This window comes from Halomonas nitroreducens, from assembly GCF_003966155.1.
Lineage (GTDB): Bacteria > Pseudomonadota > Gammaproteobacteria > Pseudomonadales > Halomonadaceae > Halomonas > Halomonas nitroreducens.
This window is the reverse complement of sequence record NZ_RXNS01000004.1, coordinates 57,023-111,634: the sequence shown is the minus strand read 5'-3', so window position 1 is coordinate 111,634 and position 54,612 is coordinate 57,023. Positions and strand designations below refer to the sequence as shown.

The following is a 54,612-nucleotide window of genomic DNA, read 5'->3' as shown; positions in this document are numbered from 1 at the left end:
ATGCCCAGCACCACGGCGCCGATGCCGGCGGTGGTCAACAGCTTGTGTGACTTCATCATATAGCTTCCTCTGCTGATTATGGCCGGAGAAATCAGGATGATATCGCCCGGCGCAAACGATGGTTTTATTGTCGCAGATGAAATCAGGCTAGCTTGGGGCTCAGGAGGGGTCAAGCTGGCTTTCCAACGTTCTCAAGGCAAAAAGGTGCGATTTTTTCTGTAGTTGCGGACGAAGTGGCAGGGCGGCTTGCAGTTCCGGGGTGGGACGCGACAGGGGACGCAGGGCGTGCCCGGCGAGGCTGTGTTCCTCGAGGCGCAAGAGCGCCTCGCGTTCGGCATCGAGTTCGCTCGCCTTGAGGCGCTCGCGCAGGGCGGCGGCCCCTTCCCGGTGGCGCGCCTCGTCCTTCAGGGCACGGCGCAGCCGGCGCAGCGGTGCCGTGACCTCGGCCTGCCAGCGGCTGACCGCCTCGGGGGCCTCGCCGGTCGCCAGGCCGTGGTGATAGAGCCAGCAGCGCCAGAGCAGCTCGGCCACGTCGACCCCGGCATCGTCCTGGAGGTGCAGGCAGGCGGCCTCTACCCCGGGGCGGCCATAGAGGGCCAGGGCGAAGTCCCAGAGCGGGGTGGCGGCCAGCCGGGACCGCAGAGTCGACGGCATTTCGGTAGAATCGTCGCTCATGACACGGTTGTCGTCGCGATGGCGGCAGCCTCACCAATCAGAGTGGAGCCTGCATGATCGCACTGCGCCAAGTTTCCCTGCAACGCGGCACCCAAGCGCTGTTCGAGGACGCCGAGCTGACCCTGCATGCCGGTCACAAGGCGGGCATCGTGGGGCCCAACGGCGCTGGCAAGTCGAGCCTGTTCGGCCTGCTGCTCGGCGCCCTTGCCCCGGACCGCGGCGAGCTGGAGATGAGCGGCGGCCAGCGAATCGCCCATATGGCCCAGGAGGTGGAGGCGTTGGAGCGCAGCATCCTCGACTACGTGCTCGACGGCGACCAGGCCCTGCGCGACACCGAGGCGGCCCTGGAGGCGGCCCGGGCCCGCGGCGACGATCATCGCGAGGCGGAACTGCACGGCGCCATCGAGGCGCTGGACGGCTACAGCGCCCCGGCCCGGGCGGCCCAGCTGCTGGTCGGGCTGGGCTTCGGCCAGGCCGACCTGGCGCGGCCGCTGGCGGACTTCTCCGGTGGTTGGCGGATGCGTGTCAACCTGGCGCGCACTCTCTTCATGCCTTCCGACGTGCTGCTGCTGGACGAGCCCACCAACCACCTGGACCTCGACGCCCTGCTGTGGCTGGAGCAGTGGCTGACCCGCTATCCCGGGACCCTGCTGCTGATCTCCCACGACCGCGACTTCCTCGATGCCGTCTGCGACCATATCGTGCACTTCGACCGTCGCCGCCTGGTGCTCTACCGGGGCAACTATTCGACCTTCGAGCGCACCCGCGCCGAGAAGCTGGCGCTACAACAGGCCGAGGCCGCCAAGCAGCAGGCCCGCAAGGAGGAAATCGAGCGCTTCGTGGCGCGCTTCCGCTACAAGGCCACCAAGGCTCGCCAGGCCCAGAGCCGGCTGAAGATGCTCGAACGCATGGGCGACATCGCCGTGGCCCATGCCGACTCGCCCTTCCACTTCTCCATCCCCGCCGCCGACAAGACCTCCCATCCCCTGCTGGTGCTGGACGAGGCCGCCCTCGGCTATGCCGGTGAGAACGGCGATACCGTGCAGCTCGACCACGTCAGGCTGACCCTCCAGCCGGGCCAGCGCATCGGCCTGCTGGGGCCCAACGGCGCCGGCAAGTCGACCCTGATCAAGTCGCTGACCGGCGAGCTGCCGTTGCTGGCCGGGCGCCGGGTGCCCGGCGAGCACCTGGCCATCGGCTATTTCGCCCAGCACCAGCTGGAGGGGCTGGATCTCTCGGCCACCCCCTTCATGCACGTCCAGCGACTCTCGCCGCAGGCCGCCGACCTCGATATCCGCAACTTCCTGGGCGGCTTCGGCTTCCACGGCGATGACGTCTTCGCCGACGTGGCGCGCTTCTCCGGTGGCGAGAAGGCCCGTCTGGCGCTGGCGCTGGTGGCCTGGCAGAAACCCAACCTGCTGCTGCTGGACGAGCCCACCAACCACCTCGACCTGGAGATGCGCGAGGCGCTCACCGAGGCGCTGGCGAGCTTCGAGGGCACGGTGATCGTGGTCTCCCACGACCGTCACCTGCTGCGGGCCACGGTGGACGAGTTCTGGCGGGTGGCCGACCACCGCGTCACTCCCTTCGACGGCGACCTGGACGACTACCGGGCCTGGCTCAAGACGCGTCTCGAGCAGGAGCGCCGCGAGGCGCGGGTGGAGAAGGCCGAGCGCCAGGACGCCGGCGAGGCACCGCGGGAGGATCGCAAGGCGGCGCGTCGCGCCGCCGCCGAGCTGCGCGAGAAGCTCAGGCCGCTCAAGCGCGACCGCGACCGCGCCGAGCGCGAGATGGAGACGGTGCAGCAGGCCCTGGCCGGCGTGGAGGCGACGCTGGCCGAGGCCGAGCTCTACACCGACGAGGGGCGCAAGGACGAGCTCACCGCGCGCCTCGCCGAGCAGGGCGAGCTGGCCGCGCGGCTCGAGGCCCTCGAACAGGAGTGGCTCGCCGCGGAGGAGGCCCTGGAGCGCCTCACCGCCGAGCTCCAGGGGTCCTGACCGGAGCCTGGCTCAGGACGAGGCCCGGCGCGCCTCGCCCGGCTTGCCGCCCGTCGCGTCGGGCGATTCCTGCATCTGCTCGGCGATGGCCTCGCGCTCGCGGCGCTCGTCGTCGAGGCTCTTGCGGGGCAGCACCAGGTTCAGGGTGATCGCGACCAGCGCCGCCACCACGATCGGCGAGCCACCGATGACCAGCCGGACCATCTCCGGGAACCCGGCGATCGCCTCCGGGGCCGCGTAGATGCCCAGGCTCAGCGCCAGGGCCAGGCTGGCGATGGTGATGTTGCGCGACGACAGCTCGTCCCGGGTCAGCAGCTGGATGCCAGTCATGGTGATCATGCCGAACACGGTGACGGTAGCCCCCCCCAGCACCGGGTAGGGAATGGTGGTCATCACCGCGCCGAACTTGGGCACCAGGCCCGCCAGCAGCATGAAGCCGGCCGCCAGGGCCAGCACGGTACGGCTGATCACCTTGGTCATCGCCACGATGCCGACGTTCTGGCTGTAGGAGGCGGTGGGCAGGGCGCCGAACAGCGAGCCCACGGCGGTACACAGGCCATTGCCCAGCAGTCCGCCGGAGAGTTCCTTGCGGCCCAGCTCGCGGTCCATGCCGCCCACCGTGGTGGCCGAGAGGTCGCCGATGGTCTGCACCGAGTTGATCACGCAGATGACCACCAGCGAGACGATGGCTGCGGGATGGAAGGTCAGCTCGAAGGGCAGCAGTCGCGGGGCGCTGAACCAGGCGGCCTCGCGGACCGGCGAGAAGTCCACCAGGCCCATCGCCAGGGCCAGGCCGTAGCCCACCAGGATGCCGCAGATGATGGCCGAGAGCTTGAGGAAGCCACGGGCGAACTGCGAGATGACCAGCACCACGCCGAGGGTGACGCCCGCCACCAGCCAGTGCCGCGGTTCCCCGTAGCCGGCCTGGCCGATGCCGCCGGCCATGTAGTTGATGGCGATGTCATAGAGCGACAGGCCGATCACCAGCACCACGGTCCCGGCCACCACGGGCGGGAAGAAGTGGCGGATATGCTGGATGCCCAGGCCGACCAGGATCATCGCCACCCCGCCGATCACCTGGGCGCCGAGAATCCCCTCGATGCCGTACTGGGCGCCCACCGCGGTGAGCGTCGGCACGTAGGCGAAGCCCACGCCGAAGATGGTGGGCAGGCGGGCCCCGAAGCGGCGAATGCCGTAGAGCTGGAGCAGGGTGGAGACTCCGGAGGCGAGCAGCGAGATCTGGATCAGCCACATGGTGTCGCCGAGGGAGGCGCCCACGGCACCGGCGACGATGATGGGTACGGTCACGGTACCCATGATCATCGCCAGGATGTGCTGCAGTGACAGGGGCACGGCACGGGCCAGCGCAGGCCGCCCCTGGAAGTCGAAGACGGACGTGCTGTTGCGGGGGGTAGACATGGGGACAATCACCACTTGTTTTTGTACACAATCTATCCTGTGTACTTTTTCCACCCCTTGCAACCCATTTCCATTCTATCGATCGACGACCAAGGTCGCGGTCAGTGGCTCTCCAGCAGGAAGGTCACCGGGCCATCGTTGACCAGCGCCACCTGCATGTCGGCACCGAACTCGCCGGTGGCCACCCTCGGCCAGGCGTCCCGGGCCCGTGTCACCAGCAGCTCGAAGAGGCGCTCCCCCTCGGCCGGCGGCGCGGCACTGGAGAAGCTGGGGCGCAGCCCCTTGCGGGTATCGGCGGCCAGGGTGAACTGGGAGACCAGCAGCAGGCCGCCATCGACCTGCTGCAGGTTGCAGTTCATCTTGCCGTCCGCATCGCCGAACACCCGGTAGTGCAGCAGCTTGTGCAGCAGTCGCTCGACCTGGGGCGCCTCGTCGCCTTTCTCGACGCCGACCAGGGCCAGCAGACCATGGTCGATGGCACCGGTCTCGCGACCGTCCACGGTCACGCTGGCATGACGCACGCGCTGGATCAGGGCTTTCATGGGGGCTCCCTCGCTGGCTAAAGTCCGGGAGCCTAGCATGACCGGAGTTCAGCGCCCCAGCAGGGCGTCGCGGAAAGCCTCGCCCAGCGGCGCCTCGCCGAGCCAGATGCCGAACAGCGCCTCGGCCAGCGCCGGCTCCGCCCGGGCGTAGAGAGTCTCGCCGTTCAGGGCCAGGCTCAGCGTCTCGCCGGTCCAGCTCAGGGCATAGCGATCCCCGGGGGTCACGTCGCGATAGTGGCGGTTGAAGGTCTCCAGTGCCGGGCGAAGCTCGCGGAAGGCGGCCTCGCCGAGCTGGTCGCGAAGGCTGTCGCGGGTGACCTCGGCGAAGTCGGCCGCCTCGATGGCATGGAAATAGGCGAGTTCCAGTCGCCGCGGCACCGGCGACTGGGGGGCGGGCCGCGGGTAGCCCTCGGCCTGGTAGTAGGCGCCGGCATAGGCGTCCCAGATCATGTAACGGAACAGGCCATGGCCGATCAGCCGGTAGCGCTGGCCCTGGGCCTCCAGGCTGCGGTCGAAGCGCACGCCCTTGACCTCCACGGCATTGGCCAGGGCGCACAGGGGAGCGGCGGCCAGCAGCAGGGCGATCAGCAGGCGAGGGAGCTCGGCTCGGGCGAACGTCATGGGACACCTCCACGTCGGGGAACGGTATCCTGTAAAGACACCGTCTTTATGTAGAGGTTCTGTATAGGTTCTGGCCGCTCCTACCAGGCACGGCAGAGCATGACGTCGCAGTGGGGTTCGGCCAGCAGGCGCTCGGTGATCTGGCTGTGGCGGCCGAGCTGGCCGCGACTGCCCAGGGCCAGCAGATCTGGCGGCTGGCGCCGCAGGTGAGTCATCAGCACGTCGAGGGGATCACCCTGCTCCAGCACCAGCTCCAGGTCGGGGACGTCGTCGAGCTCGCTCATCAGCTGCTCGGTCTCCTGCTCGAGGTGGCGGCGCAGCTGCTCCACCTCGCGATCCCGCCAGCGGGCGTAGTCGGTATCGGAACCGAGCTCGCGCTCGCCGGGGATGTTCCAGGCATGCAGCAGGGTCAGGCGGCCCTCGGGGAAACGCTTGAGGGTCTCGCGCAAGGTATGCCGGGAGGTCAGCGAGAAGTCCACCGGTACCAGGATGTCCTGCCATTCCTGGGTGGGCGGGTGGCTGACCGAGAGCACCGGGCAGGGCGCGCTGCGCAGCACCCGGGCCAGGGTGGTGCCGGTGACCAGGTCGGGCTGGCCGCGCTTGCGATGGGCGCCGAGGATGATCATGTCGGCCTCGCGCTCATGGGCCTCGCGGATGATCTCGGCATAGGGTTCGCCGGCCACCGTCTGGATCAGACTGGCCGGCTCGTCCAGGGCATAGTCCTCGCGGATGTCGGTCAGGGTGGCGGCGATGTCCGCCACCACCGCCTCCTCGAGGTCGTGCAGCACCCGCCGCGGCAGGTAGGGGTCGAGCACGTGGACGATGTCGAGGCGGGCACCGGTCTGGTTGGCCAGGCGGATGGCCCGGGCGAAGGCGGCGCGATTCTCGGCCGAGAGGTCGCAGGCAAACAGCAGGGTGCGGGACATGGCACAACCCTCAGGACGCCGGAGAGCACCTTGTCAGCATGGGCGGCCCCGTCGCGGCGCGCAAGGTGGACGAGCTACCACCAGGCGTGGAAGTGATGCACGGGTCCCCGGCCGTGGCCCACGGCCAGGCGCCGGCTAGCCTCGAGGGCGGCATGCAGCCAGCGCTTGGCCTCACCGATGGCCTCGTCGATGGCCTCGCCCGAGGCGTCCGGGGGCAGGTGGGCGAGGTGGGCGGCGATGGCCGAGGACAGCGCGCAGCCGGTACCGTGCAGGTTGTCGGTGGCGATGCGGGGCGCCGGCAGCCAGGCGCTGCCCGCGGGCGTGGCCAGCAGGTCCGGGCAGCTCTCGCCGCTCAGGTGGCCGCCCTTGAGCAGCACGTAGGGCGCCTTCAGCGCCTGCAGGGCGGGCAGCATCGCCTCCATGGCGTCCGGGGTGCGCGGGGCCTGTGTATCGAGCAGCACGGCGGCCTCGGGCAGGTTGGGGGTGATGACGTCGGCCAGCGGCACCAGGACGTCGCGCACGGCGGCGATGCCGGCGGCATCCACCAGGATGTCGCCGCTCTTGGCCACCATCACCGGGTCGAGCACGATCCAGCGTGGCCGATGCCGGCGCAGGGCCGCCGCGATCGTCTCGGCCACCTCGCGGTCGGCGACCATGCCGATCTTCACCGCATCGATGCGCACGTCCTCGAGCAGGTTGTCGAGCTGCTCGGCGATCACCGGGGCCGGGACCGGGTGCACCGCGGCCACGCCCCGGGTGTTCTGGGCGATCACCGCGGTGATGACATTGGTAGCATAGGTGCCCAGCGCCGACAGGGTCTTGAGATCGCCTTGCAGGCCGGCGCCGCCGGAAGGATCTGAGCCGGCGATGGTCAGGGTATGGGGAAGGGAGGACATCGGCTTGTCATCTTGTCGTCGAGATTCGGCGCTCAGCATACTGCAGCCGCCCGGGGTTCGGCCATGCTGAGCCTGTTCCTGGTGGCGCTGGCCAGCGCCACCCTGCTGCCCGGCGGTTCCGAGGTGTGGCTGGCCCGGCAGTGGTGCCAGGACCCGAGCTGGCCAGGGCTGTGGGCGGTGGCCACCGCCGGCAACAGCCTGGGCAGCCTGATCAACGTGGCCCTGGGACGCTATGCGCGCCACTTCCAGGCGCGACGCTGGTTCCCCGTCTCGCCGGGGAGGCTGGCGCGCGGCGAGCGCTGGTACCGTCGCTACGGCGAGTGGAGCCTGTTGCTGGCCTGGGCCCCGGTGATCGGCGATCCGCTGACCGTGCTGGCCGGGATCTTCCGTCTGGCCTGGTGGCGAGCGGCGGCACTGATCGTCGTCGCCAAGGGCGGTCGCTATGCCATCGTGCTGTGGCTCGCCGAGACCTGGCTGGCGCCGCTATGCCGAGCATGAGGCGCTTTCCGGCCTCGCGCAAAACCCCGAGCATCTTCTAGGCTTGTCGATACGGCGCGGCCACGCCGGGCGACGGCAGGCCGCGATGAGCGATCGGGGCCGGTGCGGAGTGACCGGCCAGGGATCCGGCGGCGAGGGGCCTGTCATGGAGCATGACGCCATAGCACTGGTTGCCGAGCACTGGGCCATCGGGCTCTTCGTGCTTGCCGTGGCTACCCTCTGTGCCCTGATGATGGGTCTCTCCAGCCTGCTCGGCGGCCGCAGCCGCGGCCCTAGCAAGACGCTCCCCTTCGAATCCGGCGTGACCGGCGTCGGCAGTGCCCGTCACCGCTTCTCCGTCAAGTTCTACCTGGTCGCGATGCTGTTCGTGATCTTCGATATCGAGGCCGTCTTCCTGTTTGCCTGGGCCGTGTCGGTGCGCGAGGTGGGCTGGGCCGGCTTCTGGGCCGCGGCGCTGTTCATCGTCGTGCTGCTGGCCGGACTGCTCTACGACAGCCGGGTGGGAGTGCTGGACTGGGCGCCGAAGGGGCGGGGCCGCTCCGCCCCGGCGCGCCGGCCCGACGCCTGATCCGTTCCATGATGTCGCCATGACCCGGCCAGGCGGCCGGGCCGAGGGAGGTGCCCGATGCAGTACACGTTGACGCGCGCCGAGGCAGACGAGCCGCCTGACGGCGCCCGTTATCCGCTGGGCGAGAGCCGCTCGACCCCGGATCCCCTGCGCGACCAGGTGCACCGCAGCGTCTTCACCGGCCGGCTCGAGGAGATCCTCCACTCGGCGGTCAACTGGGGGCGCAAGAACTCGCTGTGGCCCTACAACTTCGGCCTGTCCTGCTGCTACGTGGAGATGACCACGGCCTTCACCGCCCCCCACGACATCGCCCGCTTCGGGGCCGAGGTCATCCGCGCCTCGCCGCGGCAGGCCGACGTCATGGTCATCGCCGGGACCTGCTTCCTCAAGATGGCGCCGGTGATCCAGCAGCTCTACGACCAGATGCTCGAGCCCAAGTGGGTGATCTCGATGGGCTCCTGCGCCAATTCCGGCGGCATGTACGACATCTACTCGGTGGTTCAGGGGGTCGACAAGTTCCTGCCGGTGGACGTCTATGTGCCGGGCTGCCCGCCGCGCCCCGAGGCCTTCCTGCAGGGCCTGCTGCTGCTCCAGGAGGCGATCCAGCAGGAGCGGCGCCCGCTGTCCTGGGTGGTCGGCGACCAGGGGGTCTACCGGGCCGAGATGCCCTCCCAGCGCGAGCGCTGGCGGGAGCAGCGCATCCAGGCCACCGAGCTGCGCTCGCCGGACGGCGTCTGAGCCGCCTGCCACCCCATCACCGAGACGGGAGGATCCACCGCCATGCGCGTCGCGTCGCCATCGAGTCGCAGCGAGGCCGACCCCGGCGTCGAGACCCTCATGCAGCGCTTCGGCGACCGCGTGTGGGTCGAGCCGGACAACCAGACCGGCATGCCGGTGCTGTGGCTGGACCGGGGCGGCCTCCTCGAGGCCCTGGCGGCGCTGCGCGACCTGCCCGCGTCCTTCGCCATGCTCTTCGACCTTTCGGCGGTGGACGAGCGCCTGCGCGACCATCGCGAGGGCCTGCCGGCGGCGGACTTCACGGTCTTCTACCAGCTGCTGTCAGTGGCGAGTAACCGCGATGTGATGCTCAAGGTGCCGCTGGACGGTGCCGACCTCGAGGTGCCCAGCTGTGTCGAGGTGTTCCCCAACGCGGCCTGGTACGAGCGTGAGGTATGGGACATGTTCGGCATCCGCTTTACCGGGCACCCGCACCTGACGCGGCTGCTGATGCCGCCGACCTGGCAGGGCCACCCGCTGCGCAAGGACCACGCGGCTCGCGCCACCGAGTTCGATCCCTACACCCTGACCGTGGCGGGCCAGCGGCGCGAGCAGGAGGCCCTGCGCTTCGACCCCGAGGCCTGGGGCATGCGCCGCCAGCGCGAGGACACCGAGTTCATGTTCCTCAACCTCGGCCCCAACCACCCCTCGGCCCACGGGGCCTTTCGCATCATCCTGCAGCTCGACGGCGAGGAGATCGTCGACTGCGTGCCGGACATCGGCTACCACCATCGCGGCGCCGAGAAGATGGCCGAGCGCCAGACCTGGCACAGCTTCATCCCCTACACCGACCGCATCGACTACACCGGCGGGGTGATGAACAACCTGCCCTACGTGCTCGCGGTGGAGAAGCTGGCCGGCATCGAGGTGCCGGCGCGGGTGGCGACCATCCGCGTGATGATGGCCGAGCTGTTCCGCATCTCGAGCCACCTGCTGTTCCTGGGGACCTATCTCCAGGACCTGGGGGCCATGTCGCCGGTGTTCTATACCTTCACCGATCGCCAGAAGGCCTACGAGGTCATCGAGGCGATCACCGGCTTTCGCATGCACCCGGCCTGGTACCGCATCGGTGGCGTCGCCCAGGACCTGCCGCGGGGCTGGGACACCCTGATGCAGGGCTTCGTCGACTGGATGCCGAAGCGGCTCCGGGAATACGAGCGGGCGATGATGGACAACGCCATCGTCCGCGAGCGCACCCGCGACGTGGCCGCCTTCGACAGCGCGGAGGCCCTGGCCTGGGGCGTGACTGGTCCCAACCTGCGAGCCACCGGCCTGGACTTCGACCTGCGCAAGCGCCGCCCCTATTCCGGGTATGAGCAGTTCGACTTCGAGGTGCCCCTGGGCAGCCGCGGCGACGCCTTCGATCGCGGCTGGCTGCGCATCGAGGAGATGCGCCAGAGCCTGCGCATCCTCCAGCAGTGTATCGACCACATGCCCGCCGGCGACTACAAGGCCGACCACCCGTTGACCACGCCGCCGCCCCGGGAGCGCATGCTGCAGCACATCGAGACCCTGATCACTCACTTCCTGCAGGTCTCCTGGGGGCCGGTGCTGCCCCCCGGCGAGTCGCTGGCGATGGTCGAGGCCACCAAGGGCATCAATGGCTACTACCTGACCAGCGACGGCAGCACCACCAGCTACCGGACCCGGATCCGCACGCCCAGCTTCCCGCACCTGCAGCAGATCCCGGCACTGATGCGCGGCGGCTTCGTGCCGGACCTGATCGCCCACCTGGGCAGCATCGACTTCGTGATGGCCGACGTGGACCGCTGATCATGCCCGAGACCCCGACACCCCCGCCCCGTGCCCCCATCGCCTCCGACGGCGGCGGTTTCGCGCTCGACACCGCGGACCGTCAGGCCATGCGCCGCGAGCGCGACCACTACGAGCAGCCCCAGGCGGCCTGCATCGAGGCGCTGAAGATCGTCCAGCGCCGCCATGGCTGGGTGCCCGACGGCGCCATCCCGGCGATTGCCGAGGCGCTGGGCATCGGCGTCGCCGAGGTGGAAGGCGTGGCGACCTTCTACAGCCTGATCTTCCGCCGACCGGTGGGCCGCCACGTGATCCTGGTCTGTGACAGCAGCTCCTGCTTCCTCTGCGGCGTCGAGGCGCTGCGCGCCGCCTTGGAGGCGCGGCTGGCGATCGGCCTGGGCGAGACCACCGTGGACGGCCGCTTCACGCTGCTGCCGGTGTGCTGCCTGGGCGCCTGCGACGGCGCGCCGGCGCTGATGATCGATGACGACACCTACGGTCCGGTGTCCCCCGACGACCTGGCGAGCCTGCTGGAGGCCTATCCATGAGCCCCATCCCCCGCTACCACAGCCGCCTGCGCCAGACGCCCGCCGAGCGCCGTGCCGAGTCCCATCCGCTGACCTGGCGGCTGCGCGAGGATGGCCGGCGGGTCACGCTCGACGACTACCTCGCCGGGGATGGCTACGCCGCGGTGCGCGAGGTGCTCGGCGAGGGGACGCCGGAGACGGTAATCGCCACCATGAAGGCGGCCAACGTGCGCGGCCGGGGCGGGGCCGGCTTCTCCGCCGGTACCAAGTGGAGCCTGACCCTGACCGGTGACGACCTGCCCCGGGGCTACCTGGTGTGCAACGCCGACGAGATGGAGCCCGGGACCTTCAAGGATCGCGTGCTGATGGAGCAGCTGCCCCACCTGCTCATCGAGGGCATGATCCTCGGCGGCTTCGCCAACCGCTCGCGGCAGGGCTACATCTTCCTGCGCGGCGAGTACCGCGAGGCCGCCCGGGCCCTCGCTCGGGCCCTCGAGGAGGCCCGCGACGCCGACTGGCTGGGCCCGGATATCGCCGGCAGCGGGTTCGACTTCGACATCGCCCTGCACACCGGCGCCGGTCGCTACATCTGCGGCGAGGAGACGGCGCTGATCAGCTCCCTGGAAGGGCATCGCGCCAACCCCCGGGCCAAGCCGCCCTTTCCCGGGCAGTCCGGGGCCTGGGGCAAGCCCACCGTGGTCAACAACGTCGAGACACTGTGCAATGTCCCGGGCGTGATGCGGCATGGCGCCGACTGGTATCAGGCGCTGTCCGGGTCGCTCAGCGAGGACGGCGGCACCAAGCTGTACGGGGTCTCGGGCCGGGTCGCCCGGCCGGGACTCTGGGAGCTGCCCATGGGCACGCCCGCCGGCGAGCTGCTGGAGCGCGCCGGCGGGTTGAGCGACGGGCGCCGCCTCAAGGCCTGGTTGCCCGGGGGCGCCAGCACCGGCTTCCTGCTGCCGGAGCACCTCTCGCTGGCGCTGGACTTCGATACCATCGGTGATGCCGGCAGCCGCCTGGGCACCGGCCTGTTGACGGTGGTACCCGACGACCAGCCCATGGTGCCGCTGTTGCGCAACCTCGAGGCCTTCTTCGCCCGGGAATCCTGCGGCTGGTGCACGCCCTGTCGCGATGGCCTGCCCTGGACGGTGAGGCTGCTGGCGGCCCTGGAGCGTGGCGAGGGCGAGCCGGGCGATGTCACGCTGCTCGAGGACCTGGCCCGGGATCTCGGTCCCGGTCGCACCTTCTGTGCCCATGCCCCGGGGGCGGCGATGCCGCTGGCGAGCGCCCTGGCTCACTTCCGCGACGAGTTCACGGCCGGCATCGCGCCGTCCCGTACCCCGCGCGCCGTCGGCGAGGAGGGCTGAGCATGGCGACGATCCACGTGGACGGCATCGCCTACCGGGTCGACGGCGATGACAACCTGCTCGCCGCCTGCCTGTCGCTCGGCCTCGACCTGCCCTACTTCTGCTGGCATCCGGCGCTGGGCAGCGTGGGCGCCTGTCGCCAGTGCGCGGTCAAGCAATACCGCGATGCCGACGACGACCGTGGCAGCCTAGTGATGGCCTGCATGACCCCCGCCGCCGACGGGACGCGGCTGTCGATCGACGACGCCGAGGCCCGGGCCTTTCGGCGCGGCGTCATCGAGTGGCTGATGCTCAACCACCCCCACGACTGCCCGGTGTGCGAGGAGGGCGGGCATTGCCACCTGCAGGACATGACGGTGATGACCGGCCATGCCCGGCGACGCTACCGCTTCACCAAGCGCACCCACCGCAACCAGGATCTGGGGCCCTTCCTCGGTCACGAGATGAACCGCTGCATCACCTGTTACCGTTGCGTGCGCTTCTATCGCGACCATGCCGGCGGTGAGGACCTGGGCGCCTTCGGCGCCGGTGACAACATCTACTTCGGGCGCCACCGGGATGGCCCGCTGGAGAGCCCCTTCGCCGGCAACCTCAGCGAGGTGTGTCCCACCGGCGTCTTCACCGACCGCCCGCCGGGCGATCACTACACCCGCAAGTGGGACCTGCAGTTCGCCCCCAGCATCTGCCACCAGTGCGCGGTGGGCTGCAACATCAGCCCCGGCGAGCGCTACGGCGAGCTGCGCCGGGTGGAGAACCGCTACCACGGCGAGATCAACCGCTTCTTCCTCTGCGATCGCGGGCGTTACGGCTACGGCTACGTCAATCGCGACGACCGCCCGCGGCTGCCCGAGTGGCGCGAGTCCCCCGGGGCCGCGGCGGTGACCCTGGAGGTCGATGCCGCCCTGGACCGGGCGGGCGACCGGCTGCGCAGTGCCCGGCGGGTGATCGGCATCGGCTCCCCCCGGGCCAGCCTGGAGAGCAACCACCGGCTGCGCGAGCTGGTCGGGGGGGAGCACTTCTCGCTCGGCGTCACCGCTGCCGAGCAGGCCTGCCTGGCGACCATGGAACGGCTTCAGCGGGAGGGTGGGCTGGCCACCCCGAGCCTGCGCGAGGTCGAGGCCCATGACGCGGTGCTGGTGCTCGGCGAGGCCCCCCTGGCGAGCGCCGCCCGGCTGGGCCTCGCGCTGCGCCAGGCGGTGCTCGGCCGTCGCGAGGCGCTGGCCGCGGAGCGCGGCATTCCGGCCTGGAACGCCGAGGCGGTCAAGACCCTGGCCCAGGACCGGCGCCATCCGCTGTTCATCGCCTACCCGGCGGCAACCGGCCTGGATGGCCTTGCCGAGGCCAGCTGGCGCCTGGCCCCGGACGACATCGCCCGGCTGGGTGCCGCCGTGGCCCAGGCCCTGGACCCCGCGGCGCCCGAGGTGGCGAGCCTCGACCCGGCCCTGGCGGCCGCCGCCCGGCGCATCGCCGCGGCCCTGCTGGCCGCCGAGCGGCCGCTGGTGGTCAGCGGCGATGCCCTGGGCTCGACGGCGGTTCTCGAGGCGGCCGGCAACGTCGCCCGGGCCCTGGCCCGGCGGGCCCGCCCGGGCGGCCTCAGCCTGATCCGCGCCGAGGCCAACAGCACCGGGGTGGCGATGCTCGGCGGCCGGCCGCTGGAATGGGCCCTCGGCGAGATCGAGGCAGGCCGCGCCGACGCCCTGGTGGTGCTCGAGAACGACCTGCATGCCCGGCTGCCCGGCGAGCGACTCGAGCGCGCCCTGGAGGCGCTGGCCACCCTGGTGGTGCTGGACCACCAGCGCACCGCCGTCTGGTCCCGGGCCGGGCTCGGCTTGCCGGCGGCGAGCTTCGCCGAGGGCGACGGCACCCTGGTCAGCCTGGAGGGCCGCGCCCAGCGCTTCTTCCAGGTGTTCGAGCCGGGCGTGCTGCGTCCCGAGAGCCGTATCCGCGAGAGCTGGCGCTGGCTGCATGCCCTGCAGGGGACGGTACAGCGTCGCCGGGTCGGGGAGACCCGGCTCGACGACGAGACTCGCCACTGTGCCCGCCAGCATCCGGCCCTGTCGGCCATCGTCGAGGCCGCGGACCACGCCGACCACCGTGTCCAGGGGCTGCGCCAGGCCCGCGAGCCGCACCGCTACAGCGGCCGCACCGCGCTGCGGGCCCACCTGGCGGTCAGCGAGCCACGCCCGCCGCAGGACCCGGACTCGCCCTTTGCCTTTTCCATGGAGGGCTATGCCGGCGCCGGGCGACCCCAGCAGGAGAACGCCTTCGCCTGGGCCCCGGGCTGGAACTCCCCCCAGGCCTGGAACAAGTTCACCGACGAGGTCGGGGGCCATCTGCGCGCCGGCGATCCCGGGCGGCGCCTGCTGGGCCCCGTGCCCGGGGACTACGCCTATGCCAGGGCGGTCCCGGAGGGCTTCGTCCGGCGTGACGCCGAGTGGCAGCTGGTGGTGCTGCCGCGGCTGTTCGGCGGCGAGGAGACCTCGCGACGGGCGCCGATGATCGCCGCCCGGGCGGCGGCCCCGACGCTGCAGCTGGGGGGGGACGAGGCTGCGCGGCTGGGGCTTGCCGAAGGCGACCGGCTGACCCTGCTCACCCCGGCCGGCCGGCTGACTCTGCCGCTGTCCTGCTCGGCCGGCCTGGCGCCCGGCCTGGTGGGCGTGCCGGCGGGACTGGTGCCGGGCCTCGCCACCGGCCAGTGGGGCCGGCTCGAGCCGGCCGGCGAGCGGAGGCGCCCATGACTCTGTTCACTCCCGAGGTCGTCGCGGTGCTCGTCGCCATGCTCCAGGCCCTGGTGATCCTGCTCGGGGCGGTGCTGCTGGGGGCGGTGCTCACGGTGGTCGAGCGGCGCCTGCTGGGGCTGTGGCAGGACCGCTACGGGCCCAACCGGGTGGGGCCGGCCGGTTCGCTGCAGCTGGTCGCCGACATGCTCAAGATCTTCTTCAAGGAGGACTGGATCCCGCCCTTCGCCGACCGCGGCCTGTTCGTGATGGCACCGGCCATCGCCATGGCGTCGCTGCTGCTGTCGTTCCTGATCATCCCCTTCACTCCCGACTGGGGGGTGGCGGACTGGCATATCGGCCTGCTGTTCTTCCTCGCCATGGCCGGCATCAACGTCTATGCGGTGCTGCTCGGCGGCTGGTCGAGCGGCAACAAGTATGCGCTGATCGGCGCCATGCGGGCCTCGGCGCAGACGCTGTCCTACGAGGTGTTCATGGGCCTGGCGCTGATGGGCGTGGTGGCCATGGCCGGCTCCTTCAACCTGCGCGAGATCGTCGCGGCCCAGCAGGGGCTGTGGTTCATCCTGCCGCAGTTCTTCGGCTTCGTGACCTTCCTGGTCGCCGGCATCGCGGTGACCCACCGCCATCCCTTCGACCAGCCCGAGGCCGAGCAGGAACTGGCCGACGGCTACCACATCGAGTACGCCAGCATGAAGTTCGGGATGTTCTTCATCGGCGAGTACATCGGCATCGTGCTGGTCTCGGCGCTGATCGTGACGCTCTTCCTGGGCGGCTGGCTGGGCCCCTGGCTGCCCCCCTGGCTGTGGTTTGCGCTCAAGACGCTGGTGCTGGTGACGCTGTTCATCCTGTTGCGCGCGGCCCTGCCGCGGCCGCGCTACGACGGCGTGATGGGCTTCGGCTGGAAGGTCTGCCTGCCGCTGACCCTGGTCAACCTGCTGGTGACCGGAGCGGCGATCCTGCTCGCCGCCCCGTCCTGAGAGGAGGAAAGACGATGCTGATGTGGCTGATCAAGGGCACCGGATCGCAGCTCAGGACGCTGTACATGATCTTCATGCACGGCTTCCGCCGGCGCGAGACGGTCAACTATCCGGACGAGGAGGTCTACCTGCCCCCCCGCTACCGGGGGCGCATCGTGCTGACCCGGGACCCGGACGGCGAGGAGCGCTGCGTGGCCTGCAACCTCTGTGCGGTGGCCTGCCCGGTGGACTGCATCGCCCTGCAGAAGGGCGAGAAGGACGACGGCCGCTGGTATCCCGAGACCTTCCGCATCAACTTCTCCCGCTGCATCTATTGCGGGATGTGCGAGGAGGCGTGCCCGACCTCGGCCATTCAGCTGACCCCCGACTTCGAGATGAGCGAGTACCGAAGGCAGGAGCTGGTCTACGAGAAGGCCGACCTGCTGATCGACGGTCCCGGTAAGGATCACGACTACCATTTCTACAAGGTGGCGGGCCTGGCGATCGCCGGGAAGGACAAGGGCCAGGCCAGCGACGAGAGGGACCCGGTGGACGTCAGGACCCTGCTGCCCTGAGCCACCATTCGCCACGGGAGACTGCCATGGAAACTGCCTTCTACCTGAGTGGTCTGGTCGCCATCCTGGCGACGCTGCGCGTCATCACCCACACCAACCCGGTACATGCCCTGCTGTATCTGATCGTCTCGCTGATCAGTGTGGCGATGGTGTTCTTCGCCCTCGGCGCCCCCTTCGCCGGGGCCCTGGAGATCATCGTCTATGCCGGCGCGATCATGGTGCTGTTCGTCTTCGTGGTGATGATGCTCAACCTCGGCGGTGCCGCCGTTGCCCAGGAGCGGACCTGGCTGCGGCCGTCGACCTGGCTGGGGCCGGCGCTGCTGGCCCTGCTGCTGCTGGGCGTGCTTGCCTTCGACCTGTGGCGAAGCGACGGCGGGCGAACCATCGCGGGGGAGCTGCTGACCGCCAAGGCGGTGGGCATGACGCTGTTCGGCCCCTGGCTGATCGCCGTGGAACTGGCGGCGCTGCTGCTGCTGGCGGCCCTGGTCACCGCCTCCCATGTGGGCCGCCTGGCGAGCCGTGCCGGCGCCGGCACCACGCCGGGGGAGGAACGCTCATGAGCGGCATCCCCATGGCGCACGGTCTGGCGCTGGCGGCGATCCTGTTCGCTCTGGGGCTGGCGGGGCTGATGATGCGGCGCAATATGCTGTTCGTGTTGATGAGCCTCGAGATCATGCTGAATGCCGCCGGGCTGGCGTTCATCGTCGCCGGCACCGCCTGGGGACAGCCCGAGGGCCAGGCCATGTTCCTGCTGGTGATCACCCTGGCGGCGGCCGAGGCCAGCGTGGGCCTGGCCTTGCTGATCCAGCTCCAGCACCGCTTCCGCACGCTGGATGTCGATGCGGCCAACCGGATGCGCGGCTGATGGAGGTCCCGATGGCGCTGCTGCCCCTGACCTTCCTGTTGCCCCTGGCCGGCACCCTGGTGCTGTCGCTGTGGCGCCGCGGCCCCGGCGAGCGGGCCTGTGCCCTGGTCGGGGTGACCAGCGTGGGGCTGGCGGCCCTGGTCACCGCCGGGCTGGCCGTGCGCTTTGTCGAGGACGGGGCCGCCGGCCTGACCCTGTGGACCTGGATCGCCGTCGACGACTTCCGCCCGACCATCGGCCTGTGGCTGGACGGCCTCTCGCTGACCCTGCTCGGCGTCATCACCGGCGTGGGCTTTCTGATCCACCTGTTCGCCGCCTGGTACCTGAGCGGCGAGGGCGGCAGCCGGCGCTTCTATGCCTACATGAACCTGTTCGTGGCCAGCATGGTGCTGCTGGTGCTGGGCGACAACCTGCTGCTGCTGTTCCTCGGCTGGGAGGGAGTGGGGCTGTGCAGCTACCTGCTGATCGGCCACTACTACCGGACCGCCGCCAACGGCTGGGCGGCCTTCAAGGCCTTCATCGTCACCCGTATCGGCGACGTCTTCCTGGCCCTCGGCCTGTTCCTGCTGTTTCGCGAGCTGGGCACCCTGGACATCGCCGCGCTCACGGACCGGGCCGCCGAGGCCTGGACGCGCGGCGACCCCATGGCCTCGCTGGCGGCGCTGCTGGTGCTGGGCGGGGCGCTCGGCAAGTCGGCTCAGCTGCCGCTGCATACCTGGCTGGCCGATGCCATGGCCGGTCCCACGCCGGTGTCGGCACTGATTCATGCGGCGACCATGGTCACCGCCGGCGTCTACCTGATCGCCCGGCTGCATGGCCTCTTCGTGCTGGCCCCGGCGGTGCTCTTGCTGGTCGGCGTGATCGGCGGCCTGACGCTGCTGATGGCGGGCTTCGCCGCCCTGGCCCAGACCGACATCAAGCGGGTGCTGGCCTACTCGACCATGAGCCAGATCGGCTACATGTTCCTCGCCCTGGGCGTGGGCGCCTTCGAGGCGGCGATCTTCCACCTGATGACCCACGCCTTCTTCAAGGCACTGCTGTTTCTCTCCGCCGGGGCGGTCATCGTCAACTGCCACCACGAGCAGGACATGCGCCGGCTCGGCGGGCTGTGGCGGCGCCTGCCGCTGCCCTACGCCGGCTTCCTGATCGGCGGGGCGGCCCTGGCCGCGCTGCCGCTGGTCAGTGCCGGCTTCTACAGCAAGGACGAGATCCTCTGGCAGGCCCTGGCCGCGGGACGCGGTGGCCTGCTGCTGGCCGGCCTGCTGGGGGCCCTGCTGACCTCCCTGTATACCCTGCGGCTGATCGTGCTCACCTTCCACGGCGAGGCGAGAAGCGATGCCGCCCGCCAGGCCCGGCCAGGGCGGGGGCTCGTGCATGGCCTGCCCCTGGGGGTGCTGGCGGTGCTCTCGACGGCCGTCGGCGCCGGGATCACCCCGCCCCTGGCGGGCCTGTTCCCGGCGAGCCCCGGAGCGGACGCCCATGGCGGCCACGGCCTGCTGGAGGCGGTCGCCGCGGCGACCGCACTGGCGGGGCTCGCCCTGGGGGCCTGGCTGTGGGGCTGGCGCCGGGCCTGGCTCGGGCGTGTCGTCGCCCGGGGCTGGGGCGCCCGGCTGTGGCACTGGTGGCACGAGGCCTGGGGCTTCGATGTGCTCTTCGAGGCGCTGCTGGCACGGCCCTATCGTGGGCTGGTGCGCCGGCTGCACGGCGATGCCATCGACGCCGGCTGGCAGCGACTCGCCGGTCAGGCCTGGTGGATGCACCACGGCCTGTCACGGACCCAGAACGGTCGGCTGCGCCGCTATGCCACTGCCATGGTGGTCGGCGCTACCCTGGTCCTGCTGGGACTGACCTTCGGCGACTGAGGAGAGTGACGTGATGCCATCACGCGAGGAACGAGCGTGCCCATGACCCTGGTCTGGCTGATCCTGATTCCCTTCCTTGGCGGCCTGTTGTGCTGGCAGGCCGAGCGCGTCAACGAGGTGGCGCCCCGCTGGCTGGCGCTGGCGGCCATGGCGCTCGAGCTGGCGATCACCCTGGCGCTGTGGTGGGGCGGCGACTACCGCCTGCCGCAGGTCGAGGCCGGCCCGGCCTGGGGGCTGGAGTGGCGGGTCCCCTGGATCCCGCGCTTCGGCATCGAGGTGCACCTGGCGCTGGACGGCCTGTCGCTGGTGCTGATCGCCCTGACCAGCCTGCTCGGGCTGCTGGCGGTGCTGTGCTCCTGGCGGGAGATCGTCGGCCGGGTGGGCTTCTTCCACCTCAACCTGCTGTGGATCCTCGGCGGGGTGGTCGGCGTCTTCCTGGCCATCGACCTCTTCCTGTTCTTCTTCTTCTGGGAAATGATGCTGGTGCCGATGTACTTCCTGATCGCCCTGTGGGGACACAGCGGTGCGCCGGGGAGGACCCGCATCCGGGCGGCGGTCAAGTTCTTCATCTATACCCAGGCCAGCGGCCTGCTGATGCTGGTGGCCATCCTCGGGCTGGTCTTCGCCCAGCATGCCCATAGCGGCGAGTACTCCTTCAGCTATGCGGTGCTGCGCGAGACGCCACTCTCCGACGGCCTGGCGATGTGGCTGATGCTGGGCTTCTTCGTCGCCTTCGCGGTCAAGCTGCCGGTGGTGCCCCTGCACGGCTGGCTGCCCGATGCCCACGCCCAGGCCCCCACCGCCGGCAGCGTCGACCTGGCGGGGATCCTGCTCAAGACCGCGGCCTACGGCATGCTGCGCTTCGCCCTGCCGCTGTTTCCCGAGGCCTCCCAGGCCTTCGCCCCGGTGGCCATGGGGCTGGGACTGGTCGGGGTGGTCTACGGCGCGCTGCTGGCCTGTGGCCAGCAGGACATCAAGCGCCTGATCGCCTATACCAGCATCGCCCACATGGGCTTCGTGCTGATCGGCATCTATGCCGGCACCCAGCTGGCCCTGCAGGGCGTGGTGGTGATGATGGTGGCCCATGCCTTCTCGGCGGCCGGGCTGTTCATCCTCAGCGGCCAGCTCTACGAGCGGCTGCACACCCGCGACATGCGCGAGATGGGGGGGCTGTGGGGACGCCTGGGCAGCCTGCCGGCCTTCACCCTGTGCTTCGCCGTGGCCTCGCTGGGCATGCCGGGCACGGCCAACTTCGTAGGCGAGTTCATGATCCTGTTCGGCAGCTTCCCGGTGGCGCCCGGCGTGGTGGTGGTCGCCAGCGCGGGCCTGGTGCTGGCCGCCATCTATTCCCTGCTGCTGATGCAGCGGGTGCACTTCGGCGCTCCCCGGGGCGAGGGCGACTGGGCCGATCTCGACCGGCGCGAGTACGCCATGATGCTCGGCCTGGTGGCCCTGGTGCTGTTGTTCGGCCTCTACCCCCAGCCGTTGCTGGATACCACCGGGGACGCCATGGGTGCGGTCCAGCGGTTGTTCGCGGCCAGCGCCACGTTGCCGGCCCTGGCCGGGGAGGTGAGTCCATGACCCCGGCCGCGCTGCTGGCCCTGTCGCCCCTGGCCATCGTCGCCGCGACCATCCTCGGGGTACTGCTGGGTATCGCCTGGCGGCGCCAACATGCCGCGACGGCCGTGGTCACCGGGGTCGGCCTCGGCCTGGCGCTGTCGGTGTTGCCGCTGGCCTGGCGGATGGCGCCGCTGGCCACCCCGCTGCTGGTGGTCGACGGCCTGGCGCTGTTCGCGATGGCCCTGATTCTGGTCGCGGCGCTGGCCTGCACCACCCTGGGCCATGCCTACCTGGAGCACTACCGCGGGGCACGCGAGGAGTTCTACCTGCTGCTGCTGAGCGCCGCCGCGGGCGCCATGGTCCTTGCCATGAGCCGCCACCTGGCATCGCTGTTCCTGGGCCTCGAGCTGCTGTCGATGCCGCTCTACGGGATGCTGGCCTATGCCTACCACGAGCGCCGCTCGCTGGAGGCCGGGATCAAGTACCTGCTGCTCTCCGCGGCGGCCTCGGCCTTCCTGCTGTTCGGCATGGCGCTGCTGTATGCCCAGACGGGGCAGCTGGACCTGGCCGCCCTGACGGCGGGCCTCGCCGGCCGGCCGGGGGGCTGGGGGCTGGCCGGGGCCGGTCTGATGCTGGTGGGGCTGGGCTTCAAACTGTCGGTGGTGCCCTTCCACCTGTGGACGCCGGACGTCTACGAGGGGGGGCCGGGCCCCGCCGCGACCTTCCTGGCCACGGCGAGCAAGGTGGCGGTCTTCGTGGTGGTCCTGCGCCTGGTGACGACCGCCCCGGCCTTCCAGGCCGAGGCCATGGGCGCCATCCTGGCGGCGCTGGCCCTGGCCAGCATGCTGGTGGGCAACCTGCTGGCCCTGCGCCAGGCCAACCTCAAGCGCCTGCTGGGCTACTCGTCGATCGCCCATTTCGGCTACCTGATGCTGGTGCTGGTCGTCGCCGGCGACCTGGCCGTGGAGAGTGGCGGTGTCTACCTGGTCACCTACCTGGTCACCACGCTCAGCGCCTTCGGCGTGGTCACTCTGCTGTCGAGCCCCCACGGCGGCGAGGATGCTGCCGCCCTGCACCACTACCGGGGCCTGTTCTGGCGCCATCCCTACCTGGCCGGTGTGCTGACCGTGAGCCTGCTGTCGCTGGCCGGGATCCCCTTCACCGCCGGCTTCATCGGCAAGTTCTACCTGCTGGCCCTGGGCGTCGAGGCCCAGCGCTGGTGGCTGGTGGCCGGCATCGTGCTGGGCAGTGCCATCGGGCTCTACTACTACCTGCGGGTGATGGTCACCCTCTACCTGGTGGAGCCGGGCATGCGTCGCCGCGACGTCGCCGTGGACTGGGGCGGCCGGGCCGGGGGCGTGGTGGTGGCAGGGTTGGCCCTGGTGACCATCCTGCTGGGCGTCTACCCGGCGCCGATGATCGCCTGGGTGCGCGAGCTCAGTGTGCTGGCCGGCGGCTGAGGCGCGTCGGCGCGAGGGGGTGCCCCCGCGGGCCCGTCACAGGGGGCCGCGGGGGCACTCGGCGATCACTCGCCGCTGGTGGGGGCGCCCTCGGGGTTGCGGGCGTTGTAGTAGGCCTGCTCGGAGATGGCGTGGTAGTTCACGACCTTGTCCTGGAAGGCACGGTAGGAGTCGTAGATCTTCTGGGCCATCTCGCTGGACTCGGCGAGCTCGGCGACCACGTCTGCGGAGTGCTCCTTGGCCTGGGCCAGGACGTCGTCCGGGAGGCGACGCAGCTCCACGTCGTGCTCGTTGATCAGGGTCTCGAGGGCGTCGTTGTTGCGTGCGGTGTACTCGTCGAGCACGTCGGCATTCACGTCACGCACCGCGGTGCGCAGGATCGCCTGCAGGTCCGCCGGCAGCGAGGCCATGGCCTCCTCGTTGACGATGGCCTCGAACATCACCGTCGGCTCGTGCCAGCCGGGGTAGTAGTAGTAGTCCGCCGCCTGGTGCAGGCCGAAGGCCAGGTCGTTGTAGGGGCCGATCCACTCGGTGGCGTCGATGGCGCCGGACTGCAGGGAGGTGAAGATCTCGCCGCCCGGCATATTGACGATCGCCACGCCCATGCGGCTCATGACCTCGCCGCCGAGCCCCGGCATGCGCATCTTCAGGCCTTCCAGGTCGTCGACGGAGTTGATTTCCTTGTTGTACCAGCCGCCCATCTGCACGCCGGAGGCCCCGGCGGCCATGACGTCCACCCCGAAGTCGTCGTACAGCTCGTTCCACAGCTCCAGGCCGCCGCCGTAGTGCAGCCAGGCGTTCATCTCCTGGGCGTTCATGCCGAAGGGCACGGCGGCGAAGAACTGCGCCGCCGGTGCCTTGCCCTTCCAGTAGTAGGACGCGGAATGCCCCATCTCGGCGGTGCCCTCGGCAACGGCGTCGAAGACCTCGAAGCCGGGCACCAGCTGGCCGGCACCGAATACCTCGATGGTCAGGCGACCATCGGACATCTCGTCGACCAGTTTGGCCAGCCGCTCGGGCCCCTGGCCCACGCCGGGGAAGTTCTTCGGCCAGGAGGTCACCATCTTCCACTCGTAGGTGTCCTGGGCCTGGGCGGTTCCCGCGGCCAGCATCAGGCCGGCGGCGGCGCCGCTGATGGCCATGGCGAGTGCTTTCGGTTGCATGCGATTCCCTCTCGTTGTGTGCCTTGTTGGGAAGTGGCCCGCGTCGGACCGGTCGGCAGGGGAGGGCATCCGCCCTCCCGGTGAAACCTGTGTCGAGTCACTATAGACGGCCGCTGCCGGTCTCCCGGGCGGCCGATTCCACGCTCACGTCAGAACTGGTCCGGCAGCCAGGTGGCCAGCCCCGGGAACCAGGACAGGGCCAGCAGCATGCCGAGCTGCAGCACGATGAAGGGGATGACCCCGCGGTAGATCGACGAGGTGGGTACCGAGTCCGGCGCCACGCCGCGCAGGTAGAACAGCGCGAAGCCGAAGGGCGGCGTGAGGAAGGAGGTCTGCAGGTTGATGGCGATCATGATGCCGAGCCAGACGGGATCCAGGCCCATGGCCAGCAGGATCGGCCCGACGATGGGCACCACCACGAAGGTGATCTCGATGAAGTCGAGGATGAAGCCGAGCAGGAAGATCACCAGCATCACCACCAGGGTCGCGCCGATCACCCCGCCGGGCATGCTCTCGAAGACCGCGGTCACCAGGTGCTCGCCGCCATAGGCGCGGAACACCAGCGAGAACAGCGCGGCGCCGATCAGGATCAGGAACACCATGGTGGTGACGTTGACGGTGGAGCGCAGCACTTCCTTGAGGGTGGCGACGTCCAGGCGGCGATAGGCCAGGGCCAGCACCAGGGCGCCGAAGGCCCCCACGGCCGACGCCTCGGTGGGCGTGGCGAAGCCGCCGAGGATCGAACCCAGCACTACCACGATCAGCACGATGGGCGGGACCAGCCCCTTGAGCAGCAGCAGGCCGAGACCACCCTGGTGACCGAGCTCCTCCATCAGGTCGCGGCGATCGACGGCGGGCGCGGCGCTGGGCTTGAGCCAGGCGATAACGGCGACATAGGCGATGTAGAACACCACCAGCAGCAGGCCGGGCACCAGGGCGCCCATGAACAGATCGCCCACCGACACCGTCTTGGGGCTGAAGATGCCCATGGACAGCTGGGCCTGCTGGTAGGCCGAGGACAACACGTCCCCCAGCAGCACCAGGGCGATGGACGGCGGGATGATCTGGCCCAGGGTGCCGGTGGCGCAGATGGTGCCGGTGGCCAGGGGCATGCTGTAGCCGCGCTTGAGCATGGTCGGCAGCGACATCAGGCCCATGGTCACCACGGTGGCGCCGACGATGCCGGTGGAGGCGGCGAGCAGCATGCCGACCAGGGTCACCGAGATGCCGAGCCCCCCGCGCAGCGAGCCGAACAGCAGGGCCATGGCCTCGAGCAGGGTCTCGGCCACCCGCGACTTCTCCAGCAGTACGCCCATCAGCACGAACAGTGGCACCGCCAGCAGCGTCTGATTGGTCATGATGCCGTAGAGGCGGTTGGGGAAGGCCGACAGGAAACCGGCATCGAAGTTGGCGTCGATGCCCAGTGCCTCCAGGCCCGTGCCCAGGCCGGCGAAGGCCAGGGCGGTGCCGGCCAGGGACAGGGCGACGGGATAGCCGAACATCAGGACGGTGCAGATCACGGCGAACAGCACCAGGGGCATGAACTCCATCATTACAGGTGCTCCTCGTGGTGTTCTTCTTCCTTGGGGGCGATGCGGCCGGTCATGATGAGCACGTTGCGCCAGGCCTCGACCAGGCCCTGGAGGATCATCAGGGCGGCGAACAGCGGGATCAGGGTCTTGAGCAGGAAGACGCCGGGAATGCCGCCGGAGTCCGGCGAGCCCTCGAAGATGCGCCAGGACTTGCTGACGTAGCCGAGGCTGACGAGGATCACGAAGATCATCACCGGCATCAGCAGGAAGAGGTGACCCAGCAGGTCGACCAGGGCCTTGCGCTTTGCCGGCATGGCCCGATAGAAGATGTCCACCCGCACGTGGCCATCGTGGCGCAGGGTATAGGCCGCGGCCAGCATGAACACCGTGGCGTGCATGTACATCACCGATTCCTGCATGGGGATGCTGTTGACGCTGAAGGCGTAGCGCAGCACCACGATCAGGAACTGGACCAGCATCATCAGCAGGACCAGCCAGGAAAGGCTCCTGCCGAGCCATTCGGACAAGCGGTCGAGCCGTGCCAGGGCACTGGGAAGCTCGCGGGAATCAGGCATGGGGCGTCTCGCTAGGGGGTTCCATGGTCAGCATAGGAAATCGTGACCCCGCGGTGCCGGCGGGGCCCCCTGCAGACTATACGGGAATCGTTCATCGTCTGTTACAACGATGGGGGCGACATTGGTCTTACCTCTTGGCCAGGGTGGCGTGACAGGCCTCGGGCAGGGTGACGTCGATGGCCACGGGCAGGTGGTCGGAGAAGAGGTGCTCCAGCACCTCGACCCGGTGGGCCTCCAGGGAATCCGAGAGCAGAATATGGTCCAGGGCCCGGCGAGGCTGCCAGGAGGGGTAGCTCAGCGGCGGGCGCACCGGGTGCAGCGGCAGCGAGTCGCGAAACCGCGAGTGGGCATGGAGCTGGTCCGGGGTACAGTTGAGGTCGCCCATCACCACCACGTGGCGCAGGGGGGCGATGATCTCGCTGAGGTAGTCGAGCTGGCGCACCCGGCCCCGATGGCTGAGCGCCAGGTGGGCGACGAACAGGTGCAGGGCGTCGGGGCCCTCGCCGAAGCGGGCGTGGATGGCGCCACGGCCGGGCAGGGTGCCGGGCAGGCTATGCTCCTCGACCCGGGAGGGGGGCAGGCGCGACAGCAGCCCGTTGCTGTGCTGGGCGAGCTGGCCCAGGTTGCGGTTGAGCTGCTGGTAATGATGCGGAAAGCCGGCGCGATGGGCCAGATACTCCACCTGGTTGACCCGCCCGGAGCGGAAACTGCCGCCGTCGACCTCCTGGAGGCCGACGATGTCGAAGCGCCCCAGCACCTCGCTCATCATGTCGAGGCGCTTGAGGCGTCGCGGATGGGGCAGCAGGTGCTGCCAGCTGCGGGTCAGGTAGTGATGGTAGGCCGATGTCTGGATGCCCACCTGCAGGTTGAAGGTGAGCAGTTTCAGCAGGCCGCGTTCGCGCAGCGGCCATCTGGCATCGGCCAGCGTCGAAGTCATGTCAGTCCTTCCGTTCCTCGCGCACCTTGTCCACCAGGGCGCCGGCCACCTGCGGCATGTTGTCGAGGCTGCCGGCGGTGCTCGGGGTCACCACATAGCGGCCATCGACGATCAGCGCCGGCACCCCCATCAGGCCCATGTTGCGCATGCGGGCGTGGGCCTGGTTGACCTGGGACTTGACGCCGAAGGCGGTCAGCGCCTCGCTGGCCTCCTCCTCGCTGACGCCATAGTTGCTGAAGAAGGCGGCGATATCCTCGACCTCGGTCAGGCGCCGGCCTTGCTCATGATAGGCGTCGAAGAAGTCGTCATGCAGGTCTTCCTGGATGCCCAGCTCCTTGGCGGCATAGAAGGCCGTGGCGTGCTTGTTCCAGGCGCCGCCCATGGTGGCCGGCAGGCGCTGGAAGACCACGTCCTCGGGGAGCTCCGCGACCCAGGCATTGAGGGGCTCTTCCAGGTTGTAGCAATGGGGGCAGCCATACCAGAAGGCCTCGGTGACCTCGATCTTGCCCTCCTCGACTAGGGTCTTCACCGGCTCGTCGAGGGTAGTGTAGTGCTCGCCCTCCACCAGGTTGGCCGCGGAGGCGAGGGTGGACAGGCCCAGGCCTGCCAGGGCGACGATCAGGGACTTGAACATGAGGGGCTCTCCTTGAGTGTGTCATGATCCAGGGGGGCGCCGTGGGCACGGCATCGCCGAGTTGGAGTGTGGCCAGCCGTCCGGGTTCCCGGAGACGCCGAGGGCGGCCCAGGGCCGCCCTCGTCGAATACCGGTGATGCCGAAGCCATGCGGGACGCGTTCAGTGCAGCCCGCGCACGTAGTTGGCCACGGCTTCCATGTCACGGTCGCTCATCTTGGCGGCGATGTCGCGCATGATGGCGTTGGGGTCGTTGGCCCGCTCGCCGGCAGCGAAGGCCTGCAGGGTGGCGACCACGTAATCGTTCTTCTGGCCGGACAGCGCGGGATACACGGCGCTGCCGATCCCCGCGCCGGTCGGGCTGTGGCAGGCGGCACAGGCCGGCAGTCCCTTGGCCAGGTCGCCGGCCCGGTACAGTTCGCGGCCATGCTCGACCAGGGCGGGCTCCGGGTCTGCCTGACCCAGGGCCGGGTCCTTCTCGGCGAAGTAGGTGGCCACGTCCCAGGCATCCTGGTCGGAGAAGTTGTCCACCTGGCCGGCCATCTGCGGCACGTTACGGTTGCCGTCGCGGATGTCCATGATCTGCTTGGCGAGATAGGAGGCTTGCTGGCCGGCCAGGTTGGGGAAGGCGCCGGACGGACTGATGCCTTCCTGACCGTGACAGGCGGCGCAGGCCTGTGCCTTCTCGCGGCCGGCGGCGGCATCCGCGTCCGACTGGAGGTCCGCGTGGGCGGCGCCGACGGCGCTCATGGTGATTGCCAGGCTTGCCAGTAGCTTTCTCATCGCTAATCCACTATGCCGTTATGTTGTTGACCGGTACGTACCCTGGGTGCCGCCCGGGAGGTGCGGGCGAGCCTTGCTGCCGGAAGCTGTCGACGTAGCCTGGTCGGTCGCTGCCGGCGGGAGCACGGTGGTATACTTGCGCGCCCCGGGTCGCAGACAAAAGTCACTGCATTATAACGGAACACCTGTGCTGCGGGAATGCAAGCCGCGGTACCCTTGATCAACGTCAGGAAACTCCCGCCATGTCGCGACTCAACTACCAGGCCTCCCGCTTCCTCATCAGTGCGCCGACCCTGGCGAAATGCCCGTCCGATGGCGGCGCCGAAGTGGCCTTCGCCGGGCGCTCCAACGCCGGAAAGTCCAGCGCCATCAATGCCCTGACGCACCAGAAGGCGCTGGCCCGGACCTCCAAGACCCCCGGGCGCACCCAGCTGATCAATTTCTTCTCCCTGGGCGAGGACACCGCGCACCGGCTGGTCGACCTGCCGGGCTACGGCTACGCCAAGGTCCCCGAACAGGTCAAGCTCGAGTGGCAACGCCACCTGGCGGACTACCTGCAGCGGCGCACCTCCCTGCGCGGCCTCGTGCTGGTGATGGACGTGCGTCATCCGCTCTCCGAGTTCGACCAGACGATGCTGGGCTGGGCGGATGACCAGGATATGCCGGTGCACATCCTGCTGACCAAGGCCGACAAGCTGAAGGCCGGCGCCGCGAAGAATGCCCTGCACCAGGTGCGCTCGCGACTGCGCGAGTGGGAAGACCTGGTGAGCGTCCAGTTGTTCTCCGCCCTCAAGAAGCAGGGCATCGAGGAGGTGCATGCGCGCCTCGACGACTGGCTGTTCGCCGAACGCCAGTGACAACGGGCTGCGCTCGACCAGGCGGCGTTAACCGCCGCCTGGGAAGGCTCATTGACTGCCAGTCACCGCCGCTTGCCTAGCCTGGCCTTCGCGCGCCGCGTTTCCCCCCGCGTTTGGACGGATCGGCCGGAATTGCTCGGCCGCCCGTATCACTGCTGCCCCAGCTTCTCCAGCAGGGCCGGCAGCTCGCGGATATGCGCCAGGCGATGGACGCCCACGGGTAGCGGCGCGCCATGGGGCGTATCACCGGCAATCCAGGCCGCCTGCATGCCCAGCCGGATCGCCGGCAGGATGTCCTCCTTCCACGAATCCCCCACGTGCATCGCCCGGGCCGGCGGTGTGTCGAGCCGGGCCAGCGCCATCAGGAAGGGGCGGGGGTCGGGCTTGGGGGCGTGGATCTCCCCGGCGGCGATCGCCACCGCGAAGTGGCGGCGCAGGGGCAGGCGGTCGAAGGCCAGGTTGCCGTTGGTGATGGAGCCCAGCCGGTAGCGCGCCCCCAGCTCGCTGAGCATCGGTTCCACCTCGGGATAGGGGGAGACCTGCACGCGCAGGTCGTGGAAGTGCTCCATGGCGCGTGCCGCCCAGTGCCAGGCCGCCTCATGGGGCAGCCCAAACTCCTTCAGCAGCGAGGCCAGGGCGTGCTCGCGGATCCAGGTGAAGTCGCCGCGGCGCAGCGGGTGGCGCTCGGCGAGTTCCTGTCGGCGTTGCTGGTAGGCCGTGATCGGTAGGCGCTCGGCGAAGCGGCCGCGCGAGGGCTCGCCCCGCTCGGCGAGCCACTCGGCCAGGGCGTCATCGAGCCAGGCATAGTGGCCCTGCTCGGTACGGGTCATCACCTCGCGGTTGTCCCAGAGGGTGTCGTCGAGGTCGAAGGTCAGGGCCTGGAGGGGAAGGCGAGTCATGGGTTCAGTCACTGTCGTTGGGGCGGCGGCGTCGGGCGCGGGGGTGGGCGGCGTCATAGCCGGCCGCCAGGTGCTGCCAGTCGAGTCGGGTGTAGACCTGGGTGGTGGCCAGGTTGGCATGGCCCAGCAGCTCCTGGACCGCCCGCAGGTCCTGGCTGGACTCCAGCAGATGGCTGGCGAAGGAGTGGCGAAGCCGATGGGGGTGCAGGTGCTCGGCCAGGCCCCGCTGGCGGGCCAGGTTTGCCAGGCGCTGCTGGATGGCCCGATGGCCGAGCCGGGCACCGCGTGCCCCCACGAACAGCGCCGTCTCGCCGTCACCGGCCAGGGTCCCGCGCACGCCGAGCCAGATCTCCAGCGCCGCCCGGGCGCGACGGCCCACCGGCACCTGGCGGGGCTTGCCGCCCTTGCCCAGCACTCGCACCCGCTGGGGCTGCAAGTCGCCGAGGTCCAGGGCGGCGAGTTCCGCCAGGCGCAGGCCGCTGGAGTAGAACAGCTCCAGCATGGCCTGGTCGCGGCAGGCCAGGGGCGAGCCGTCGTGGGGCGTGTCGAGAAAGCGTGCCAGGGCATCCACGTCCACCGGTCGCGGCAGGTCCCTGGGCAGGCGCGGCGTGCGCACCAGGCTGGCCGGGTTGTGGTCCAGCACGCCGGCGGCCCGCAGGTGGTCGGCGAAGCCGGAGATGGCCGCTCGGCGCCGGGCCAGGCTGCGGGGGGCCAGGCCCCGGGCCCGTTCGCCACCGAGGAAGCGGCGCAATAGGGCGGCGTCCAGGGCGGCGCCGTCGGCCACCCCGTTGGCGGCCAGAAAGTCGCCCAGCGCGGCCAGGTCGCGGCGATAGGCTGCCACTGTGGCCGCGCTGGCGGTACGGGAGAGCGCCGCCAGGTAGTCGGCCAGCTGGCCGTCGAGCCGGGTCGGCTCAGCCATGGCGTGGCGGCGCCAGGCGCATCAGCAGGCGGGCCACCACGTCGCCGACGTACTCGGTGAACAGGGTGTCCATGCTGGCGCGGAAGTGGTCGGGGTCGGGGCTCGCCAGCACCAGGTAGCCCAGCGGCTCGCCCAGGGTCAGCCGGGCCAGCGCACAGGAACCGGCCTTGTCCGGCGCCGGGGCGTGGGGCAGCAGGCGCTTCCAGTCGGTGGGCGTCAGTCGGGTGCAGCGGCTCGCCCGACCGTCCAGCAGGGCCGCCAGGCGCTGGGCCACATGGTCGTCGAGCACCTGGCGGGGGGCCTGGGGCGGCTGCGACTCGCGGTCGGTGAGGCTGGCCGGGCACCACAGCGCCAGCGCCGGGGTCTGGAAGCGCTCGCTGAACTGGGTGGCCAGGGCCTGGCCCAGGGCATCGCCGTCCTCGGCCTCCAGCAGGGCCAGCACCAGCTCCCGGGTCCGGCGATACTGGGCTTCGTTGTGGCGGGCCGATTCCAGCAGCTGTTCCAGGCGCCACTCGGCCTGCTCGGCGCGGGTGCGCAGGTCCGCCACCAGCCGTTCCAGCAGGGAGGTGGCGCCGCGGGCCTCGGGGTGCGGCACCTTGAGCTGCTGGAGCAGGCCCTCGCGGCCGACGAAGAAGTCAGGGTGACGGGCGAGCCACTGGGCCACGACATCCGGGTCCAGGGTCTTGCGTGGCTCGGGGGCGGCTCGGGTCATGCGCTTCTCCTCGTCTCGACGCTCAGTTTAGGGGCACGCGGCCCTCGAAGACCCGTTCCGCGGGTCCGGTCATGATCAGGCTGGCGTCACTGCCGGGCCAGGTGATCTCCAGGTCGCCACCGGGCAGGTGCACGGTGACCGGGTTCTCGAGCCAGCCCAGGCGGATGCCGGTGGCCACCGCGGCGCAGGCGCCGGTGCCGCAGGCCAGGGTCTCGCCACTGCCTCGCTCGTAGACGCGCAGGCGGATCTCGTGGGGCGACACCACCTGCATGAAGCCGGCATTGACCCGCCGCGGGAAGCGCGGATGGGCCTCGATGGCCGGCCCCAGGGTGGCCACCGGGGCGGTGTCCACGTCGTCGACCCGCAGCACCGCATGGGGATTGCCCAGTGACACCACGCCGACCTCGAGGCGCCGGCCGTCGACGTCCAGGGCGTGCAGGGCCCGGTCCTCGTCGGCCTCGAAGGGCAGCGTCGCTGGCGCGAAGCGCGGTGCTCCCATGTCCACGCTGACGCGATTGTCGTCGCCCACCACCAGGGTGAGCGGGCCGCCGGCGGTCTCGACGTGGATCTCGCGCTTGTGGGTCAGCCGCTGGTCGCGCACGAAACGGGCGAAGCAGCGCGCCCCGTTGCCGCAGTTCTCCACTTCGCTGCCGTCGGCGTTGAAGATGCGGTAGCGAAAGTCCATGTCCGGGTCCCGGGGCGGCTCGACCACCAGCAGTTGGTCGAAGCCGATGCCGAAGCGCCGGTCGGCCAGGGCACGGATCTGCTCGTCGCGCAGCCGCGCCCGCTGGGTGATCAGGTCGACGACCATGAAGTCGTTGCCCAGCCCGTGCATCTTGGTGAACTGCAGCAGCATCAGGGCGTCTCCGCGCTGTCGTCGGGCAGCGTCGCCTCGCCGGCCCAGAGGTCCGCCAGGCGCTCGCGGCGGCGCACCAGGTGGGCGCGGTCGCCGTCCACCATGACCTCCGGCGGCCGCGGGCGGCTGTTGTAGTTGGAGGCCATGACGAAGCCATAGGCCCCGGCGGAGCGCACCGCCAGCAGGTCGCCGGCGGCGATGGCCAGCTCCCGGTCCTGGCCCAGGAAATCGCCGGTCTCGCAGACCGGGCCGACCACGTCATAGGTGCCGCTTGGACGGGCCTGGGTGGTGTCCACCGGCAGGATGGCCTGCCAGGCCTGATAGAGGGCCGGGCGGATCAGGTCGTTCATGGCCGCGTCGACGATGGCGAAGTTCTTGGTCTCGCCGGGCTTGAGGAACTCCACCCGGGTCAGCAGCACGCCGGCGTTGGCAGCGATCGAGCGTCCCGGCTCGAAGAGCAGGGTCAGCCGGTCGCTGCCCGGCCAGCGCGACAGTCGCTCGAGCAGGGCGGTGGCGTAGTCGAAGGGCTGCGGGGGACGCTCGTCGTGATAGGGCACGCCCAGGCCGCCGCCGAGGTCCAGATGCTCGATCTCGATGCCGTCCTCGCGTAGTCGCTCGAGCAGCACCAGCAGCCGGTCGAGGGCGTCGAGGAAGGGGGCGGTTTCGGTGAGCTGGGAGCCGATATGGCAGTCGAGACCCACCACCCGCACGTTGTCCATGGCCGCGGCCTGGCGGTAGACCTCCCGGGCCTCGTCCACCGCGATACCGAACTTGTTGGCCTTGAGCCCCGTGGAGATGTAGGGGTGAGTGCCGGCGTCCACATCGGGGTTGACCCGCAGCGAGACCGGGGCGACCCGGTCCAGGCCGCGGGCCACGGCGTCGAGCCGCTCGAGCTCGGCCCGGGACTCGACGTTGAAGCACTTGATGCCCACGCTGAGCGCCCGGGCCATCTCGTTCTCCTGCTTGGCCACGCCGGAGAACACCACCCGAGCAGGGTCGCCGCCGGCGGTCAGGACCCGCTCGAGCTCCCCCACCGAGACGATGTCGAAGCCGGCGCCGAGCCGGGCCAGCAGGTTGAGCACCGCCAGGTTGGAGTTGGCCTTGACCGCGTAGCAGATCAGGTGCGGATGGCTGCCCAGCGCCTCGGTGTAGGCCCGGAAGTGGCGGGCCAGGGTGGCCTTGGAATAGACGTAGCAGGGCGTGCCGAACTCCTCGGCGATGCGGGGAAGCGGCAGCTCTTCGGCGTACAGCACGCCATCGCGGTACTCGAAATGATCCATGCCTAGGTGTCGTCCTCGTCGACGGGGCGGGGGGCGTCGGCATCCGACGCGGCGTCGGTCGTTTCTGGGTCGCGGGGGCCGTAGCGCTCCTCCGCCGCGGTGTCGCCGGGCAGGTAGAGCGGCCCCTTCTGGCCGCAGCCGGCCAGCAGCAGCGGGAGCGCCAGCAGCGCAAGCAGGGCGGCGCGACGCATCAGCCCTGGCTCCCCTGGGCATCCTGGGAAGACAGCGCCGCCAGGGCCTCGCGGGCCCGCTGGGCGGCGGCGCGCACCTGGTCCGGGGCGGTGCCGCCGATATGGTTGCGCGCCGCCACCGAGCCCTCCAGGGTCAGCACGGCAAAGACGTCCTCGCCGATGACGTCGGAGAACTGGCGCAGCTCCTCGAGGCTCATCTCCGAGAGGTCCTTGCCCTCGCGCAGCCCAAAGGCCACCGACTGGCCGACGATCTCGTGGGCGTCGCGGAAGGCCACGCCGCGACAGACCAGGTAGTCGGCCAGGTCGGTGGCGGTGGAGAAGCCCTTGCGGGCCGCCTCGCGCATGTTGTCGGCCTTGGCCTCGATGGCCGGGACCATGTCGGCGAACGCCTTGAGGCAGTCCTGGACGGTGGACAGGGCATCGAACAGCGGCTCCTTGTCCTCCTGGTTGTCCTTGTTGTAGGCCAGCGGCTGGGACTTCATCAGCGTCAGCAGGCCCATCAGGTGGCCATAGACCCGGCCGGTCTTGCCGCGCACCAGTTCCGGCACGTCCGGGTTCTTCTTCTGCGGCATGATCGAGGAGCCGGTGCAGAAGCGGTCGGGCAGGTCGATGAAATCGAACTGGGCGCTGGTCCACAGCACCAGCTCCTCGCTCATCCGCGACAGGTGCATCAGCAGCACGCTGGCGAAGGACGTGAACTCGATGGCGAAGTCGCGGTCACTGACCGCGTCGAGGCTGTTCTCGGCGGGGCGCGCGAAGCCCAGCAGCTCGGCCGTCACATGGCGGTCAATGGGGTAGGTGGTGCCGGCCAGGGCGGCGGCCCCCAGCGGCAGCACGTTGACCCGCTTGCGGCAGTCGAGCAGCCGCTCCTGGTCGCGGGCGAGCATCTCCTGCCAGGCCAGCAGGTGATGGCCGAAGGTCACCGGCTGGGCGGTCTGCAGGTGGGTAAAGCCGGGCATGATGGTGGCCGCCTCGCGGTCGGCGAGCTCGATCAGCCCCTCGCGCAGGCGGGTCAGCTCGGCGGCCACGCTGTCGATCTCGTCGCGCAGGAAAAGGCGGATATCGGTGGCCACCTGGTCGTTGCGCGAGCGCCCGGTGTGCAGCTTCTTGCCGGTGATGCCGATCTTGTCGGTGAGGCGCGCCTCGATGTTCATGTGCACGTCCTCGAGGTCCACCGACCAGGCGAAGGTGCCGGCCTCGATCTCCGCCTGGACCTCGTCGAGGCCGTTGATGATGGCGTCGCGCTCGGCCTCGGTGAGCACCCCGACCCGGGCCAGCATGGTGGCGTGAGCCCGCGAGCCCTGGATGTCGTGGAGGGCCAGGCGCTGGTCGAAGTCGACCGAGGCGGTGAAGCGGGCGACGAAGGCATCGGTGGGCTCGCTGAAGCGGCCGCCCCAGGACTGGTTGGTGGTCTGGCTCATCGGGCTGACATCCTGCATGGCTGTGCGGTGGGTGAGGGCCGGCGGCGCGCCGGCCGCAGCTCGGCGAGGCCGCGCTGGCTTGACATGCGGGAAAGTGTACCAGAGTCCACGGGCCAGGCGAGGGGCGCCGGGCGGCGGGTCGGCCGGGCAGTAACGATTTTTCCTGACCTCTCCGGTCCTTTATGATGGCAGCAAACCAAGACATCACCGGGCGCCGGCGCAAGGGGCGCCGAGTGCAAGCGAACCGGGACGGGGAGAACCACGTGCAAGCCATCGAAACGCTGCGTATCGCCACGCGCAAGAGTCAACTGGCCATGTGGCAGGCCGAACATGTCCGCGACCGCCTGATGGCGACCCATCCGGGGCTCAAGGTCGAGCTGGTGGCCATGGCCACCCGGGGGGACAAGATCCTCGACACGCCGCTGGCCAAGGTCGGCGGCAAGGGACTGTTCGTCAAGGAACTCGAGGAGGCGATGCTCGACGGGCGTGCCGACATCGCCGTGCACTCGATGAAGGACGTGCCCATGCACTTCCCCGAGAGCCTCGGCCTGTCGGTGATCCTCGAGGGGGCCGAGCCCACCGACGCCTTCGTTTCCAACCACTACCCTTCCCTGGACGCGCTGCCCGAGGGCGCGCGCATCGGCACGTCCAGCCTGCGGCGCGGCCTGCAGATGCGCGAGGCGCGCCCCGACCTGCAGGTGCTCAACCTGCGCGGCAATGTCCAGACCCGTCTCGGCAAGCTCGATGCCGGCGAGTACGACGCCATCCTGCTGGCCACCTCGGGCCTCAAGCGGCTGGGGCTCGAGGCGCGCATCACCATGGAGCTGCCGCCGGAGGTCTGCCTGCCGGCCTGCGGCCAGGGCGCCCTGGGCATCGAGTGCCGCATGCACGATGCCGAACTGATCTCCCTGCTGGCGCCGCTGGACGATCCGGCCACCGCGACCCGGGTCCGCGCGGAGCGTGCCATGAACACCCGCCTCGAGGGCGGCTGCCAGGTGCCCATCGCCGGCCATGCGATCTTCGAGGACGATGGCGAGACCCTGTGGCTGCGGGCCCTGGTGGGCAATCCGGAGGGCACGGAGGTGCTGCGCGCCGAGGGGCGCGGCTCGATCCACGAGCCCGAGGCGCTGGGCATTCGGGTAGCAGAGGAGCTGCTGGACATGGGCGCCGGCGAGATCCTCGCCGAGGTCTACGGCGCCGGCTGATGGCGACCCCGCCGGTACTGATCTGTCGTCCCGGGCCGCGGGCCGCGGCGCTGGCCGAGGCCATCGCCGCCGAGGGCTTTGCCGTCGAGCGGGGCGAGGTCATGGCCCTCGAGCCGCTGCCGGAGACCCCGGCACACCGCGCTGCCTGGCTGGATTTCGACCAGTTCCGGCGCGTGGTGGTGGTCAGCCCCTTCGCCGCCGAGTGTCTCGCCGAGGCGCTGGACCGCTACTGGCCGCAGCTTCCCGTGGGTATCGACTATTACGCCGTGGGGGCTGCCACGGCCGCCACCCTGCACCGCCAGCTGGGCGTGCGGGTGCATCTTCCGCCGCCGGGCGGGGCAGACACCAGCGAGGCACTGCTGGCGCTCGGCTCGCTGCAGCGGCTCGCCGGGCAGCGCCTGCTGCTGGTGGCCGGCGAGGGGGGACGGGCCCTGATGGCCGAGACCCTGGCCGCCCGGGGCGCTCGCCTGACACGCCTGGCGGTCTACCGGCGCCGCCTGCTCGAGCCCTCGCCGACCTTGCGGCGTCGGCTGGCGAGCGGCGACTATCAGGCGTTGGTGGTGAGTAGCGGAGAAATCCTCGGACATCTGGCAAGATGGTGCTCACAGGCCGCCTTGAACCAACCGCTAATCGTGTCCAGTACCCGGTTGGCTACACTGGCCGGCACACTGGGGTTTCGTCTTCCCGTCGTGGCGTCGGGCGCCACGCCTGACGCGCTGGCGGCCGCCGTGGCCAGGGCCAGGGACCCGGAGAGGGCCGATGTCGATCATGACGATCTCGAAAAGGGCTAGCGACACATGAGCAAGCAACAACACGATCAGGACGAACAACAGACACCGTCCGGCGAAGCCCAGGGCGGCGCCGACTCGGCGGCGACGGGAAAGAGTGCCGAGGCCGGCAAGGCCGGCGGCTCATCCTCGCGCCGCTCGCGGCGTCGCGGCAAGGGCAGCGGCCCGGCGGCGAGCACGGCCTCTGCCGAGGCGAAGGCCGATGCCGCGCCCTCTTCGACGACGTCCTCGAGCGAAAGCCAGGCCACTCCGGCCACTGCCAGCGACAAGCCTGACGAGGCGACCAAGGGTGAGGCCGACACGGCATCTGCCTCCCCGGCCGAGGCCTCCGGCACCAGCGCCGGGTCCAGGAGCGCGTCCGGCAAGGCCTCCGATACCGCCTCCACCAAGCGCGAGGCTCCCAAGGGCTCCGCCTCTTCCACTCCCCCCAAGGGCTCAGCCTCCTCCGCCAAGGCCTCAGGCGGTGATGCCAAGGGGCAGCAGGCGTCCGCCGGCCAGGGCGCCCACGGGGCTGCGGGCGGCAGTGGCGGCTCGGGCGGCACCGGCAAGGGCAGCAAGTCCGGGGCGGTTGCCCTGGGGCTGGTGGTCCTGCTGGGCGCGGGCGGCGCGCTGTTCGGCTGGCAGGTCTGGCAGAAGCTCGACGCCCAGCAGCAGCGCCTGGCCGACCTGCCGGCGCAAGCGGCCAGCCAGTCGGGACTGGATGACCTGGCGAGTCGCCTGGAGAGCGGTGAGCAGCAGCGCAATGCCGCCCTGGACGAGGCGGTGAGCACGCTGCGCAGCGACTTCTCCGACTATCGACAGAGCGTCGACGAGACCCTGGACCGGGTGCTGCAGGAACTGTCCAGCGAGCAGCAGACCGACGAGCGCGACTGGCTGCACGCCGAGGCCGCCTACCTGCTGCGCCTGGCCAACCAGCGCCTGCAGCTGGAACGTGACGTCCAGGGGGCCGCCGCCCTGCTGCGCACCGCCGACGAGCGGCTGCGCGAGGCCGACAATCCGGCGCTGATGCCGGTGCGCCGCGAGATCGCCTCCGAGCTGGCCGCGCTGGAATCGGTGCCCCGCGTGGACCGCACCGGCCTCTACCTGGCGCTGAATGCCCAGCAGGAGCAGATCGCCGGCCGCCCGCTGGCCCAGGACATCGAGGAGATCGCCGCCAACTCGACCATCGAGGAAGCGCCCACCGGTGGCTGGCAGTCGCAGCTCGCGCGCTTCGGCGAGGAGCTCAAGGACCTGGTCACGGTTCGCCAGCACGACGCGGCGCTCGAGGCGCTGATTTCGCCGGAGCAGGAATCCTACCTGCGTCAGAGCGTGCGCCTGGTCCTGGAGCAGGCCCAGCTGGCGCTGCTCAAGGAGGAACAGCCGCTCTTCGAGGCCAGCCTCGAGAAGGCCCTGACCCTGATCCGGGGCTACTACGACACCGGCGACAGCGGCGTCCAGGCGGTGCTGTCGCGTCTCGAGGAACTCAAGGGACGGACCATCCGCCCGGAACTGCCGGACATCAGCGGCTCCCAGCAGGCGCTGGCGAGCTTCATCGAGCACCGCTTCGAGGCCGGCAACGGCGGCCAGGGAGATGAGGCATGAGAAAGCTGATTCTGATCGTGGTCCTCGGCCTCGCGATCGGGGCCCTGTTCGGCCAGCTGATGATGTCGGTGCCTGGCTACTGGCTGGTGCGCGTCGGCGACACCTCGTTCCAGACCTCCTTCTGGTTCGGCCTGGTGCTGCTGCTGGCGGCCTTCGTGGTGGTGCACTTCGCCCTGCGGCTGCTGATGCGCCTCTCGCGTCCGGTGACCCGCTTCAAGGTGTGGAACAGCCGCTCGCGTAACCGTACCGCCATGCGGCGCACCGTGCGCGGCCTGGTGGCGCTGGCCGAGGGGCGCTGGAAGCGTGCCGAGAAGGCCCTGGTCAAGGCCGCCGACGACTCCAGCACGCCGCTGGTCAATTACCTCTCCGCCGCCCTGGCGGCCCATTACCAGGGCCGCTACGAGCAGGCCGATACCCTGCTCAAGCGCGCCCATCTCAGCACCGAGGGCGCCGACACCGCGGTGGGCCTGATGCAGGCCCAGCTGATGCTGGATCGCCAGCAGTACGAGGAGGCCCTGGCGATCCTGACCCGTCTCGACCGCCACCTGCCCAACCATCCCCAGGTGCTCAAGCAGCTCAAGCAGGCCTATATCAGTCTCAGCGACTGGGATGGCCTGCGCCGGCTGATGCCGCGCCTCGGCGCCCAGCACCTGATTTCCCGGGAAGAGCGCGAGCAGCTCGAGCAGCGCGCCTATCGCGAACTGATCTCCCAGGAGGCCCGCCAGCCCGGCGATATCGAGCGGGTGCGCAACCTCTGGGCCGACATGCCCGACCACCTGCGCGGCAACGTCGATCTGATCGTGCTCTATGCCGAGGCCCTGGTGCGCGGCAACGAGCAGGGTATCGCCGAGCGGCTGCTGCGCCATTCGCTCAAGGAGCACTGGGACAGCCGCCTGGTACTGCGCTACGGGCTGCTCGAGGTGGATGCGGCGCGCCAGCTGGTGGTGGCCGAGAAGTGGCTGCAGGAGCGGCCCAACGACCCGGACCTGCTGCTCACCCTGGGACGTCTCTCGCTGCGCAACGCCTACTGGGGCAAGGCTCAGGAATACTTCGAGGCCAGCCAGCGTCAGCGGCCCAGCGGCGTGGTCTGCGCCGAACTGGCCCGGCTCTACGCCAACCTGGGCGAGCACAACAAGAGCCAGCTCTACTACCGTCAGAGCGTGGAGCTACTCGACAAGTCGCTGCCCTCGCTGCCCCAGCCCACCGAGCCGGAGGATACGCCGGCGAAGACGGCCAAGGCGGCATCCTGAGCGTCGCCGACGCCTGAACCCGCCCTGCACAACAAGAGGGGCTGCCAGTCGGCAGCCCCTCTTGCGTTGGTGACGGCGATCATGACTCGCCGTCGTAGTCCTCCTGGTTGTGGACCTCCTGGGGGGCCTGGGTGTCGGCGGTCAGCGCGTGACGCGCCTCGTCCGAGCTGGCGGCGCGCTCGCGCGCTTGCTGACGGATGACCCGCACGTTGGCCGGCGGGGCACCGCCGTCCTTGTCCTCGCCGAAGTAGAGGGTGGTATGGGGGAAGGGGATCTCGATGCCGGCCGCGTCGAGGTGCAGCTTGACCAGCCGGTTGTAGGCACGGCCCACGGCCCACTGGTCTCCCGGCGTGGTCTTGATGCGCACACGGATGTTCACGGAGCTGTCGGCCAGAGCGATCACGCCGGCGACCTCCAGCGGCTCGAGGAGACAGGCCTTGTACTCCTCGTCCTCCTTGAGCGCGTCGAAGGCCTCGTTGAGGGCCTGGATCGCCTCGTCGATGCTCTCACGATAGGCGATGCCGTATTCCCCGACATGGTAGGCGAAGTCGCGCATGTAGTTGGAGACGGTGTCGACGCTGGAGAAGGGCACGATGTGGTAGGTGCCGCTGAGGTCGCGGATGCCCACCGAGCGGATGCTGAGCTTCTCGGCCACCCCGGTGACGCCCCCCACGGTGATCACATCGCCGGTGTTCATGGCGTTCTCCACCTGGATGAAGACCCCGGTGATGATGTCCTGCACCAGCTTCTGGGCGCCGAAGCCGATGGCCAGGCCCAGCACGCCGGCACCGGCGATCAACGGCCCGATGTTGATGCCGATCTCGGAGAGCACGATCATCGCCGTCATGGTGATCAGGGCGATGGCCAGGGCATTGCGAAACAGCGACAGCAGCGTCTGGGCCCGTGCCGAGGGCACGCCGCCACCGGTCTCGGGGTTGAGCTTGTGCTCGATCAGGCTGGCCAGTGCCAGCCAGACGGCCGCGGCGACCACCAGGATCACGAACACGCTCACGCCCTTGCCGATCAGGCTGCGTCCCGCCTCGGAGGCGTACCAGGCCCCCAGGTCGAAGGCGCCCCAGGCGCTCAACACGACCATCACCACCACGGCGAGGATCACCATGCGGATCACGCGCAGGGCATTGGGGACATAGCGGTTGAGGCGTGCCTCGAGCATCGGCAGCTTGCGGCGCAGGTCATCGGAAAGGCGGATCCGCCGGCCGATGGTCTGGGTCAGGAAGCTCGACACCAGCATGCCCACCAGCACCGCAGCCAGCGTCTGCAGGGTGGCGAACAGCACGAAGGGCAGGGCCTCCTCGGGGCGCGTCAGGGTCAGCACCAGCACCACGGTGAAGTAGGCCAGGGCGAAGAGGTGCCAGGTGCGGGCGAACAGCTGCAGCGATACCCGGCTGGCGGCCATGGTAGTCTGGCCGGCCTTGCGGTTCAGCCCGTCGCGCAGCCGGCGGCGGTTGCGCAGCACCACGGCCACGGCATAGACATAGGCGCCGATCATGATCAGGGTGCCGGCCCCCTCGCCCAGGGCCGGCGACACGTAGGCGTTGACCAACGGCACCACCACCATCAGGCCATAGCCGGTCAGCCCGATCAGGCGCGCGATCCAGCGGTTCCAGTAGGAAGCGTCGGCGGCGGCGATGGGCAGCAGGCGCAGGCCCTCGTAGCGGGAGGCGAAGAGCATGCGCACCGCGGCCTTGAGCAGCTCGATCACCAGGAAGGCATTGAGGAACAGCGAGGCACGGGTCGACAGCTCGCCGCTCTCGCCCACCGCGAAGGTGGCGACCAGATTGCCGCCGAGATAGGCCAGCGCCACCACCAGGGCGTCGATCAGCGCCGCCACGACGACGCACAGCACCAGCCTCAGCAACGGCTGGAGCCCCTGGCCGGTCAACGACCATTGGCTGAGCCGGGTGAACAGGGGGCGGGCCAGGCGGCGGACGGCGATGAGCAGGGCAACCGTGGCGAGGATCACCAGCCCCAGGTTGATGGCCGCACTGGTGAAGGCGGCCAGGTCAAAGGTGCCCGGCGGGCCCGCGAACAGGCCGGTCACGGCGTCGAGGACCTGGCCGAGCTGGCTGCCCAGCTCACCGGCGATGCGGCTGGTGGTCTCGGCCAGCTGGCGGGGCAGCGACAGTGACGGCGACTCGGTCGCGGCCTGCTCGGCTCCCGACTCGCTGGCCGCCCCGCGCAGCTGGTCGATCAGCTGTTGGCGCGTCTCGGGGTTCTCGAGGAGGTCGGCCAGGGTGGCGTTGGCCGGGGCCTGTCCTCCGCCACCGGACGGTTGGGCCATGGCGGGGAGGGTGGCGAGCATCAGGATGGCCAGCAGCCACCCGCTGGCCCGGGAGAGGAATCGTCTGTAGCTCACGCTTTGGCCTCCGTGTCTGGGCGTGGAAAGGGCGATGGTGTCATCGTCAGGCTAACATGGCCGGGGGTGGCGGGCCCGGGTCGTCATCATGGAAGTGTACGAGAATTGTACATGCTAGAGATTTTGTGTCATATTCAACCTCAGGACATGACCCCGATGTCCTGTTCCCCCTGAAAGGCCAGCATGATCCCTCGCCACCCTCCCGGGTGGCTTTTTTTGTGGCCGCTCGCCGGCTCGGCTAGCATGGGCGCGAATCCGTCAGGGAGGCAGAGACATGGGGCTGGCAAGCCTGGGACTGGTGGCGGTGGGCGGTGCGCTGGGCGGCATGGCGCGCCTGGCCGTGACCGAGCTGGCCGCGCGCTGGCTGGGGCGGGCCTTTCCCTGGGGCACCCTGCTGGTCAACCTGAGCGGGACCCTGGCCATCGGTGCGCTGGCCGCGCGCCTGGGCGGGCCACCCGGCGCTTCGCCAGCCTGGCTGGGCCTGGCGGTCGGCGGCCTGGGTGGCTTCACCACCGTGTCCTCCTTCAGCCTGCAGACTCTCAGCCTTTGGCAGGAAGGCCGCGGCACGGCGGCACTGGCCAATGGCCTGGCAACTCTGGTGCTGGGGGTCCTCGCTGCCGCCATGGGCTGGTGGTTGGCGGGAGGTGGTGCATGACGAGCTGGCAGGGCTACCTGGCGGTGGGGCTGGGCAGTGGCCTGGGCGCGGTGCTGCGCTACCTGGTCTCGCTGGGCATGCTGCAGTGGCTGGGAAGCGCCTTCCTGTGGGGCACCCTGGCCGTCAACCTGGCCGGCTCCTGGCTGATCGCGGCCTTCGTCGCTCGGGCCTCCCATCGCATCACCGGGCGCGCCGCCCGCTGGCAGCCCTTCCTGGTCGCCGGCTTCTGCGGCGGCTTCACCACCTTCTCGCTGTTCGGCCTCGAGACGCTCCACCTGCTGGAGGCCTCGCAACCCTGGCTGGCCCTGACCTATGGCCTGGGCAGTGTGCCGCTATGGCTCGCCGCGGCCTGGCTGGGGCAGCGGGCCGGGCGCCCGGCCCGCTGAGGCGCGGCCCGGCCCCGGCCCTCGCTCGCCGAGCCATCGGAGCACGCCTGGAGGCACGGCGCGCGATAATGGCGGTTCAGGAGGAGGCCTTGCGGCGCTTGCCCCGGGGCTTGCCGGATTCGGGGGCCGGGACCTCCTGCCTCGCGGGGCCGTGATCGGGGAAGTGCGCCCGCACCAGCTGGAGCAGCCCCTGGGTGGAGGTGTCGAAGTCCTGGCTGTGCGCGTCGATGCGGCTGCTGATCTCGCCGGCGATGCGCTTGCCGAGCTGTACGCCCCACTGGTCGAAGGAGTTGATGTTCCAGATCACCCCCTGGACGAACACCTTGTGCTCGTAGAGTGCGAGCAGCGCGCCGAGGTTCTTCGGCGTCAGCTCATCGAGCAGCAGGGTGCTGGAGGGACGGTTACCCGGGCAGCTGTAGGGATCGAGGTCGCTGCCCTGCTGGCTGCCTTCCATGAAGGCGTTGGCCTGGGCCAGCATGTTGGTCAACAGGGCGAAGTGGTGGTCCTCGAAGCCGGGCTCGGGCTTGAGCGAGGCGATGAAGTCGATGGGCACGTAGCGCGTGCCCTGGTGGAGCAGCTGGAAGAAGGCATGCTGGCCATTGGAGCCGGTCTGGCCCCAGACGATAGGCCCGGTCTTGTAGTCCACCGGGCGGCCGAAGATATCCACCGACTTGCCGTTGGACTCCATGTCCAGCTGCTGGAGGAAGGCCGGCAGCTGATGCAGGGCCTGGTCGTAGGGCACGATGGCCTGGGTCTCGGCGCCCTGGAAGTTGATGTACCAGATGCCGATCAGCGCCATCAGTACCGGCATATTGGCGGCGTTGGGGGCGGTCAGGAAGTGCTGGTCCATTTCATAGGCGCCCTCGAGCATCTCGATGAAGCCCTCGAAGCCGATGGCCAGGGCGATGGGCAGGCCGATGGACGACCACATGGAGTAGCGGCCGCCGACCCAGGCCCAGAACTCGAAGACATTCTCCTCGCGGATGCCGAACTCCATGGCCGCCTTGCGGTTGGTGGAGGCGGCGACGAAGTGGGCGCCGACGTCGGCGTCCGGGCCGGCGGTCTCGAGGAACCAGCGCCGCGCGGTCTTGGCGTTGAGCAGCGTCTCCTGGGTGGAGAAGGTCTTGGTGGAGACGATGAACAGGGTGGTGGCCGGGTCGAGGCGCGACAGCACCTTCTGGATATGGGTGCCGTCGACGTTGGAGACGAAGTGGAAGTTGAGTTCGGAATGGCGGTACTTGAGCAGGGCCCGGCAGGCCATGTTGGGTCCGAGGTCGGAGCCGCCGATGCCGATGTTGACCACGTCCTTGATGCGCTGGCCGCTGTAGCCCTTCCATTCGCCACTGCGGACCTCATCGGAGAAGCGCCGAATCTGCTCTCGGGTACTGTTGATCTCGGGCATCACATCCTGGCCGTCGACCATCAGCGGGCCCTCGCCGAGGTTGCGCAGCGCCGTGTGCAGCACCGGCCGATTCTCGGTGACGTTGATGATGTCGCCGGAGAACATCTGGGCGCGGCGCTGCACCAGCGCCGAGTGGTCGGCCAGCTCGAGCAGCTTGTCGAGCACGGCATCGGAGATGAGATGCTTGGAATAGTCGAGGAAGAGCCCGCCGACGCGCAGGCTCATCTTGTCGAAGCGCTGCGGATCGGCGGTGAAGTAATCACTGATGCGGTCGTCGGTGGTCTTTGCCTGCAGATCCTTCAGCGCCTGCCAGGTGACGCTGCGAGTGAGCTGAAACATGCGAGTCCTCGCGCTGTTGTCGAGTTGTGATGGTAGTGATCTCAGTTGTTACGGGTAGAGACCCAGGCCTTGGCATCGGGAATGGTCATCTCGTAGTCCTGATCGAGCCAGGGCGAACTGATCAGGAAGTCGGCGCTCGCCGGGTTGCAGGCCACCGGGATATTCCACAGGGCGGCCAGGCGCAGCAACGCCTTGACGTCCGGGTCGTGGGGCTGCGGCGAGAACGGGTCCCAGAAGAAGATCAGCAGGTCGAGGCCCTGCTCAGCGATGCGGGCGCCGATCTGCTGATCGCCGCCCAGCGGGCCGCTCATCAGCGGCTCCACCTCGAGTCCCAGTTGCCGGGCGATCCGGGTGGCGGTGGTGCCGGTGCCGACCAGTTGGTGCCGGGCCAGGGTCGCCTGCCAGCGTCCGGCCCAGTCGAGCATCTCGTCCTTCTTGCCGTCGTGGGCGATCAGGGCGATGCGCTTTTGGGGCGGTAGGGTGCGGCGGACGTCCCGCCGCGGGCGGATCTCACTCATGCCGTGTCTCCACCTCGAGGATCCTCAGGGTGTTGGTGCCGCCGTGGGCGTTCATGTGGTCGCCGCGGGTCAGGAGGACGTGATCCCCCGGCACGGCAATGCCCTGCGCCACCAGCCGCGCCAGGGCGCGGTCGTTGAGCTCGGTGGCCCCCATCTCACTGGTGTCGAAGGGCAGCGAGATGACACCACGATACAATGCCATGCGCCGCTGGGCGACGGGATTATGGGCCAAGCCGACGATCGGCAGCCCGGAGCGGATCCGCGAGGCGATCAGTGGCGTGTAGCCGGTGGCCGTCATGCAGGCGATCGCGGCTACCCCGGTCAGGTGGTTGGCGGCATACATCGCCGACAGGGCGATGGTCTCGTCGATCCGGGAGAAGCCCTCGTGGATGCGGTGGCCGGATTCCTGGGCACTGCGCTCGCGCTCGGCGCCCAGGCAGACCCGGTCCATGGCTTCCACGGTCTCCACCGGGAAGTCGCCGGCGGCGGTCTCGGCGGAGAGCATCACCGCGTCGGTGGCATCGAGCACGGCGTTGGCCACGTCGAACACCTCGGCCCGGGTGGGCAGCGGCGCCTCGATCATCGACTCCATCATCTGGGTGGCGGTGATCACCGCGCGATTGAGTTGACGGGCGCGCTTGATGATGCGCTTCTGGGTGCCGATCAGCGCCGCGTCGCCGATCTCCACGCCGAGGTCGCCGCGGGCCACCATCACCGCCTCGCTGGCCTCGATGATGCCGTCGAGGGTGGCATCGTCGGCCACCGCCTCGGCACGCTCGAGCTTGGCCACCAGGCCGATCTCGCAGCCAGCCTCGCCGAGCAGCGCGCGGGCCTCGGCCATGTCGGCGGCATGGCGCGGGAAGGACACCGCCAGGTAGTCCACGCCGATGGCGATGGCGGTCTCCAGGTCGGCCTTGTCCTTGTCGGTCAGCGCCGGCGCCGAGAGGCCGCCGCCCTGCTTGTTGATGCCCTTGTTGTTGGACAGCTCGCCGCCCACCACCACGCGGGTGTGGATGGCGCTGCCGTCGACCCGGGCGACGTCGAGCACCACCCGGCCGTCGTCGAGCAGCAGGCGGTCGCCGGCGGCCACGTCGGAGGCCAGCGCCTGGTAGTCGCAGCCCACTCGCTCGGCGTCGCCGGCCTCGCCGTCGAGGGCCACGTCGATCACGAAGGGCGCGCCCTCGGCGAGCTCGACAGCGCCGTCACGAAAGCGGGCAATGCGGATCTTGGGCCCCTGGAGGTCGCCCAGGGCGGCGACGCTACGGCCCTGGCGGGCGGCGATCTCGCGCACCGCGGCCAGCCGGCGGCGGTGGTCGTCTGCCGAGCCGTGGGAGAAGTTGAGGCGCACCACGTCGACGCCGGCGGCGATCATCTGCTCGAGCACGCCCTCCCGGTCGCTGGCGGGACCCAGGGTGGCGACGATCTTGGTGCGACGGACGGGGATGGGGCGATGAGTCATGCCGGGCTCTCCTGTGGGAATGCGGGCTCGCGCGAGCGGCCGAGGGACTGCCTGACAAGATACGCTATCGGTTGTGATATTACTAAAGATGAGGGCTGAGACGAAGGTCTAACGTCGCGGCAGCATTGCGGCGTTTCCTGGGAAAACCCCTTTATTTGTAGTCTGTTGGGAGGTTATTGGGGATGTCGGGATAGGATGTAATGTCGTAAAATTACGAAATCATGCTTGTCTCCGACGCCATCGTCAGCCACATTGTGGGGCAAAGGAGCCGTCGGCCCGCCCGGCGGGCATGTCGGGACGCTTCGGTGCCCTGCCGCGACTCGGCTCAGCCCATCCCCCAAGACGGCAACGTCCGGATCGAGAGGAAGACATCATGACGCTCAAGATCGCCATCAATGGTTTCGGTCGCATCGGTCGCAACGTGTTTCGCGCCCTGTACGAGGGGGGGTATCGCGATCGCGTGCAGGTCGTCGCCATCAACGATCTCGGCGACCCGGCGCTCAATGCCCATCTGCTGCGCCACGACACCGTCCACGGTCACTTTCCCTTCCAGGTGGATCACGACGAGAGTAGCCTCAGCGTCGACGGCGACCGCATTGCGATCCTCTCCGAGCGCGACCCCGTGCGGCTGCCCTGGAAGGACCTGGGCGTGGACCTGGTGATGGAGTGCACCGGCCTGTTCACCCAGCGCGATGATGCCGGCAAGCATCTCGAGGCCGGTGCCGGTCGTGTGCTGATCTCCGCGCCCAGCCCCGATGCCGATGCCACCGTGGTCTATGGCGTCAACGAGGACGTGCTCAAGCCCGAGCACAGGGTGGTCTCCAACGCCTCCTGCACCACCAACTGCCTGGCGCCGGTGGCCAAGGCGCTGCACGAGGCGGTGGGCATCGAGAATGGCCTGATGACCACGGTGCACGCCTACACCAACGACCAGAACCTCTCCGACGTCTACCACAAGGATCCCTACCGGGCCCGCAGCGCGACCCACTCGATGATCCCGACCAAGACCGGAGCCGCCGCCGCCGTAGGCCTGGTGCTGCCGGAGCTGGATGGCCGCTTCGATGGCCTGGCGGTGCGCGTTCCGCTGATCAACGTCTCGCTGGTGGACCTGACCTTCAATGCCGGCCGCGAGACCACCAGGGACGAGATCAATGCCATCGTCGCGGAGGCCGCCGCGGCCTCGCCGGTACTCGCGGTGAACGCCCAGCCGCTGGTTTCCATCGACTTCAACCATGACGCCAACTCCTCCACCTTCGATGCCAACCACACCCGGGTAAACGGCAAGCTGGTCAAGGTCATGGCCTGGTATGACAACGAGTGGGGCTTCTCCAACCGCATGCTGGATACCGCCCTGGCCATGCAGGCCGCCTGCAACGGCGAACGCAACGCCGCCTGATGCGCGCCGTGCTTGCCTGCGAGCGACGCCGGGCCACGCCAGTGGCCCGGCGTCGTCGTGTTCAGGGTCAGAGCTGGCGACGCCAACGGTGCTCGATGGTGTCCAGCTCCGCCGGGCCGTAGTGCGCCACGCCGTGGTCGCCATAGTGGGCCCACAGCTGGTCGCCGAGGTCGAAGTGCCACCACTCGCTGGGCAGGTTGGTGAAGCCCTCGGCCCGCATGGTGTGATAGAGCCGGCGGCGGTTGTCACGAGCCCGCCGCTGCCGCTCGTCGGGGGTGGCCAGCGCCTCGAGGGCGGCGGTGTGGGAGGCCGGTACGGCCTCGTCGAACAGCGTGCCCATGTCCAGGGGCAGGCCGTCGGCATCGCACAGGGTGACGTCCACGGCGCCACCGGTGAGGTGAGGGCTGGGGCGGTCGGGGGCGCGGCTCGGCTCGGCCACGAACTCCCGGGTGCGGGCGTCGAGCTCGCCGGGGGGCAGCTCGGGGTGATGCTCGTGGAGGATGTCCTGGAGCGTCTCGAACAGGTACTGCTGCACCCGCCAGGGGCGCCAGCCGTCCAGCACCAGCAGGGTCAGCCCGTCCGGCAGCGCCCGGGCCACGGCGAGCAGGCGGCGATAGACCGTCTCGCGCACATGGCAGTCGTTCACCGCGCCGGGAATACCGAGTCGCGCATAGGCCGGATAGGCCTTGAGCGGCGGCGGCGCCAGGCTTACCGGCACCAGGGGTTCGTCGCTGCCGGCGATGGGCAGGCGGCCAACCGCCGCCCAGTCGGGTTCGGCATGCTGGGGAATCGCGGGTAGGAGCGCGGCACTGGACATGGGGCCTCGGCGTCTGGGTGGGTGACTGGGCTCATTATCGGGTGGGGAGTCGTCGGAAGGCCAATCTCATGGCCCATTGGTCCGTAGCGGGAGGCGGCGCGGATGCCGGGTGGCCGTGATCCCGGCGACCGTCGGGTGGGGGCGGCGGGAGGTAACCCCTGATCGTCGAGAAAGCGCCGACATGGGTCGGCAAAGCGCTCCTGCACAAACGAGAGAAGCACCCCGCAGGGTGCTTCTCTCGTCGACTTGTTTGGTGGAGGCGGCGGGAATTGAACCCGCGTCCGCCGACACTCGCCCATTGGCTCTACATGCTTAGTTCCGTCATTTGCTTTAACGCCTCTGGCTCCGACGGGCAGGATCCAGCGACGCGATTCCTCTAAGTTTTAACGGCTGACGCGAGGACGAAGCCAGCCGCGATCCCATCAGTCTTGGCTCGTATCCCGTCGGCGATGAATGGGCACATCGCGTTCGGGCCGGGCTAGAAGCTAGCAGTCTTTAGGCTGCCAGCGCGCCCTGAGCGTAGTTGTCGTCGTTTGCGACTATTTAATCGTGATGTTGGATTTACGAGATACATCACGCTCTCGGCATGCACCTCAGGGGTTGTCATCGGCGTCGAAACCATGTCGCCCCCGTTACACCGCCATCTTATCAGGATGGCCGATATTGTGACACCTCATCCCTTGTTTTGTTCGCGCATGATCCGGCCCTTCTGCCGCTGCCAGTCGCGATCCTTCTCGGTGGCGCGCTTGTCGTGCAGCTTCTTGCCGGTCACCAGCGCCAGCTCGCACTTCACCAGGTTGCCTTTCCAGTAGATCTTGAGCGGCACGCAGGTGTGCCCCTTGTCCTGGGTACGCGAGAAGATCCTGGCGATTTCCTTGCGGTGCAGCAGCAGCTTGCGGGTCCGGGTCGGGTCGGCCACCTCGTGGGTGCTGGCGGTGTTGAGCGGCGTGATATGGCTGCCGAGCAGCCAGGCCTCGCCGTTCTTGACCAGGATGTAGGTGTCGGTGAGCTGCGCCTTGCCGGCCCGCATGCTCTTCACCTCCCAGCCGGCCAGCGCCAGGCCGGCCTCGAAGGTCTCGTCGATGTGGTACTCGAAGCGAGCCTTCTTGTTCAGGGCGATGACGTTGTTGCCGGGACCCTTGCCCTTGCCTTTCTTGTTGGCCATGGAACCTCGTGATCTGTCTTGCCGGTGGCGGCCTGCCCCTTCGATATGGGGGGAAGCGTGATACCATTCAAGGCCGAAATAACCGCTCATGATACGCCCTGGGCCCCTTGAAGTCAGCGGAGAGGTCAATGCCAACGGTCAATCGGTCCGCCCTGGTGCGGCACACCCCCCAGGAGATGTTCGATCTGGTCAACGATTTCGAACGCTACCCGGAGTTCCTGCCGGGGTGTCGGCGCGCCCGGCTGCTCGAGCGGGACGAGGCGCACCTGGTTGGCGAGATGACCCTCGGGCGGGCCGGCATCGAGCAGAGCTTCACCACCCGCAACGACCTGCACGAGCCCGAGCGAATCGAGCTGTCGCTGGTCAACGGCCCCTTCAAGCGTCTGCGCGGGCGCTGGCTGTTCCTGCCGATGGGCGAGGATGCCTGCAAGGTGAGCCTGGAGATGGAGTTCGAGTTCGCCAGCCGGCTGCTGGGCATGGCCTTCGGCAAGCTCTTCCAGCAGGTCGCCGGGCAGCTGGTGGATTCCTTCACGCGCCGTGCCGACGAGCTCTATGGCCGCTGACCCGGCCCCCCGAATCCGGGTCGAGGTGGCCTTTGCCCTGCCGCAACGGCAGCGCATCGTCGAGCTGACGGTGCCCGAGGGCACCACCGCTCGCCAGGCGGTGACCCTGGCTCGCCTCGAGGAGCTCTTTCCCGAGGTGGCGCCGGCCACCTTCCGCGAGGCCGACCTGGGGATCTTCGGCAAGGCGCTGCGCGACCCGCAGCGCCAGCCGCTGCGCGAAGGCGATCGGGTAGAGGTCTACCGGCCGCTCAAGATCGATCCCAAGGCTGCGCGGGCCGCCAGGGCGGCCCGCGACGCCGGCAAGGGGCGTTGAGCAGCAGGAGGGGTCACTCGTTGTCGAGCGGGAGCGCCTCGAGGACGTTGCCGCGGGCGCCGCTGGAGCCGTCGGCGGGCCCGATGCCGCGCTCGGAGATCAGCGACGGTGGAGTCGAGAAGTCACCCTCACGTTCGATGTCCACCAGGCGGTTGCCCTCGAAGGTCAGCGTCAGGCGGCGCTGCTCGACGTCGCCGTAGGCCTCGTCGAGACGATACAGGTAGTCCCACTGGTTGGTCTCGAAGGGGGCCTGGAGCAGGGGACTGCCCATCAGGTCGACGACCTGCTGGCGGGTCATGCCGGGGCGCAGTTGCTCGCTCATCGACGGCGTCACCAGGTTGCCCTGGGCCAGGTCGCGCTTGTACACGCCGAAGTAGCTGCAGCCGCTGGTCAGGATCAGGGCGACGGAAAGGGTGACGATTCTGGTCAGCTTTTGCATTTGCGCCTGTTCTTCACTATCGTGGTTTTGGTCGATCATAACCGACCCTACCTGATACTGCGAAGAGCAACCATGGCCGACCAGAACCACGAACTCCGCAAGGCCGGTCTGAAAGTGACCCTGCCGCGCGTCAAGATCCTGCATATCCTCGAGAGCGCCACCGGCCAGCATCACCTGAGTGCCGAGGACGTCTACAAGACCCTGCTGGATGCTGGCGAGGACGTGGGGCTGGCCACTGTCTATCGCGTGCTCACCCAGTTCGAGTCCGCCGGCCTGGTGACCCGTCATAACTTCGATGGTGGCCATGCCGTCTTCGAGCTGACCCAGGAAGAGCATCACGACCACATGGTGTGCCTGGACAGCGGCGAGATCATCGAGTTCTTCGATGACACCATCGAGCGCCGCCAGCAGGAGATCGCCGAGGAGCACGGCTACGAGCTCGTCGATCATGCGCTGGTGCTCTATGTGCGACCCAAGGGATCCCAGGCCACGCGCCAGGAGACGCCCGCCAAGAAGTAAGCGCACCCTGGCATGATGCACGAGGGCCCCGATCCGCGGATCGGGGCCCTCGTCGTTGTGGCGGATGGGCCGACGCCCCTAGTGATGGGCGCGCTGGCTGGCGTCGAGCATCTCCCGGGCGTGAGCCAGGGTCTGGTCGGTGAGCGTCATGCCCCCCAGCATGCGGGCCAGCTCGCCCACCCGGCCGGCCTCGTCGAGCAGCGCCATGCGAGTGAGGGTGGTGTCCTGCTCGGCCTGCTTGGCGATATGCAGGTGCTGGTGGGCCTGGGCCGCCACCTGGGGCAGGTGGGTCACGGTCAACACCTGGCCCTGAGCGCCCAAGCGGCGCAGCAGCTGGCCGACGATCTCGGCGGTGGCCCCGGAGACGCCCACGTCCACCTCGTCGAAGACCAGGCTGGGGATGGTGGAATGCTGGGCGGCCACGACCTGAATGGCCAGGCTGAGGCGCGAGAGCTCGCCGCCGGAGGCGACCTTGGCCAGCGGGCGGGCCGGCTGGCCGGGGTTGGCGCTGATCAGGAAGCGCACCCGCTCCAGCCCCTCCGGTGCCGGGGTTTCCCGGGCGGCCAGCTCCACCTCGAAGGTCGCCTTGCCCATGGCCAGAAAGGCCAGCTGCTCCTGGACGGCCTCGCCGAAGCGCCGGGCGGCCCCGCGGCGGGTCGCGCTTACCGCCTCGGCCTGCTCCCGCCAGCGGGTCTCGAGGGTCTCGACCTCCGTGGACAGGGCCTCGAGGTCGCCATCACCGCCATCGAGCTCGGCGAGCTCCTCGCCCAGGGCATGGTGCAGGGCCGGTAGCTCGTCGGGCGGCACGTGATGCTTGCGGGCGATGCGGTGCACCTCGCCGAGGCGCTCCTCCACCCAGGCCAGCCGCTCCGGGTCCAGCTCCACGCCGGCGGCGAAGTGGTTGAGTTCACGGCCGGCCTCCTCCACCTGGATGCAGGCATCATTGAGCATGCCCAGGGCCTCGGCCAGGGTTCCCCGGTCGCTGCCGGGCAGCGCCGAGAGGCGGCTCACCGCCTGGTTGAGCAGCGGCAGGGCGCCGCCCTGCTCGCCGTCGCAGCACTCCACGGCGAACTGCGCCTCGCGCAGGCGCTCCTCGGCGTGGGCCAGCGACTCCTGCTCCGCCTCCAGTCCGCCCAGCTCGTCCTCGGCCAGGGCCAGCTGGTCGAGCTCTTCGACCTGGTAGCGCAGCAGCTGGCGACGGGCGCGCACTTCGTCGCCGTCCTCGGCCAGGCGCTTGAGGCGACGGCGGGCCTCGCGCCAGGCGCGGAAGGTCTCGGCCAGGCTCGCCACCGCCTCGCCGTGCCCGGCGAAGTCGTCGAGCAACCGCAGGTGGGTCTCCTCGCTGAGCAGGGCCTGGTGGGCATGCTGGCCGTGGATCTCGATGAGGTGGCCGCCCAGCGCCTTGAGCTCGGCGACCGTGGCGGGCTGGCCGTTGATCCAGGCCTTGGAGCGGCCGGCACGCGTCACCACCCGGCGCAGCAGGCAGTCATCCACGGGCAGCTCGCGCTCGGCCAGCCAGTCCCGGGCGGCGGGCAGGGCGGCGACATCGAAGCGTGCGCTGAGGTCGGCGCGCTCGGCGCCGTGGCGGACGCTGCCGGCATCGGCGCGCTCGCCCAGGCATAGGCCCAGGGCACCGAGCAGGATGGACTTGCCGGCCCCGGTCTCGCCGGTGATGGCGGTCATGCCCCCGGCGAGCTCGAGCTCCAGGTGGTCGACGATGGCGAAGTCACGAATGGCGAGCTCTGTCAGCATGATGCCTCCCCGGGGCCTGTCCGAATCTACTGGTTATTCATCCAATGCCTTGTGCGTTTATACAGTAGTTCAGGGGGCGGAACAACGCACGGGCCGAATCGCCGCCATCGCATGCCTTGAGTTCGGCGCGGCCAGCCCCATATACCCCGCATCACCGATTGATCATCGACATTCAGTCCTGCAGGCGGCCCCGTGGCCGCCGGTTGCCATTCAGGAGAGAGGCATGGCCAAAGACTCGCAGACCCCGCTGGACGACGAGCTCGCTCGTCAGCAAGAGGAGGCCGACACCCAGGTCGAGCCGGAGACCGTCGAGGGCGAGGTGGAAGACGTCGTCGAAGGCGTCGAGGAAG

Annotated in this window: 54 protein-coding genes, 1 other RNA gene and 1 pseudogene (2 of these 56 only partly in view); 27 read left to right on the top strand and 29 right to left on the bottom strand. The window is 69.6% G+C overall.

Annotation, left to right across the window (positions count from 1 at the left end; genetic code table 11):
- On the bottom strand, positions 1-56 hold the start of the coding sequence (locus EKG36_RS05570) for a TRAP transporter substrate-binding protein (protein WP_126482182.1). 970 nt of this gene lie to the left of the window's left edge; only the first 56 of its 1,026 coding nucleotides appear in the window; its start codon is at positions 54-56; the stop codon falls past the left edge of the window.
- Between the two features lie 103 nt (positions 57-159).
- Positions 160-675 carry a TIGR02444 family protein gene (locus tag EKG36_RS05565; protein WP_246007441.1) on the bottom strand — a complete coding sequence of 172 codons (516 nt, stop codon included), beginning with the start codon at positions 673-675 and terminating at the stop codon, positions 160-162.
- Positions 676-728: 53 nt separating this feature from the next.
- Between EKG36_RS05565 and EKG36_RS05560 the strand changes: the two genes are divergently transcribed.
- Entirely contained in the window at positions 729-2,672 is a 1,944-nt protein-coding gene (locus EKG36_RS05560; RefSeq protein ID WP_126481876.1) for an ABC-F family ATP-binding cassette domain-containing protein, read from the top strand.
- Positions 2,673-2,684: 12 nt separating this feature from the next.
- Here the strand turns inward: EKG36_RS05560 and EKG36_RS05555 are convergent, their stop codons facing one another.
- From EKG36_RS05555 to thiD, 5 genes are all read right to left on the bottom strand, one after another.
- A complete protein-coding gene (locus EKG36_RS05555) occupies positions 2,685-4,091 on the bottom strand; it encodes a uracil-xanthine permease family protein (RefSeq protein WP_126481874.1) in 1,407 nt (468 codons plus the stop codon).
- Between the two features lie 101 nt (positions 4,092-4,192).
- Positions 4,193-4,633: a D-aminoacyl-tRNA deacylase gene (dtd, locus tag EKG36_RS05550; protein WP_126481872.1), complete on the bottom strand. Its 441-nt coding sequence runs from the start codon at positions 4,631-4,633 to the stop codon at positions 4,193-4,195.
- A 48-nt stretch (positions 4,634-4,681) separates the two neighbouring features.
- A complete protein-coding gene (locus EKG36_RS05545; RefSeq protein ID WP_126481870.1) occupies positions 4,682-5,254 on the bottom strand; it encodes a chalcone isomerase family protein in 573 nt (190 codons plus the stop codon).
- 80 nt (positions 5,255-5,334) lie between these two features.
- On the bottom strand, positions 5,335-6,180 hold the full coding sequence (locus EKG36_RS05540) for a universal stress protein (RefSeq protein WP_126481868.1): 846 nt from the start codon (positions 6,178-6,180) through the stop codon (positions 5,335-5,337).
- A 74-nt stretch (positions 6,181-6,254) separates the two neighbouring features.
- Entirely contained in the window at positions 6,255-7,076 is an 822-nt protein-coding gene (gene thiD, locus EKG36_RS05535; RefSeq protein ID WP_126481866.1) for a bifunctional hydroxymethylpyrimidine kinase/phosphomethylpyrimidine kinase, read from the bottom strand.
- A gap of 63 nt (positions 7,077-7,139) precedes the next feature.
- On the opposite strand from thiD, the gene EKG36_RS05530 reads away from it, so the two are divergent.
- The 14 genes from EKG36_RS05530 to nuoN all read left to right on the top strand — a co-directional run bounded on the left by EKG36_RS05530 (position 7,140) and on the right by nuoN (position 22,581).
- Entirely contained in the window at positions 7,140-7,574 is a 435-nt protein-coding gene (locus EKG36_RS05530) for a YqaA family protein (protein ID WP_126481864.1), read from the top strand.
- Between the two features lie 145 nt (positions 7,575-7,719).
- Positions 7,720-8,142, top strand: a complete 423-nt coding sequence (gene ndhC / locus EKG36_RS05525) for an NADH-quinone oxidoreductase subunit A (protein WP_126481862.1) — start codon at positions 7,720-7,722, stop codon at positions 8,140-8,142.
- Between the two features lie 57 nt (positions 8,143-8,199).
- Positions 8,200-8,880, top strand: a complete 681-nt coding sequence (locus tag EKG36_RS05520) for an NADH-quinone oxidoreductase subunit B (RefSeq protein ID WP_126481860.1) — start codon at positions 8,200-8,202, stop codon at positions 8,878-8,880.
- Between the two features lie 42 nt (positions 8,881-8,922).
- On the top strand, positions 8,923-10,692 hold the full coding sequence (gene nuoC / locus EKG36_RS05515) for an NADH-quinone oxidoreductase subunit C/D (RefSeq protein ID WP_126481858.1): 1,770 nt from the start codon (positions 8,923-8,925) through the stop codon (positions 10,690-10,692).
- 2 nt (positions 10,693-10,694) lie between these two features.
- Complete coding sequence (gene nuoE, locus EKG36_RS05510) at positions 10,695-11,219, top strand: NADH-quinone oxidoreductase subunit NuoE (protein ID WP_126481856.1); 525 nt, start codon at positions 10,695-10,697, stop codon at positions 11,217-11,219.
- A complete protein-coding gene (locus EKG36_RS05505; protein ID WP_126481855.1) occupies positions 11,216-12,565 on the top strand; it encodes an NADH-ubiquinone oxidoreductase-F iron-sulfur binding region domain-containing protein in 1,350 nt (449 codons plus the stop codon). Before nuoE ends, EKG36_RS05505 begins: the two co-directional genes overlap by 4 nt.
- A 2-nt stretch (positions 12,566-12,567) precedes the next feature.
- A complete protein-coding gene (gene nuoG / locus EKG36_RS05500) occupies positions 12,568-15,303 on the top strand; it encodes an NADH-quinone oxidoreductase subunit NuoG (protein ID WP_126481853.1) in 2,736 nt (911 codons plus the stop codon).
- Complete coding sequence (gene nuoH, locus EKG36_RS05495; RefSeq protein WP_126481851.1) at positions 15,300-16,280, top strand: NADH-quinone oxidoreductase subunit NuoH; 981 nt, start codon at positions 15,300-15,302, stop codon at positions 16,278-16,280. The genes nuoG and nuoH overlap by 4 nt, the downstream gene beginning before the upstream one ends.
- Positions 16,281-16,294: 14 nt before the next feature.
- Positions 16,295-16,834, top strand: a complete 540-nt coding sequence (gene nuoI, locus EKG36_RS05490) for an NADH-quinone oxidoreductase subunit NuoI (protein WP_126481849.1) — start codon at positions 16,295-16,297, stop codon at positions 16,832-16,834.
- Between the two features lie 26 nt (positions 16,835-16,860).
- Positions 16,861-17,394 (top strand): NADH-quinone oxidoreductase subunit J, encoded by a 534-nt coding sequence (gene nuoJ / locus EKG36_RS05485; RefSeq protein ID WP_126481847.1) that lies wholly within the window; start codon positions 16,861-16,863, stop codon positions 17,392-17,394.
- Complete coding sequence (nuoK, locus tag EKG36_RS05480; RefSeq protein WP_126481845.1) at positions 17,391-17,699, top strand: NADH-quinone oxidoreductase subunit NuoK; 309 nt, start codon at positions 17,391-17,393, stop codon at positions 17,697-17,699. The genes nuoJ and nuoK overlap by 4 nt, the downstream gene beginning before the upstream one ends.
- A gap of 11 nt (positions 17,700-17,710) precedes the next feature.
- Positions 17,711-19,561, top strand: coding sequence for an NADH-quinone oxidoreductase subunit L (gene nuoL, locus EKG36_RS05475; protein WP_126481843.1), 1,851 nt, complete (start codon positions 17,711-17,713; stop codon positions 19,559-19,561).
- 42 nt (positions 19,562-19,603) lie between these two features.
- Positions 19,604-21,142, top strand: a complete 1,539-nt coding sequence (nuoM, locus tag EKG36_RS05470; RefSeq protein ID WP_126481841.1) for an NADH-quinone oxidoreductase subunit M — start codon at positions 19,604-19,606, stop codon at positions 21,140-21,142.
- Positions 21,139-22,581, top strand: a complete 1,443-nt coding sequence (nuoN, locus tag EKG36_RS05465; RefSeq protein ID WP_126481839.1) for an NADH-quinone oxidoreductase subunit NuoN — start codon at positions 21,139-21,141, stop codon at positions 22,579-22,581. The genes nuoM and nuoN overlap by 4 nt, the downstream gene beginning before the upstream one ends.
- 65 nt (positions 22,582-22,646) lie before the next feature.
- Here nuoN and EKG36_RS05460 read toward each other — a convergent pair whose 3' ends face one another.
- From EKG36_RS05460 to EKG36_RS05435, 6 genes are all read right to left on the bottom strand, one after another.
- Complete coding sequence (locus EKG36_RS05460) at positions 22,647-23,744, bottom strand: TRAP transporter substrate-binding protein (protein WP_126481837.1); 1,098 nt, start codon at positions 23,742-23,744, stop codon at positions 22,647-22,649.
- 149 nt (positions 23,745-23,893) lie between these two features.
- Entirely contained in the window at positions 23,894-25,297 is a 1,404-nt protein-coding gene (locus EKG36_RS05455) for a TRAP transporter large permease (RefSeq protein WP_126481835.1), read from the bottom strand.
- Positions 25,297-25,851 carry a TRAP transporter small permease subunit gene (locus EKG36_RS05450; RefSeq protein ID WP_126481833.1) on the bottom strand — a complete coding sequence of 185 codons (555 nt, stop codon included), beginning with the start codon at positions 25,849-25,851 and terminating at the stop codon, positions 25,297-25,299. The genes EKG36_RS05455 and EKG36_RS05450 overlap by 1 nt, the downstream gene beginning before the upstream one ends.
- A gap of 127 nt (positions 25,852-25,978) precedes the next feature.
- Positions 25,979-26,788, bottom strand: coding sequence for an endonuclease/exonuclease/phosphatase family protein (locus EKG36_RS05445; protein ID WP_126481831.1), 810 nt, complete (start codon positions 26,786-26,788; stop codon positions 25,979-25,981).
- Between the two features lies 1 nt (position 26,789).
- Positions 26,790-27,422 carry a thiol:disulfide interchange protein DsbA/DsbL gene (locus EKG36_RS05440; protein ID WP_126481829.1) on the bottom strand — a complete coding sequence of 211 codons (633 nt, stop codon included), beginning with the start codon at positions 27,420-27,422 and terminating at the stop codon, positions 26,790-26,792.
- A gap of 160 nt (positions 27,423-27,582) precedes the next feature.
- On the bottom strand, positions 27,583-28,203 hold the full coding sequence (locus tag EKG36_RS05435; protein ID WP_126481827.1) for a c-type cytochrome: 621 nt from the start codon (positions 28,201-28,203) through the stop codon (positions 27,583-27,585).
- 242 nt (positions 28,204-28,445) lie between these two features.
- On the opposite strand from EKG36_RS05435, the gene yihA reads away from it, so the two are divergent.
- Positions 28,446-29,060, top strand: coding sequence for a ribosome biogenesis GTP-binding protein YihA/YsxC (gene yihA / locus EKG36_RS05430; RefSeq protein ID WP_126481825.1), 615 nt, complete (start codon positions 28,446-28,448; stop codon positions 29,058-29,060).
- Positions 29,061-29,209: 149 nt separating this feature from the next.
- Here yihA and EKG36_RS05425 read toward each other — a convergent pair whose 3' ends face one another.
- From EKG36_RS05425 to argH, 7 genes and pseudogenes are all read right to left on the bottom strand, one after another.
- Entirely contained in the window at positions 29,210-29,959 is a 750-nt protein-coding gene (locus EKG36_RS05425) for an HAD family hydrolase (protein WP_126481823.1), read from the bottom strand.
- Between the two features lie 4 nt (positions 29,960-29,963).
- Positions 29,964-30,878, bottom strand: a complete 915-nt coding sequence (locus EKG36_RS05420) for a tyrosine recombinase XerC (RefSeq protein ID WP_126481821.1) — start codon at positions 30,876-30,878, stop codon at positions 29,964-29,966.
- The gene (locus EKG36_RS05415; RefSeq protein ID WP_126481819.1) at positions 30,871-31,590 is read right to left on the bottom strand and encodes a DUF484 family protein; all 720 of its coding nucleotides are present in this window, start codon (positions 31,588-31,590) and stop codon (positions 30,871-30,873) included. Before EKG36_RS05415 ends, EKG36_RS05420 begins: the two co-directional genes overlap by 8 nt.
- A 22-nt stretch (positions 31,591-31,612) precedes the next feature.
- Positions 31,613-32,446, bottom strand: coding sequence for a diaminopimelate epimerase (dapF, locus tag EKG36_RS05410; RefSeq protein ID WP_126481818.1), 834 nt, complete (start codon positions 32,444-32,446; stop codon positions 31,613-31,615).
- Positions 32,446-33,726 (bottom strand): diaminopimelate decarboxylase, encoded by a 1,281-nt coding sequence (lysA, locus tag EKG36_RS05405; protein WP_126481816.1) that lies wholly within the window; start codon positions 33,724-33,726, stop codon positions 32,446-32,448. The genes dapF and lysA overlap by 1 nt, the downstream gene beginning before the upstream one ends.
- 83 nt (positions 33,727-33,809) lie before the next feature.
- Positions 33,810-33,917, bottom strand: a pseudogene (gene lptM, locus EKG36_RS21080) (LPS translocon maturation chaperone LptM); the annotation flags it as partial.
- Entirely contained in the window at positions 33,917-35,338 is a 1,422-nt protein-coding gene (gene argH / locus EKG36_RS05395; protein WP_126481812.1) for an argininosuccinate lyase, read from the bottom strand. The pseudogene lptM and the gene argH, both read right to left, overlap by 1 nt.
- A 263-nt stretch (positions 35,339-35,601) precedes the next feature.
- Between argH and hemC the strand changes: the two genes are divergently transcribed.
- Genes hemC through EKG36_RS05375 form a run of 4 tightly spaced genes read left to right on the top strand, consistent with a single transcriptional unit; the run spans position 35,602 to position 40,162 of the window.
- Positions 35,602-36,543: a hydroxymethylbilane synthase gene (hemC, locus tag EKG36_RS05390; protein ID WP_126481810.1), complete on the top strand. Its 942-nt coding sequence runs from the start codon at positions 35,602-35,604 to the stop codon at positions 36,541-36,543.
- Positions 36,543-37,334: a uroporphyrinogen-III synthase gene (locus tag EKG36_RS05385; RefSeq protein ID WP_126481808.1), complete on the top strand. Its 792-nt coding sequence runs from the start codon at positions 36,543-36,545 to the stop codon at positions 37,332-37,334. The genes hemC and EKG36_RS05385 overlap by 1 nt, the downstream gene beginning before the upstream one ends.
- Before the next feature lie 6 nt (positions 37,335-37,340).
- Positions 37,341-38,912, top strand: a complete 1,572-nt coding sequence (locus EKG36_RS05380) for a uroporphyrinogen-III C-methyltransferase (protein ID WP_126481806.1) — start codon at positions 37,341-37,343, stop codon at positions 38,910-38,912.
- Positions 38,909-40,162: a heme biosynthesis HemY N-terminal domain-containing protein gene (locus EKG36_RS05375; protein ID WP_126481804.1), complete on the top strand. Its 1,254-nt coding sequence runs from the start codon at positions 38,909-38,911 to the stop codon at positions 40,160-40,162. Before EKG36_RS05380 ends, EKG36_RS05375 begins: the two co-directional genes overlap by 4 nt.
- A gap of 79 nt (positions 40,163-40,241) precedes the next feature.
- Here EKG36_RS05375 and ybiO read toward each other — a convergent pair whose 3' ends face one another.
- Positions 40,242-42,485 carry a mechanosensitive channel protein gene (gene ybiO, locus EKG36_RS05370; protein ID WP_126482178.1) on the bottom strand — a complete coding sequence of 748 codons (2,244 nt, stop codon included), beginning with the start codon at positions 42,483-42,485 and terminating at the stop codon, positions 40,242-40,244.
- Positions 42,486-42,813: 328 nt separating this feature from the next.
- On the opposite strand from ybiO, the gene EKG36_RS05365 reads away from it, so the two are divergent.
- The gene (locus tag EKG36_RS05365) at positions 42,814-43,194 is read left to right on the top strand and encodes a fluoride efflux transporter FluC (RefSeq protein WP_126481802.1); all 381 of its coding nucleotides are present in this window, start codon (positions 42,814-42,816) and stop codon (positions 43,192-43,194) included.
- Complete coding sequence (locus EKG36_RS05360; protein WP_126481800.1) at positions 43,191-43,580, top strand: fluoride efflux transporter FluC; 390 nt, start codon at positions 43,191-43,193, stop codon at positions 43,578-43,580. Before EKG36_RS05365 ends, EKG36_RS05360 begins: the two co-directional genes overlap by 4 nt.
- Before the next feature lie 76 nt (positions 43,581-43,656).
- On the opposite strand, the gene pgi is transcribed toward EKG36_RS05360, so the two are convergent.
- The 3 genes from pgi to pyk are packed head-to-tail and all read right to left on the bottom strand — an operon-like array spanning position 43,657 to position 47,298.
- Complete coding sequence (pgi, locus tag EKG36_RS05355; protein ID WP_126481798.1) at positions 43,657-45,321, bottom strand: glucose-6-phosphate isomerase; 1,665 nt, start codon at positions 45,319-45,321, stop codon at positions 43,657-43,659.
- A gap of 41 nt (positions 45,322-45,362) precedes the next feature.
- Complete coding sequence (locus EKG36_RS05350; protein ID WP_126481796.1) at positions 45,363-45,839, bottom strand: methylglyoxal synthase; 477 nt, start codon at positions 45,837-45,839, stop codon at positions 45,363-45,365.
- Positions 45,832-47,298: a pyruvate kinase gene (gene pyk / locus EKG36_RS05345; protein WP_126481794.1), complete on the bottom strand. Its 1,467-nt coding sequence runs from the start codon at positions 47,296-47,298 to the stop codon at positions 45,832-45,834. Before pyk ends, EKG36_RS05350 begins: the two co-directional genes overlap by 8 nt.
- Before the next feature lie 373 nt (positions 47,299-47,671).
- Here pyk and gap point away from each other — a divergent pair, with 373 nt between their 5' ends.
- Positions 47,672-48,694, top strand: coding sequence for a type I glyceraldehyde-3-phosphate dehydrogenase (gap, locus tag EKG36_RS05340; protein WP_126481792.1), 1,023 nt, complete (start codon positions 47,672-47,674; stop codon positions 48,692-48,694).
- Between the two features lie 67 nt (positions 48,695-48,761).
- On the opposite strand, the gene EKG36_RS05335 is transcribed toward gap, so the two are convergent.
- The 3 genes from EKG36_RS05335 to smpB form a co-directional block, all read right to left on the bottom strand.
- Positions 48,762-49,511, bottom strand: coding sequence for a M15 family metallopeptidase (locus EKG36_RS05335; RefSeq protein ID WP_126481790.1), 750 nt, complete (start codon positions 49,509-49,511; stop codon positions 48,762-48,764).
- A gap of 251 nt (positions 49,512-49,762) precedes the next feature.
- Positions 49,763-50,142, bottom strand: a transfer-messenger RNA (tmRNA) gene (ssrA, locus tag EKG36_RS05330).
- 42 nt (positions 50,143-50,184) lie between these two features.
- Positions 50,185-50,676, bottom strand: coding sequence for an SsrA-binding protein SmpB (gene smpB / locus EKG36_RS05325; protein ID WP_126481788.1), 492 nt, complete (start codon positions 50,674-50,676; stop codon positions 50,185-50,187).
- Between the two features lie 128 nt (positions 50,677-50,804).
- Between smpB and EKG36_RS05320 the strand changes: the two genes are divergently transcribed.
- Together EKG36_RS05320 and EKG36_RS05315 are read left to right on the top strand one after the other, a co-directional pair.
- The gene (locus EKG36_RS05320) at positions 50,805-51,239 is read left to right on the top strand and encodes a type II toxin-antitoxin system RatA family toxin (RefSeq protein ID WP_126481786.1); all 435 of its coding nucleotides are present in this window, start codon (positions 50,805-50,807) and stop codon (positions 51,237-51,239) included.
- The gene (locus tag EKG36_RS05315; RefSeq protein ID WP_126481784.1) at positions 51,229-51,552 is read left to right on the top strand and encodes an RnfH family protein; all 324 of its coding nucleotides are present in this window, start codon (positions 51,229-51,231) and stop codon (positions 51,550-51,552) included. The genes EKG36_RS05320 and EKG36_RS05315 overlap by 11 nt, the downstream gene beginning before the upstream one ends.
- A 13-nt stretch (positions 51,553-51,565) precedes the next feature.
- Here EKG36_RS05315 and EKG36_RS05310 read toward each other — a convergent pair whose 3' ends face one another.
- Positions 51,566-51,991: an outer membrane protein assembly factor BamE gene (locus EKG36_RS05310; RefSeq protein WP_221766051.1), complete on the bottom strand. Its 426-nt coding sequence runs from the start codon at positions 51,989-51,991 to the stop codon at positions 51,566-51,568.
- A 72-nt stretch (positions 51,992-52,063) separates the two neighbouring features.
- Here EKG36_RS05310 and fur point away from each other — a divergent pair, with 72 nt between their 5' ends.
- Positions 52,064-52,510: a ferric iron uptake transcriptional regulator gene (gene fur, locus EKG36_RS05305; protein WP_126481780.1), complete on the top strand. Its 447-nt coding sequence runs from the start codon at positions 52,064-52,066 to the stop codon at positions 52,508-52,510.
- A 78-nt stretch (positions 52,511-52,588) separates the two neighbouring features.
- Here fur and recN read toward each other — a convergent pair whose 3' ends face one another.
- Positions 52,589-54,262, bottom strand: a complete 1,674-nt coding sequence (recN, locus tag EKG36_RS05300) for a DNA repair protein RecN (RefSeq protein WP_126481778.1) — start codon at positions 54,260-54,262, stop codon at positions 52,589-52,591.
- A 223-nt stretch (positions 54,263-54,485) separates the two neighbouring features.
- On the opposite strand from recN, the gene grpE reads away from it, so the two are divergent.
- Positions 54,486-54,612, top strand: partial view of a nucleotide exchange factor GrpE gene (gene grpE / locus EKG36_RS05295; protein WP_126481776.1) — the 5' end (the start) only. Its footprint extends 494 nt past the window's final position; only the first 127 of its 621 coding nucleotides appear in the window; its start codon is at positions 54,486-54,488; its stop codon lies off the right edge, out of view.

What these genes read in the sequence shown, in the direction of transcription:
- EKG36_RS05565 (WP_246007441.1), bottom strand. Translation starts at nt 675, where the DNA reads ATGAGCGACGATTCTACCGAAATGCCGTCGACTCTGCGGTCCCGGCTG.
- EKG36_RS05560 (WP_126481876.1), top strand. Translation starts at nt 729, where the DNA reads ATGATCGCACTGCGCCAAGTTTCCCTGCAACGCGGCACCCAAGCGCTG.
- EKG36_RS05555 (WP_126481874.1), bottom strand. Translation starts at nt 4,091, where the DNA reads ATGTCTACCCCCCGCAACAGCACGTCCGTCTTCGACTTCCAGGGGCGG.
- dtd (WP_126481872.1), bottom strand. Translation starts at nt 4,633, where the DNA reads ATGAAAGCCCTGATCCAGCGCGTGCGTCATGCCAGCGTGACCGTGGAC.
- EKG36_RS05545 (WP_126481870.1), bottom strand. Translation starts at nt 5,254, where the DNA reads ATGACGTTCGCCCGAGCCGAGCTCCCTCGCCTGCTGATCGCCCTGCTG.
- EKG36_RS05540 (WP_126481868.1), bottom strand. Translation starts at nt 6,180, where the DNA reads ATGTCCCGCACCCTGCTGTTTGCCTGCGACCTCTCGGCCGAGAATCGC.
- thiD (WP_126481866.1), bottom strand. Translation starts at nt 7,076, where the DNA reads ATGTCCTCCCTTCCCCATACCCTGACCATCGCCGGCTCAGATCCTTCC.
- EKG36_RS05530 (WP_126481864.1), top strand. Translation starts at nt 7,140, where the DNA reads ATGCTGAGCCTGTTCCTGGTGGCGCTGGCCAGCGCCACCCTGCTGCCC.
- ndhC (WP_126481862.1), top strand. Translation starts at nt 7,720, where the DNA reads ATGGAGCATGACGCCATAGCACTGGTTGCCGAGCACTGGGCCATCGGG.
- EKG36_RS05520 (WP_126481860.1), top strand. Translation starts at nt 8,200, where the DNA reads ATGCAGTACACGTTGACGCGCGCCGAGGCAGACGAGCCGCCTGACGGC.
- nuoC (WP_126481858.1), top strand. Translation starts at nt 8,923, where the DNA reads ATGCGCGTCGCGTCGCCATCGAGTCGCAGCGAGGCCGACCCCGGCGTC.
- nuoE (WP_126481856.1), top strand. Translation starts at nt 10,695, where the DNA reads ATGCCCGAGACCCCGACACCCCCGCCCCGTGCCCCCATCGCCTCCGAC.
- EKG36_RS05505 (WP_126481855.1), top strand. Translation starts at nt 11,216, where the DNA reads ATGAGCCCCATCCCCCGCTACCACAGCCGCCTGCGCCAGACGCCCGCC.
- nuoG (WP_126481853.1), top strand. Translation starts at nt 12,568, where the DNA reads ATGGCGACGATCCACGTGGACGGCATCGCCTACCGGGTCGACGGCGAT.
- nuoH (WP_126481851.1), top strand. Translation starts at nt 15,300, where the DNA reads ATGACTCTGTTCACTCCCGAGGTCGTCGCGGTGCTCGTCGCCATGCTC.
- nuoI (WP_126481849.1), top strand. Translation starts at nt 16,295, where the DNA reads ATGCTGATGTGGCTGATCAAGGGCACCGGATCGCAGCTCAGGACGCTG.
- nuoJ (WP_126481847.1), top strand. Translation starts at nt 16,861, where the DNA reads ATGGAAACTGCCTTCTACCTGAGTGGTCTGGTCGCCATCCTGGCGACG.
- nuoK (WP_126481845.1), top strand. Translation starts at nt 17,391, where the DNA reads ATGAGCGGCATCCCCATGGCGCACGGTCTGGCGCTGGCGGCGATCCTG.
- nuoL (WP_126481843.1), top strand. Translation starts at nt 17,711, where the DNA reads ATGGCGCTGCTGCCCCTGACCTTCCTGTTGCCCCTGGCCGGCACCCTG.
- nuoM (WP_126481841.1), top strand. Translation starts at nt 19,604, where the DNA reads ATGACCCTGGTCTGGCTGATCCTGATTCCCTTCCTTGGCGGCCTGTTG.
- nuoN (WP_126481839.1), top strand. Translation starts at nt 21,139, where the DNA reads ATGACCCCGGCCGCGCTGCTGGCCCTGTCGCCCCTGGCCATCGTCGCC.
- EKG36_RS05460 (WP_126481837.1), bottom strand. Translation starts at nt 23,744, where the DNA reads ATGCAACCGAAAGCACTCGCCATGGCCATCAGCGGCGCCGCCGCCGGC.
- EKG36_RS05455 (WP_126481835.1), bottom strand. Translation starts at nt 25,297, where the DNA reads ATGATGGAGTTCATGCCCCTGGTGCTGTTCGCCGTGATCTGCACCGTC.
- EKG36_RS05450 (WP_126481833.1), bottom strand. Translation starts at nt 25,851, where the DNA reads ATGCCTGATTCCCGCGAGCTTCCCAGTGCCCTGGCACGGCTCGACCGC.
- EKG36_RS05445 (WP_126481831.1), bottom strand. Translation starts at nt 26,788, where the DNA reads ATGACTTCGACGCTGGCCGATGCCAGATGGCCGCTGCGCGAACGCGGC.
- EKG36_RS05440 (WP_126481829.1), bottom strand. Translation starts at nt 27,422, where the DNA reads ATGTTCAAGTCCCTGATCGTCGCCCTGGCAGGCCTGGGCCTGTCCACC.
- EKG36_RS05435 (WP_126481827.1), bottom strand. Translation starts at nt 28,203, where the DNA reads ATGAGAAAGCTACTGGCAAGCCTGGCAATCACCATGAGCGCCGTCGGC.
- yihA (WP_126481825.1), top strand. Translation starts at nt 28,446, where the DNA reads ATGTCGCGACTCAACTACCAGGCCTCCCGCTTCCTCATCAGTGCGCCG.
- EKG36_RS05425 (WP_126481823.1), bottom strand. Translation starts at nt 29,959, where the DNA reads ATGACTCGCCTTCCCCTCCAGGCCCTGACCTTCGACCTCGACGACACC.
- EKG36_RS05420 (WP_126481821.1), bottom strand. Translation starts at nt 30,878, where the DNA reads ATGGCTGAGCCGACCCGGCTCGACGGCCAGCTGGCCGACTACCTGGCG.
- EKG36_RS05415 (WP_126481819.1), bottom strand. Translation starts at nt 31,590, where the DNA reads ATGACCCGAGCCGCCCCCGAGCCACGCAAGACCCTGGACCCGGATGTC.
- dapF (WP_126481818.1), bottom strand. Translation starts at nt 32,446, where the DNA reads ATGCTGCTGCAGTTCACCAAGATGCACGGGCTGGGCAACGACTTCATG.
- lysA (WP_126481816.1), bottom strand. Translation starts at nt 33,726, where the DNA reads ATGGATCATTTCGAGTACCGCGATGGCGTGCTGTACGCCGAAGAGCTG.
- argH (WP_126481812.1), bottom strand. Translation starts at nt 35,338, where the DNA reads ATGAGCCAGACCACCAACCAGTCCTGGGGCGGCCGCTTCAGCGAGCCC.
- EKG36_RS05385 (WP_126481808.1), top strand. Translation starts at nt 36,543, where the DNA reads ATGGCGACCCCGCCGGTACTGATCTGTCGTCCCGGGCCGCGGGCCGCG.
- EKG36_RS05380 (WP_126481806.1), top strand. Translation starts at nt 37,341, where the DNA reads ATGAGCAAGCAACAACACGATCAGGACGAACAACAGACACCGTCCGGC.
- EKG36_RS05375 (WP_126481804.1), top strand. Translation starts at nt 38,909, where the DNA reads ATGAGAAAGCTGATTCTGATCGTGGTCCTCGGCCTCGCGATCGGGGCC.
- ybiO (WP_126482178.1), bottom strand. Translation starts at nt 42,485, where the DNA reads ATGCTCGCCACCCTCCCCGCCATGGCCCAACCGTCCGGTGGCGGAGGA.
- EKG36_RS05365 (WP_126481802.1), top strand. Translation starts at nt 42,814, where the DNA reads ATGGGGCTGGCAAGCCTGGGACTGGTGGCGGTGGGCGGTGCGCTGGGC.
- EKG36_RS05360 (WP_126481800.1), top strand. Translation starts at nt 43,191, where the DNA reads ATGACGAGCTGGCAGGGCTACCTGGCGGTGGGGCTGGGCAGTGGCCTG.
- pgi (WP_126481798.1), bottom strand. Translation starts at nt 45,321, where the DNA reads ATGTTTCAGCTCACTCGCAGCGTCACCTGGCAGGCGCTGAAGGATCTG.
- EKG36_RS05350 (WP_126481796.1), bottom strand. Translation starts at nt 45,839, where the DNA reads ATGAGTGAGATCCGCCCGCGGCGGGACGTCCGCCGCACCCTACCGCCC.
- pyk (WP_126481794.1), bottom strand. Translation starts at nt 47,298, where the DNA reads ATGACTCATCGCCCCATCCCCGTCCGTCGCACCAAGATCGTCGCCACC.
- gap (WP_126481792.1), top strand. Translation starts at nt 47,672, where the DNA reads ATGACGCTCAAGATCGCCATCAATGGTTTCGGTCGCATCGGTCGCAAC.
- EKG36_RS05335 (WP_126481790.1), bottom strand. Translation starts at nt 49,511, where the DNA reads ATGTCCAGTGCCGCGCTCCTACCCGCGATTCCCCAGCATGCCGAACCC.
- smpB (WP_126481788.1), bottom strand. Translation starts at nt 50,676, where the DNA reads ATGGCCAACAAGAAAGGCAAGGGCAAGGGTCCCGGCAACAACGTCATC.
- EKG36_RS05320 (WP_126481786.1), top strand. Translation starts at nt 50,805, where the DNA reads ATGCCAACGGTCAATCGGTCCGCCCTGGTGCGGCACACCCCCCAGGAG.
- EKG36_RS05315 (WP_126481784.1), top strand. Translation starts at nt 51,229, where the DNA reads ATGGCCGCTGACCCGGCCCCCCGAATCCGGGTCGAGGTGGCCTTTGCC.
- EKG36_RS05310 (WP_221766051.1), bottom strand. Translation starts at nt 51,991, where the DNA reads ATGCAAAAGCTGACCAGAATCGTCACCCTTTCCGTCGCCCTGATCCTG.
- fur (WP_126481780.1), top strand. Translation starts at nt 52,064, where the DNA reads ATGGCCGACCAGAACCACGAACTCCGCAAGGCCGGTCTGAAAGTGACC.
- recN (WP_126481778.1), bottom strand. Translation starts at nt 54,262, where the DNA reads ATGCTGACAGAGCTCGCCATTCGTGACTTCGCCATCGTCGACCACCTG.